Genomic DNA, 57671 nt, shown 5'->3' on the forward strand with positions numbered 1-57671 from the left:
AATTTAAAGGAATGAAAATATAGTGATGTGGAAGAAAGAAGTGAAATGAGCGTGAAAGTAACGAGAAGGTTAGGGACATGGCTATTACTTGCGTGTGTGCTTATTATATTGATACCAAAAAGTGCATTTGCTCATGCGTATATTGTGAAATCAAACCCTGCTGAAAATGAAACGTTGAAGAAAGCACCAGCAGTTGTGAAAATTGAATTCGATGAGGACATACAAGTCTCAAGTTTTAATACATTGTACGTGAGAGATACATCAGGTAAAAGGGTCGATTTAAAAGATGCTCATATTGATAAAAAAAATAAAAAGCTATTAGAAGCTGGATTAAAAGAGAATTTCAAAAATGGTCTCTACTCTATTCAGTGGAAAGCGATTTCTGCTGACGGCCATCCTATTCAAGGAGTTATTCCGTTCCGAATTGGATTAGCTGAAGCTGGAGCAGACGATGTACAAGTAGAAGAGATGGGGTATGTCCCGCAAATCGATATGATTATGGAGCGTGGAGTTCTATATACAGGTTTCTCCTTATTTATAGGAGTATTATTCTTTAATCTTATTATATATAAAGGGAATGCAACTTCGGTTCGATCAAGAAGTAAAAAAATAATATGGATCTCATTAATTGGCATATTCTTTAGTTTACTATTCAATCTACCATTGCAAGCGAAAATAAATGCTGATGTTTCATGGCTAGAAGCATTTGATCCTTTACTATTAAAAGAAACGTTACAGCTTTCTGTTTTTAGTTACGTATGGCTCACTCAAATGGCTCTTATTAGTTTGCTTATAATTGTTACATATTTTGCGATGAAATGTGAGAAGTTTTCGTCGTTTAAAGTATGGAGCATTCCAATAGTATTATTTATTGGGATCCTTGTTATGAAAGCATGTAATAGTCACGCATATGGTTTAAAGTTTAAAGAGATTACTGTCGTTATGGATTTTCTGCATTTATTTGCAGCTGCATTATGGATTGGCGGTCTATCATCCATTATTCTTCTATTACGTAAAGAGGATGACAAGTGGAGTATGTATTGGGATATGATTAAGCGTTTTTCACCATGGGCAACAGGTGCTGTCATCGTGATTTTAATAACAGGTCTTTTTAACAGCACATTCTTTATTCCAACAATCCACTCGTTATTTGATACGAAGTATGGATTAGCTTTATTAGCAAAGATACTTTTATTCATTTTCATGGGGATATTGGGAATTGTTCATTATGTGAAAGGGAAAATGAGAGCGAAGCAAGGTTTAGGCGCTACAGTGAAAGTGGAATTTATCATTGGAATTATCATTTTCGTCATCGTAGCTTTTATGACAAACGTACAAACACCGCCGATGCCTCCTACTGGACCTTTTACAGAGAGCAAACAATTAGATGATGGATATGAACTTATTTTACATGTAAGTCCTAATAAAGTAGGACAAAATACATTTCATATTACTTTAAAGGATGAGAACGGACAACCTGTTACCGATATGGAGCAAATTATTTTAACAACGCAATCATTAGATATGAATATGGGAAAAGGTTCATTTAAAGCTTCCGCAGTTTCACCAGGAGAATACGAAGCAGAAGGTATGTATATTAACATGACAGGAAACTGGAATATACAAGTGCATGGATTAACAAAATCCCTTGATAGTTTTGATACGGATTATAAATTTATAGTAGGCGGCAGATAAAGAGAAGGTATAAATAAAAAGGAGTTAATAAAATGAAACGTATAAAAAAAATTGGCACAACAATGATCGCAACAATTATTGCAATGGGCATTTTTTCGTTACCGGTTAGTGCGCACGTCACTGTGAAGCCAGCAACTTCAGACGTAAATTCTTGGGAGACTTACACGATAAAAGTACCGGTTGAAAAGAATGTAGCAACGACAAAAGTTACACTGAAAATACCGTCTGGAGTGGAGTTTCAACAGTATGAACCCGTGCCAGGATGGGAAGTGGGAGAGCAGAAAGACAATGCTGGAAAAGTTAAAACTGTAGTGTGGGAAGCAACGGGAGAAGGGATTTTACCCGGCCAGTTCCAGAGATTTACTTTTGTCGCTAAAAATCCGGATAAAGAACAAAAAATAGCTTGGGATGCATATCAACAATATAAAGATGGAGAAATTGTTGAATGGACAGGCGATGAGAAAGCTGAAAAACCACATTCACTTACTACAATTGCAAAAGGTACGTCAATAACAGGGGAACATGGTGAAGTGTCTAATGTAGAAAAGAATGAAAGCACTAGTAATATGCAATTGATAGCAATTGTCTTATCTATTTTAGCGATTATATCGTCGGTAGGTGCGTGTGTTTTTGTAATACGTCGTAAAAGATAAGTAAGATTGAAAGGTCTCATCGTAAATAATGAGACCTTTGTTATTACGTCTATGGATCAGTAAGAATGAGGATAGTGGAGAGCTTGAATCTCCAAATTCTTTATACTGTAAAACCATATAATTCCCCCTGATGATTAGAATTGTTAGTCTATTTGTATGTGTTAGAGGGAATATTCTTTCTATTTAAATATCATCATACAATAAAAAAGAGCCTACAAACAGTAGGCTCTTTCTCATATTTATTTCACTTCAACCTGCTGGCTTACAGCAAGTGTTTTCGGCTTTATATTTACGAAACAAATACTCACCACAATAAATAATAGTCCGATGAATAAGCTGATCGTAATGGCCTCATGTAAGAAAATTGAGCTTACAATAATAGCGATTAGTGGAATAAGAAATGTATAAGCCCCAACTTTACTTGCTTCACCAGCTCCAACAAGAGTAAAGTATGCAAGCCATCCCATTGCAATAACAAAGAATGAAATAAAGAGTAGTACGCTAACAAATGATATACTCCAAGCGATATTAGACCAGCTTTCAAACTCTGATCCAAATCCAATTAAGCAGAATCCGCCAATAATAAGCTGCAGTGTTACCATCCAAATAGCATTAACACGGTGCCCAGTCTTCTTAATAAATACTGTGCCAAGTGCCCAGCCAATCGCGCATCCTAACGCGAGAAGGATGCCGATAATAGAAATATGTCCAGTTAAACTACTAGAGCTAATCACACCTACGCCAATAAATCCGAGAATAAGCCCGAAAATTTTTAACCCGTACATAGATTCTTCAAGCCAAATCCATGAGAAAATGCCGAGTAAAACAGGTTGTAGAAATACGATGGCGGAAAATAACCCAGCAGGCATATATTGAAGGCCGACAGTTTGTAATCCGTAAAATATAATGATGTTAAGTAAAGAAGAAATAACGTATAAATGCCAAGTTTCTTTTAAGTGTAACTCTTTGTATTTTGGTAATGCGAACAGGAGTAAAATGAATCCTCCAATTAAAGTTCGAACGCCTGCAAATAAAACGGGTGGTGTATAATGCAGGGCGAATTTAGATAAAGGCCAATTGATTCCCCACATAAAAACGAGAAAGGTAAGGATGATGGCCGTCTTAGTTCGAGAAAGCTGTGTCACGGTAAGACCTCCTTGTTGTTATTCATTTCACTATGATATGATATCGACTGTAATAAATAAAATGAATCTTTTTTATAGGGAGTATAAGTGATTAGTTATGACCATTACACAACTGCAAGTATTAATAAAAACTGTTGAGTTAGGTAGTTTTACGAAGGCTGCTCGGGTGTTAAATATGACGCAGCCAGCGGTAAGTCATGCGATTTCAAGTATTGAGTCAGAGTTAGGAGTTACGATTCTTATACGTGATAAACGAAAAGGGCTAATCGTTACGGATGTAGGAAACAGAATTCTTGTACATATTAGAGAGATTTTGAACGGTGTAGAGAAGATTGAACAAGAAGTTGCGATGGAGAAAGGGCACGAAGTTGGGACGATTCGAATTGGGAGTTTTCCGAGTGCTTCTGCACATTTCTTACCCAAAATGATAAATCATTTTAAGGAGAAGTATCCGAACTTAGAAGTTGTTCTTTGTGAAGGAACGATTCAAGAAGTTGAAGGTTGGTTAGTATCGAGGGTTATTGATATAGGAATTGTTATTTTGCCTAATAAAGAGATGGAGATTGTCCCATTAACGAAGGGGAAAATGGTTGTTATCTTAAGAGAGGATCATCCTCTTTGTAAGAAGGACTCTATTGCAATTAGTGATTTAGAGAATGAACCGATCATATTATGTAAGGGCGGATACGAACCACCCATTATTGATATGTTTAAACAAGCCAACGTATCACTTCGGGCTGAGTATGTAATATCAACCGTTACCACAGCTTTAAACATGATTCAAGAAGGGTTAGGTATTGCAATATTAGCCGAATTATCTTTAACGAATTTACCACAGAATGTGCAAACGAGAGAATTGGAACCACAAGTATGGAGAGAGATTGCTTTAGCTGTTCCTTCATTAAAGGATTCTTCAATCGCTGTGCAGCTATTTATTGAGGAATTTCAAGTGCTATTTGCAGAGTAAAAAGAAGTGTCTCATATATCATAATGGGGCACTTTTTAATTTGTTTATAAAAAATCTATAAAAAGGATTGACTTATCTTTTTGTTGTAACTATAATGATTACATCGAGGTGGTGATCACGATGAAAATTAGTAGCCGCTTTTCTATAGCTGTTCATATTTTATCTATTTTGAAAAACAATCCATCTTCACTTTGTACTTCAGACTATATGGCTGAAAGTGTAAACACAAATCCAGTAGTCATTCGCAAAATCATGTCGTACTTGAAACAAGCGGGTTTTGTATATGTAAATCGAGGTCCAGGTGGTGCGGGGTTATTAAAGGATTTACATGAAATCACATTGTTAGATGTGTATCATGCAGTAAATGTAGTGGAAGAAGACAAGCTATTTCATATTCATGAACAACCGAATCCAGATTGTCCAATTGGAGCAAATATTCAAGCGGTATTAGAAGTTATATTAATACAAGCACAATCTGCGATGGAAGAAGTTTTGAGAAATATTACGATGGGGCAGTTGTTTGAAACTTTGCAAGAAAAAATGAATGCTTAAATCATATTTATATTTTTTTATCATTAATGTAACTGATTTGATTACAACTGTAAAGGTAAGGTGTAAAAGTTATGACTGTAAAAATGAAAGTATACTCAGATTTTATATGTCCATTTTGTTTTTTAGCAAAAGGTCCATTAGATGAGGTAGCGAAAGAGAATGATGTAGAGATCGAATGGATGCCATTTGAATTACGTCCAAGTCCATATTCAAAAATAGATCCATGGAATGAGCCGGAAAAATTAGGTTCATGGGATGCTTTCATTCTTCCAACTGCGAAGAAATTAGGAATTGATATGCGTTTGCCACGTGTTTCTCCGCACCCATATACACATTTAGCTTTCGAAGGGTGTCAATTTGCGAAAGAACGTGGACTTGGAAATGAGTATCATCACCGCGTATTCACAGCATTTTTCCAAGAAGAACAAAACATTGAAGATATTGATGTTTTAACAAAATTAGCGGTGGAAGTAGGTCTTCCTGAAGCCGAATTTAAAGATGCTTTAGTAACTCGTAAATATAAAGAAAAGCATGAAGAAGCAATTCAGCACGCATATGAGGAAGCGAATATTATGGCTGTTCCAACTGTCATGATTGGAGAGGAAGTTATTCAAGGGCTTGCTAGTAAAGAAACGCTACAAAGAGTCATTGATAAAGAAATTGAAAAGGATAAAACAAATTCATTTGAAGGTATGCAATGTAATACAGATGGATATTGCTAATCCACTTGTTATGAAATAACAAAATAAAGTGAAACTTTAATCAGAGGGGGGTTCTTCATTCCCCACTGATTATTAGCCCTCACCAATCGGACTTTTATGGGCAGTTGATCCCCAACCTAACTTCTTTGTTTTCGCTGAATTTTGAGGTGGGGGTCTTACTGCCCATTAAAGCGGGATAAATTATAAAACAAATATTTGGAGGAATTAAAATGTCAGCAACTACAACAAACTTAAAAGAAGCAATCGTGAACCGTCGTTCTATTCGTAAAGTAACAAAAAACGATGCAATTACGAAAGAAAGAATTGAAGAAGTTTTAAAAACAGCTTTACATGCGCCAACATCTTTCAATATGCAAAGTGGCCGTATGGTTGTATTAATGGATGGAGAGCATGAAAAGTTTTGGGATATTGTTAAAGAAACACTAAGAGCCCGCGTACCAGCAGAAAACTTTGAAGCGACTGTAGAAAGATTAAAAGGTTTCTATACAGGTGTTGGGACTGTATTATTCTTTGAAGATCAAGCAACAGTAGAAAAAATGCAAGAAAATGCACCATTATATAAAGATCAGTTCCCATTCTGGTCTCATCAAGGAAATGCAATGTTACAACATACTGTATGGATGTTATTATCAGCTGAAGGAATTGGTGCGTCCCTGCAACACTACAATCCAATCGTAGATGCTGAAGTGAAAGAAACTTGGAACATTCCAGCAGAGTGGAGCTTAGTAGGACAAATGCCATTTGGTGAGCCAAATGAACAACCGGGAGAAAGAACTTTCTTACCTACTGAAGATGTAGTGAAATTTTATTAAGAAATTTAATATATAAAGAGTTAAATAAAAGGAGAGTACGTATTAGTCATATATGTACTCTCCTTTCGTATGTAATATTAAACTCTTACTAAAAGTACAATTTTCTTCATACGAATCGAAGTCTTTCCTCACAATTAAATCTATTGTGTTTATTATTTTGAAATGACAGTAAACATCCCCGTCATGTTTGGTGAGTAGTCTTTAAAATCAAATTTCTCATAGAACAATTCTTTACCTTCTGATGCAAACAAACCGACAAACGCCTTATTAGGGGCATTTTCATGTAAGTATGTAACTAAACGATGCATGATCTCTTTCCCGATACCATGTTTCTGATAATTCGGATGAACTACTATATCTTGAATATAGAAATAGATAGATCCATCGCCAACAATTCTCCCCATGCCGATCATTTGTTCATTATCTTTCACTGTGATGCAGTGAATAGAATTCTCCAGTGAAATATCTGCTACATCAAAATTCATATAATCAGTCCATCCAACAGAATCACACAAATATTTGTACTCTTCTAATGTTGGGATGTTATGTTTAAATTCATATGTTTTCAAAATGTACCCTCCAAGCTCTTAAATTTAACAAGTATATACATTCGACATTTTTTGGTCTTTTCCTCTTACGTAATTGGCTGTAGCTATTGAATTTTGTACAGTTTCCGTATTTGTATTAATTTATAAGAGGTTAGGGGAAAAATATAAGAAATAATGGAAAGGGAAGTGGGAAAATGAATAATGAGAAAAAGTATACAGTGGTAGGTACTGATGTTGAAGAAGTAAAACGTTTAAATGAAAATTCGGGATTATCATTTAATCAAGTGAAAGAATTGTTAGTGAAGAAAATGCAAAAAAAGAAGTAATGAAATTCTTCATTTTTTCATTTAGCATTTTAAAAAGAGAGTTATAAGGATAACTCTCTTTTTAAATACAATGGAGCGATTTTTAGAGTGGAGGAAACAGCATGAAGAAGTGGATAAAGATAACGCTGTCTATTACTGGAGGTATTATTCTATTGGCATGTGCCGGAGGATATTACTTGTATAAAAATTATTTTCCAAAGGAACCTGAGCGTATCGTATATGATAAAGATAGAGTATTAAAACCGATATATAATCAGCTATAGCTGGTTATCCGGAATTAGCGGTTCCTGCTGGATATGATAAAAATGGAGAACCAATCGGTGTAGTGTTTGTAGGGAAATAGTTTGGTGAAAAAGAGCTTTTCAATATTGGATATGCGTATGAACAGCAGTCTAAAAATAAAAAATCACCTAGTTTATAAAAGATTATATGAAAAATAACTGGAATCCACCGAAATATGTTGGTGGATTCTAGTTAAGCGAATCTAACAATATGAAAAGAAAAAAAGGATTCTTCTCAATTAGTAAGAAAGATTGTCTATAGGAGTTCATAAAATGTAATATATTCAATTTCCATCCATTGAAGGGGGAGGTTAAATCTTAATGAATGAAGTGAAAAATTTCTTTCGAAGCAGAGGGTTCCAACGGTTTCTCGTTTTAATAATAGTAGCACTTGTATTATACGGATTAAAAAGTATGATTAATTTAATATTAATTACGTTTATACTGACATTTTTAATGGATCGATTTCAACGTTTTATTTCAAAGAAATTGAAAGTGAATCGGAAAATTGTTATCGCATGTTTGTATATAATATTAGTAACTTTTATCGGCACAACATTATATAAATATTTACCTGTGCTAACGATACAAATTTCCCAATTGATTTATCAGTTTAGGCTGTTTTTTCAAAATCCACCTGATAATGAAATTATTAAATATGCACTCTCGACAATTAATGGGATGGAAGTATCAAAATATATAGAACAAGGTGTAGATGTCATATATCAATCGATTGCAAATATAGGAAAAGTCAGTCTGCAAATACTACTCTCTCTTATTTTAAGTTTATTTTTCTTGTTAGAAAAAGAACGTATAATATCATTTACTTCAAAATTTAAAGATAGTAGTTTGAAGGTTTTTTATGAGGAGATTGCATATTTTGGTGAAAGGTTTGCAAGATCGTTCGGTAAAGTAATTGAGGCACAGTTTTTAATTGCGGTTGTAAATTGTATTCTGACTGTTATTGTATTAATCGTTTTAGGGTTTCCGCAGCTTCTCGTATTGGCTGTCATGATTTTCTTGTTAGGATTGATACCTGTTGCCGGTGTAATCATTTCCTTGTTCCCGCTTTGTATTATTGCTTATAACGTAGGCGGAGTTATGTATGTTGTATACATACTCGTGTTCATTATAGTAATCCATGCTCTTGAAAGTTATTTTTTAAACCCGAAGTTTATGTCTGCGAAAACGAATTTACCAATCTTTTATACATTTATGATTCTCATCTTTTCAGAGCATTTCCTTGGAATATGGGGGCTTATTATCGGGATACCAATATTCATCTTCTTATTAGATGTACTTAATGTAAACAATGAGGAATCAAATAGAAAATAGAAAATAACGAATGTTTTCTATGAGTGAACAATGAAAAAGCAATCCAAAATAAATTGGATTGCTTTTTTACTATACATATTAAAGAACTGGAGCCATAGTTTCTTTCAACACTTGAACAGAGTGATCGAATTTTAATTCTTCTTCCTCACTTAATTCCACTTCTAAAATTTCACGAACACCACTGCGATTTAAAACAGCAGGGACACCGATATAAACATCTTTTTGACCATATTGACCTTCTAAATATGCCGAAACAGTTAATACACTATTTTCGTCGTTTAAAATGGCCTTAGTAACACGGAGAAGGGACATACCGATACCATAGTAAGTTGCACCTTTTCGCTCAATAATATGGTAGGCTGCATCACGAACGTTTATGAAGATTTTGTCTAAATCTTCTTGCGTGTATGTGTTGTCTTTATCAAGAAGCGTTTGTAGTTTTTGAATACCGACTGATACGTGACTCCAAACAGGAAGTTCCGTATCACCATGTTCTCCAATAATATAAGCATGAATGTTGTGTGGACCAATATCGAAGTACTCACCTAACATATAGCGGAAACGAGCAGAATCAAGTGTTGTACCAGAACCAATTACGCGCTCTTTAGGTAAACCAGATTCTTTCCATGTTACGTAAGTTAAAATATCTACAGGGTTAGTTGCAATTAAGAAGATACCATCAAATCCGCTATCCATAATACTGCGAACGATTTGTTTAAAGATTTTCGCGTTTTTCTCAACTAAATCTAAACGTGTTTCGCCTGGTTTTTGTGGTAATCCAGCTGTAATGACTACAAGATCTGCATCTTTACAATCTTCGTAGCTGCCTTTCCATACTCTAGTTGGAGCTGGTGCAAAAGGAACAGCATGACTTAAATCCATCGCTTCTCCTTCAGCTTTTGCCTCGTTTACATCTACTAAAACAAATTCTTCAGCTACAGCTTGGTTAATCATACAGTAAGCATAACTACATCCAACCGCTCCTGTTCCAACTAATACAACTCGGTTAATACCTTTTTTCATTTCATAATTCCTCGCAATTTCATTGATTTTATTATGTAAGATAATACGTCTTACTTCTATAGAGTCATATCTAGTTTATTACATTTTATAAAAGATATTCAAGTAATTGAAAATGTATCCTTGCAATCCTTTGCATGAAACATAGGAATCAAGTTAACCGAATATAATGCAATAAAATCCTTTATTGAAGGGGAAAAGGGTATGATGCAACCATTAACGACGGAGAGAATGCTTCATATTATTAATATGGGGCTCGTTAAAACGAAGAATCCAAAGCAGATGACTATTGTTGGTGCAGGGATTTCAGGATTAGTTGCAGCATCGTTATTGAAAGAAGCAGGGCATAACATAACAATCTTAGAAGCGAATAACCGAATAGGCGGAAGAATATATACGATGCGTGAACCGTTTAGCAAAGGTTTATATTTTAATGCAGGGCCAATGCGAATACCTGAAACACATGAGTTAACTTTAGCTTACATCCGCAAATTTAAATTACCGTTAAATCTGTTTATAAATAAAACCGCTTCGGATATTATTTATACGAATAATATTAAAACGAGATTGAGCTTGTTTGAAAAAAATCCAAGTATACTTGGATATCCCATTTTAGAGAATGAAAAAGGAAAAACGGCAGAAGAGTTAATGTTAGTAGTACTAGAACCAATACTTAATTTTATAAAAAAAGATCCTGATATAAACTGGATCATCGTTGAAAAAAAGTATAAAACATATTCGCTTGGCTCATTTTTAATTGAGTATTATTCAGATGGAGCAATCGATATGATCGGTGTACTTCTTGATATGGAAGCATATATGGGAATGTCTTTAATTGAAGTATTACGTGAAATGATCTTTTTTACTTCAACGACGAAGTATTATGAGATAACGGGCGGAATGGATGCACTACCACATTCATTTTTACCGGAGTTAAAAGATAATCTTTTTATGTCGTATAAAGTAGAGAAAATCATACAAGAAGATAATAAAGTAATGCTACAAGGAAGCCATGAGCAAACGTTAGAGCAATTTATAATAACAAGTGATAGTGCTATTATTACAATTCCATTTTCAGCGTTACGATTTGTAGAAGTTCAGCCACATCATTTATTCTCTTATTTTAAAAAACGAGCAATTCGTGAGTTAAATTATATTGCTGCAACTAAAATTGCGATAGAGTTTAAAAGTAGATTCTGGGAGAAAGCGGGGCAGTGTGGAGGTAAATCTATTACAGATCTACCTATACGATTTACATATTATCCGAGTTATGGCATTCATACACCAGGGGCATCCATCGTTTTAGCGAGTTATACGTGGGCAGATGAGGCATTAACATGGGATAGTCTCTCGCAAAGAGATCGTATTCGTTACGCATTAAGAAATTTAGCGGAAATATACGGTGACATCGTCTATAGTGAGTTTGTTACTGGATCATCTTTTAGCTGGAGTAAAAATCCGTATTCTTGCGGCGCATTTACAGCTTTCGAACCGGGGCAAGAGCTCGAGTTATATCCGTATATTACACCACCAGCTGGAAAAGTACACTTCGCAGGAGAGCATACGACATTAACACATGGGTGGATGCAAGGAGCAATAGAGTCTGGCATTAGAGTTGCATATGAAGTAAATGAACAATGAAGATATATTTACAAATCGCTACTCTTTTAATAAAATAATAAATATAAATCGTAATTATTACGCTTTGAATACGTTTGAAATAAAGAAATGGATGGTCGATCACATGAATAAAGTAGAAATTCATATATTAGGTGGCTTTTTAGGAAGTGGAAAATCAACATTATTACAAAATCTATTGTTAGCGGAGAAAAAGAAGAATAGAAAAGTTGCAGTATTAATGAATGAAATTGGTGAATACTCGGTAGACACAGATATTATTGGAAAAGAGAATGTTTTAAGAGAACTTCTGAAAGGATGTATTTGTTGTACGCTAAAAGAAGAGCTTGAAATACAACTGCATTCGTTATATCAGCAAGAAAGACCAGATGTCATTTATATAGAAACGACAGGTGTTGCGCATCCCATTGAAGTGTTAGATGCATGTGTATCACCAATTTTAGCACCTTTCTTAGAAGTGAAATCAATTGTAGTCGTTTTAGATGCAGTAAGATGGTTAAATCGAAGTGTATTAAGTGCAAACGTTCAGCAATTATTGCATGAGCAACTGAAGTTTGGTAGCCACATTTTAATTAATAAATCAGATTTACTAACAGATGAGGATAAGAACAAAGTAATAAAAGAAGTGAAAGTGATAAATAATCATGCGAAATTGTTTGAAACAAAATATTGTAATATATCTTTAGAAGACATAGAAGAAGTTGAATTTACGAATGGCGCGGAACATGAGACACTACATGTAAAACAGCATTTACATATACAAACGATGACATATCAATTTACGAAATCGATTGATCAAGACAATTTATATGAATGGCTTTCAAAGTTACCAGACAGTATTTATCGTGTAAAAGGATTTGTGAAATTCCATGGAGATAAATACCCGCATCTATTCCAATATTCATTTGGGGTACCGACTTTACTGGAACAAGACTTCGGTTTCCCAACGAACTTGGTAGTAATAGGGGAAGGGCTAGATAAGAAACAATTGACTGAAGGATTGGAGAAAGTAGAAAATAATTCTAATTAAGATGAAAGGCCTAACTTATTTTTAAGTTAGGCCTTTTTGTATGTAGAAAAACACTTGCAGATTTTGTCTAACGATAATAATTGTAAAATTCGGAAATATATTTATAATCAAATCTAAGAGGTGATTCAGGTGTCAGAAAAAATAATAATAGATGTAAAAAACTTAACAACAAAAGGGTTAGAAACGAGAGAGAAATTATTGTGTGCTGCAGAAGAGGTATTTGGTAGTAAAGGATATTACGAGGCTTCTATCGTGAATATTACACAAGAAGCAAAGGTAGCGCACGGAACTTTCTATAATTACTTTCCATCTAAAAAAGATATATTTGATGAATTGATTCGCAGATTGAACCGTGAGTTACGCTTGCTTATTAAAGAAGAAATGAAGGGAATATCAAGTTATGAAGAGGCACAAAGAAGAGGTTTTCAGGCTTTTTTTCGGTGGGTGAAAGATCGACCTAATCTATATAACATTGTACAACAGGCAGTAGTTGTTGATGATAACTTATATAGATGGTACTATGCAAAGCTCGCAAATGGATTTTTAAAAAGTTTATCGGCTGGTATGGAAGCGGGAGAGTTTAAACAACTTGATAAAGAAACAATTGCGTATTGTCTTATGTCAATTGGGCAATTTCTAGGAATGCGATGGGGTTATTGGGAAGAGAAAGATGTTCCAGAAGATGTATTTGAAGCGGCGATGGCATTAATATTTGAAGGATTGAGAAAGAGATAAGGGAGTGGAGGAAATATGCAAGGCATTGCTTATTGGATTGAAAAACGGTCCTATTTACATCCAGATCGCATTGCCATTATTACAGAAGAGGAGGAAATGACATATAAACAGTTACATGAGTATGTAAGTAAAGTAGCAACCTATTTAATTTACGACTTGAATGTACAAAAAGGAGAAAGGATAGCCATTTTATCACAAAATAGCTTGGAATATATTGTACTTTTGTTTGCTATAGCAAAGGTAGAATGTATTGCTGTGCCACTTAATATACGGTTAACAGAAAATGAACTTATCTTTCAGTTAAAAGATAGTGGAACTACAGTTTTATTTATAGAGGAAACATTTCAAAATATGGCACTGTCAATGCATAAGGTATCGTGTGTTCAAAGAGTTATTTTGATTAAAAGTTTAAAAGAAATAGAAGATAGAAAAAGTGACAACTTTGAAGAGATAAATGAAAGCGCATCCTTTATTATATGTTATACATCAGGTACAACAGGAAAACCGAAAGGAGCCGTACTTACACAAGAAAATATGTTTTGGAATGCGCTTAACAATACATTTGCGATTGACTTAACTATGCACGACCGCTCTATTGTATTATTACCTTTATTTCATATTGGTGGAATTGGTTTATTCGCATTTCCAACTTTATTTGCAGGTGGCGTAATTATTATTCCAAGAAAATTCGAACCAATCACAGCTCTTTCCATGATAGAAAAACATAAAGTGACTGTCGTGATGGGAGTACCTACAATTCATCAAGCATTGATTAATTGTCCAAAGTTTGAAACTACAAAATTACAATCAGTTCGCTGGTTTTATAACGGTGGTGCTCCATGTCCAGAAGAGTTGATGAGAGAATTTATAGATAGAGGATTTTTATTTGGGCAAGGCTTTGGCATGACTGAAACATCACCAACCGTATTTATGCTTTCAGAAGAAGATGCAAGACGTAAAGTAGGTTCAATTGGAAAACCTGTACTGTTTTGTGATTATGTACTTATTGATGAAAACAAAAATAAGGTTGGAATCGGCGAAGTTGGGGAGTTACTTATAAGAGGGCCGAATGTAATGAAAGAGTATTGGAATCGACCAGATGCAACAAAAGAAACAATTCAAGATGGTTGGTTATATACGGGAGATTTAGCTAAGGTTGATGAAGATGGTTTTGTATACATTGTCGGTAGAAAAAAAGAAATGATAATTTCCGGTGGTGAAAATATTTATCCACTTGAGGTAGAGCAGGTCATTAATAAGATTTCGGAGGTATATGAGGTAGCGGTTGTTGGCAGGCAACATGTAAAGTGGGGGGAGATTCCAATCGCTTTTATTGTGAAAAAGAGTAGCAGTGAATTAACTGAAAAGGAAGTCATTGAACATTGTCGTTTATTTCTGGCAAAATATAAAATACCGAAAGAAATTGTTTTTCTAGAGGAATTGCCCAAAAATGCAACTGGTAAAATTCAAAAAGTACAGTTAGCAAATCAATTGAGAAGCAGGTGAAGAGATGGCGATGTATAGCATGGGTCAGCAGGCATCATGTAGTAAAACAATAACAGAAACAGATTTTGTATTATTTGCAGGTTTGAGTGGGGATTTTAATCCAATTCATATTGATCATGAGTATGCGAAACAAACTAGATTTAACCAAAGGATAGCACATGGTTTACTAACTTCTAGTTTATTATCACAATTACTTGGGATTCATTTACCTGGAAAAGGATCCGTTTATATGGAACAAACTATTAAATTTACAGCACCAGTTTTTATAGGAGATACAATTACAGCTACGGCTACAGTGCAAGAATTTATGATAGAAAAGAGAGTTTTGAAATTGTTAACTGAATGTCATAATCAAAAAGGAGATTTAGTATTGACAGGTGAAGCGACGATGATGGTGCCAAAAGAAGGAGGGGTAGTCTAATGAATATTGGGGTTGAAACGACTGGTGTTTTCTTCCCAAAAGACGTAGAGACGGCTGCAGATCTATCTAAGAAAACAGGCATCCCTGAGAAAATTATTATAGAAAAGTTTGGTTTATATGAAAAACATGTCGCAGACGAAACGATGCATGCATCAGATTTAGCTATTGCTGCTGCAAAGCCAATCTTATTACAAATAGATCCTCAATCTATTGATATAGTCATTTATTTTGGCAGTCCACATAAAGATTACCACGTATGGTCAAGTGCCCCAAAAATTCAGCATGAACTTGGATTGAAAAATGCTTATGCTTTTGAAATTATGAATGTTAGTTCTTGCTTTCCTATTGCTCTCAAAGTCGCAAAAGATATGCTCTACTCCGATAACTCAATTGAAAATATATTATTAGTAGGTGGATGTAAAGAATCTCAAATTGTAGATTATGATAATCCACGCTCACGTTTTATGTTTAATTTCGCTGATGGCGGAAGCGCAGCTTTAGTGAAAAAAGATGCTAGCAACGGTGAAATATTAGGAAGTGCGATTATAACAGATGGTTCATTTCATGAAGATGTACGTATTCCAGCAGGTGGATCAAAGCAGGTTGCGAGCTATGATACAGTTAAGAATCGACAACATTATATTGATGTAATAGATCCTAATAGTATGAAAGAGCGTCTAGACCGGGTTTCAATCCCTAATTTTGACAAGGTGATTCGAGAGGCGTTAAGAAAAAGTGGGTTAACTCCTAAAGATATTAAAGTATTATTACCATTGCATACAAAACGTTCTATGTTAATAGAATTGATACAGGGGTTAGGGCTAGAAGAAGAACAAGTTGTATATTTAGATCATTATGGACATATGTCAGCGCTTGATCCTTGCATTGGTCTGCACTTTGCAAATGAACAGGGAAAATTACAGTCTGGAGATATTGCAGTAGTAGTTAGTGCAGGGACTGGGTATACGTGGGCAGCGACTGTGATTAGGTGGTAGTAAAGATGGATTTTATCAAAAAAATTATATGTTGTTTTTTCATTGTTACTGTGAGTCTAGGGATGTTTGCTTCTGTAGGAAGTGCCGCGGCTGTAAAATATGTGAAATCATGGGGGAGTGAGCTAGATCCTTCTAAGTTATTAAGGACACCGGTGGCGATGGCAAGGGATGCAAAAGGATTTTTGTATGTTGTTGATATGGGGAATAATAGGGTTTTGAAAATAGATAAGAATGGAGAAGTTGTTGATACAATAGGAACTTTAGGTGAAGGTCCGGGACAGTTTAATATGCCATTTGGTATTGCTGTTGATAAAGAAGGTAATATTTTAGTTGCAGATACAGCGAATTATCGTATTCAAAAATTTAATGAGGAGTTTCAATTTATTAAAAGTTGGGGCACAAAAGGTAAAGGAAGTGAGCAGTTCTCGTTTCCTAGGGAAATTGCAGTAGATAGCGATAACAATTACTATATTACGGATGAATACAATCATCGTATTCAGAAATATAGCCCGAATGGTCAGTATATTCAAACGATAGGGAGTTATGGAAAGGCGAATGGAGAAATGGCTTTACCACAAGGTATCGCGATAAATAAACAAGACGAGGTTTATATTGCAGACACATATAATAATCGTATTCAAGTGTTTGATAAAAAAGGGGAGTTTAAGCGAGTAATCGGAACAGGAATTGCAGGTTTAGGCCCATATCAATTCTACCATCCAAGAGGAATAAATTTTGACTCAACATCTGGATCGCTATATGTAGCAGATACTTATAACAATCGGATAATGGAATTTACAAATAAAGATCAATTTCTATATACAGTAGGTAACTTTTTTCAGTTTGTTTATCCAAATCAAGTTCTTCCGGATGGTAAAGGGAATATCTATATAACGGATACGGGAAATAATCGTGTACTTTTATATAAGGAAGTAGGCCTAACAGCGGTAATGAAGAAAACTATAGGTAGTGAAAGGAATGGAAATACACAATATGCAGGACCTTATGATGTCAAAAGAGACACGAATGGAAATGTTTTTGTATCTGATTCCTTTAATCATCGAATTTTGAAATATGATACAACTGGGAAGGTTGTTGGGAAGTGGGGAAGTTTATTTGGTGCTGGTGGACCACTAGGATACGGAAGTCTTCCAGGACAGTTTTATGTTCCAAGACAAATTGCAACGGATCGTTACAATAACGTGTATGTATCTGACTCTGTAAATCATCGTATCCAAAAATTCACCAATTCAGGAATAGCGCTTGCTTCATATGGTTCATTTGGAGTATTACCAGGTTTTTTTCAATTTCCATCTGGAATAGCTATTGATAGTAAAGGAAACATATTTATAGCTGATTCAGAAAATCATCGTATTCAAAAATTTAATCCATTCTTTGTATATATGAAAGAATGGGGGAAAAAAGGAACTGGAGAGGCAGAGTTTTTTCAACCTATGCAATTAGCGATTGATTCAAAAGATAATGTTTATGTTGTGGATCGGATTAATAATAGGGTTCAAAAATTTGATAATGAGGGTAATTTTCTTACAAAATGGGGTACAAATCGTGGAGCTGGAAACTTAGATCCACTAGAAAATTGGGGAGAGGGTCCAGGAGATCTTTTTTTACCAATAGGAATTGAGATTAATATAAATAATACCGTGTATGTCACAGATACTTCTAATAATCGTGTGAATATTTATAATGAAAATGGGGATTTTTTAGAGTCTTTTGGGAGCTTTAGTGGCATATCAGGGCAGTTTTTCTCACCACAAGGAATAGACGTGGATAGCCAAGGGAATATCATTATTACAGATGGTTTACTCCAAAGAATTCAATTTTTTAAGAAAGCTAATTAATATTGGAGGCTCAAAATGTTTGTTAGAAAGGATAGAAGTTTAATAGTTTCGGAATGCGGTATAGGTAGGAATAAAATATTTATATCAAATTGTAAAGGGATTTAATGGAAATCGGAGAAGATACATGTATACTAACAATCTCGTTTATATGATTCAAAGAAAAGTCATAATTACGGATGGGGAACTTTGGCGTGTTTGATTCTATCAGACAGAAAAGTATGGGGAGGATCACAATGTCGATGAAAAAACGTAAATGGCTAAGAATGATGACTACTGGTTGTGTTTTAGGTTCGTTATTCATAACGGCAGCTTGTTCAGGAAAGAAAACAAGTACAGAAGATGAAAAGACGATTAAGGTAGGGGTTCTTGCTTCATTAACAGGTCCATTAGAATCGTATGGAAAACAAACAGTGAACGGATTTGAATTAGGGTTAGACTATGCAACGGGTGGAACTGGGAAAGTGGAAGGGAAGAAGATTAAGTTTGTTGTAGAAGATACGGAAACGAAAGCAGATGTAGCAGTTAAAAAAGCTACGAAATTATTAGAAGAAGAGAAAGTTGATTTTTTAGTCGGATCGTCTAGTTCAAGTGATACATTAGCGGTTTTACCATTAGCTGAAGAATATGAAAAAATAATGGTTGTAGAACCGGCAGTAGCTGATAGTATTACCGGGAAGAACTGGAATAAATACATTTTTAGAACAGGTAGAAATTCATCTCAAGATGCAGTCGCTGGTGCAGCAGCAATTGCTAAAAAAGATGTGAAAATAGCAACGTTAGCACAAGATAATGCATACGGCCGTGAAGGGATTGCAGCATTTAAAGCTGGAGCGAAGAAATTAGGTGCGAATATTGTAAACGAGCAATATGCTGATACAAATTCGACTGACTTCACTGCAAATATTCAAAATATCATTAGTTCAAAACCAGATTATTTATTTATCGTTTGGGCAGGGGCAAATTCACCTTGGAAACAGTTAAAAGATATGAATGTAGAAGCACAAGGTATTAAAATTTCTACGGGTGCACCAGATATACCGGCATTAAAAACGATGGATGCATTAGTAGGAATGCAAGGCTTTTCTGTTTATTATCATACACTCCCGAAAAATAAGGTGAATGATTGGTTAGTGGAAGAACATAAAAAACGATTTAATGGTACGGTGCCAGATTTATTTACAGCAGGTGGAATGTCAGCGGCAATTTCTATTGTAGAAGCTTTAAAGAAATCAAAAGGAGATACAGATGTAGATACGTTGATTAAGAAAATGGAAGGAATGGAATTTGATACACCGAAAGGAAAGATGAAGTTTAGAGAAAAGGATCATCAAGCGATGCAGACACTGTATTCTATCACATTGAAAAAGCAAGATGGTGTTGGCTATCCGGTGCCAGTATTAGAGCGAGAATTAACGATGAAAGAGACAGAACCACCAGTTCAAAACAAATAGACTGAATTTTCTGTTGTTTTTGTATAAAGAGGGAGTGCACCCTCTTTATACGTATTTCTTTCATACTTAAAGCTTTAAAAGGAGGAATTTCGTGACACATTTGCTTGAAACGAAAAATCTTAGCGTATCTTTTGGCGAGCATCATGTTATTAAGGATGTGAATTTGACAGTACAAAAAGGAAAGCTAATTTCCATTATTGGACCAAATGGTGCAGGAAAGACAACGTTATTTAATTTACTAAGTGGGCAAATTTCTCCAACGAAGGGTGAAGTGTATTTTAAAGGACAAGAGATTACAAATTTATCAATTTCAGATCGAACTCGATTAGGAATTGGTCGTTCTTTTCAGCTTACAAATATATTCCCAGAGCTAACGGTACTTGAAAATGTTCGTTTGAGTGTTCAATCATTTGTTCAAGATTACTATAGTTTTTTTCCGAGTTTGGCAAAAGTTAAGCAACAAGTTGGAGAGGCGAGACGTTTTTTAAAAACAGTATTACTTCAGGAGAAGGAACATGTATTAGCGAAAGATTTAGCGCATGGAGAAAAAAGAAAGTTAGAGCTTGCGATGTTATTAGCTTTAAAAACGGATGTGTTACTACTTGATGAGCCGACTGCAGGTATATCAGTTGAGGAGGTACCGGCTATTTTACAAGTGATTGAAAATATTAAAAAACATCCAGAGAGTACAATTGTACTGATTGAACACAAAATGGATATGGTACTAGGTTTGTCAGACCATCTTATCGTTTTATTCCATGGAGAACTATTGGCTGAAGGATTGCCCGAAGAGATTATGAAAGATGAGCGTGTACAAAGTGCTTATTTAGGGGGATTATATAGTGGCACTATTACAAGTGAATAATATAGAGACGTATTTAGATCAGTTTCATATTTTACAAGGGGTATCTCTTACTGTTGAGAAAGGGACGATTACTGTACTGTTTGGGAGAAATGGGGCAGGAAAGACGACGACATTACGTTCGGTTATGGGATTTCACCATATCGCACATGGTGAAATTTATTATGATCGTACACAAGTAAATGGACTATCAACACATTTAATTTCAAGAAAAGGAATAGGGTATGTACCAGAAAATCAAGGTATTTTTCACGATCTGACAGTAGAAGAAACATTTGCTCTTGCTAGAGGAAAGGGCGAAGAAGCGGAAGAGAAAATCGAGTGGATGCTTGAATTATTTCCAGATTTAAAGCAGTTTTGGCACAAAAAAAGCGGACTCTTAAGCGGAGGACAAAAGCAAATGCTAGCAATTTCAAGGGCATTTATAAATAGTGATGGTTTATTACTTATTGATGAGCCGAGTAAAGGCTTGTCCCCCATTATGGTAGAAAAATTAATGATAGCCATTTTAAAAATGAAGGAGAAAACAACAGTTTTACTCGTTGAACAAAATTTTATGATGGCTAGTCAAATTGGTGATTATTTTTATATTATGGATAACGGAAAAATTGTTCATAACGGTTTTATGTATGAATTAAAAGAGGATAAGGAAATGTGTCATAAATATTTAGGAATCTCTTAACATGAATCCGGGGTGAGAAGGATGGATGTGTTAATCAATTTATTTGTAAATGGGATTTCAACAGGGATGCTTATTTTTTTATTAGCATCAGGTCTTTCACTTATTTTCGGTTTAATGAGCGTTCTAAATTTCGCACATGGTGGTTTATTTGCGTGGGGAGCATTTACAGGAGTTTGGCTATTTAATATGACAGGTAGTTATATATTAGCGTTTATTGGAGCAATAGCTATGGGGATGTTTCTTGGCTTCATTTTAGAAAGATTTCTTATTAGACCGGTGTATGGAAATCATGTTCGCCAGCTTCTTGTGACACTTGGAGGAATGCTTGTACTAAGTGAATGCATTAAAGTATTTTGGGGTCCTAATCCAATTGGTGCAAAATTACCGTTATGGCTACAAGGAAGTTTTACATTCGGAGGCGTTATCTTAATTAAATATCGTCTATTTGTTATTATAATTGGGATTATCATATACGTCGCCTTACTATTATTACTTAAAAAAACAAAGATAGGTCTTATGATACGAGCTGGTGTAATGGATAAAGAGATGGTTCAAGCGCTCGGTATTAATGTAAAAGCAATATTTTCTTTCGTCTTCTTATTAGGAGCAGGGATGGCTGCCTTAGGTGGATTCTTATTAGCACCATATTCAGGCGTAATTTTCGCCGAGATGGGTATGCAGTATGCAATTTTAGCTTTCATAGTAGTAATTATTGGAGGGTTAGGGAGCGTACAAGGTTCAGCAATCGCGTCTTTAATTGTCGGATTAGCTGGTGCTTTTACAGCGTATTTCATACCAGATTTATCACTTGCAATCAATATGTTAATGTTACTATTTTTCTTAATAGTGAAGCCAAACGGACTGGTTAGTGAAAAGGGGTGAAATGGTGAGCAGCACATCAAATCGAATTAAAGTATACTTCGGAGTAATTATGCTCATTTGTTTAAGTGTATTTCCATTCGTAAATGATTCAAGAAGCTTGTTAATTTTGTTCACTCAAATCTTCATCTTTGCTATTTTTGCAATGAGCTTTGATGTATTGCTTGGATATACAGGAATTGTATCATTCGGTCATTGCATGTTCTTTGGAATAGGGGCATATGGGGTAGCGCTTTTATTTGATCGACAAGGAGTATCCATAACGAACTTTTTAATAGGGATAGTAGCTGCAATTATCATTTCAGCAATGGTTAGTTATATAATCGGTTTGCTCTCTTTACGACTGAAAAGTCATTTTTATGCAATGTTAACACTTGCTATTTCACAGTTGTTTTTCGTCCTTGCTGAAAAATGGCGTGGGCTTACTCACGGAGGTGATGGTTTTACATTTGGTGTACCAGACTTATTCCGTGATCGTTTTACCTTTTATTATGTAACGCTTATATGTTTACTTATCATTTTTGTTCTGTTACGTCTTTTCACTAAATCTTCTATTGGAAAAGTGTTAAAGGCAATTTCACAAAATGAGCAACGTGTGGAAGCACTAGGATATAAAGTTCTTCATTATAAAATTATCGCTAGTATTGTGGCAGGAGTAGTAGCTGCGATTAGTGGTGGATTATTTGTTATCACATTGCGCTTTGTAAATACGACTGTATTTTCAATTGAAATGACATTAAATGCATTATTGATGACAATGATTGGAGGCGTTGGAACGTTAATTGGGGCAATTGCTGGAGCAGGAATTATTGAATCACTGAAATACTATTTATCAGAACTAGCTACAACGTATCCGATTTTTGAACGATGGACGATTATTCTCGGTTTATTGTACATTATCGTATTGCTAGTTTTTCCGAAAGGATTAGTTGGAACGGTTAAGAGATTGAAGGGTATGAAACGGAATAAGAAGGAGAAAAGTGCAGAAGTGGAGCAAAATGTGTGAAGAATCAGTTGTATAGAATATGAAAATCCCTCTTTTAGATTCATAAAGGAGGGATTTTTATTGGTGTATATAATGAGTTAGTTTATAGCTATTATACTAATTAAATAATTCATTAGGTATTTGTTTTAAAGAGTTTTGATTTGTAAAAAAATGAACAGCTAATTTCTCAATTGGAACATTTTCAATTGGTACCAATTTATCATTTTTAATCGGTAAAAAGGCAACCCCTTTTCCGTCCTGAATAAACTCTTCCATAAGTGAATAAGAATCTAATTGTTGAAGTTGACACTGAGATAAATTATTTTCTTTTAGAAATTGTATCGTCTTATTTCTAAAGGGGCACTTTTTGTCATTACTAACGAAGAAGAGTTCCTGTGAAAATTCAATGGTACACTTTTCTTTTGGTTTTAATAAGCCTATAGAAATTGAAGTGGAAAATACTTTTTTAAACGCTATGTCCGGGTAATCCTCATAAGTAATGACCATATCAACTTTTTGTTGCTGCAGTAATTTTTGCAAATGACTACTATTTTCTACATATATTTGATAATTCCTGAAATTTTCTTTAATGCGCTTGCTTACATAATTAGTCAAAATAGATTGTGACGTCGCGATTATATAATAAGAACCATTCATTTTAATTTTATCTTTCGCTTCTTCTACTAAAGTTAATATTTGATTCGTGTAGTCTAATAAAATGTCACCAGAAGGTAATAAGGAAACGCCTTTGTTATCTCTATGTAGTAAAGGAGTTTCTAATTCTTGTTCTAATTTTTTGATTCGCTCAGTTACGTTTGGCTGAACATATCCTAACTCTTTAGCAGCTTTACTAATAGAACCTTCACTAGCTACAGTTTTGAATATAATAAGATCATTTATTTCCATTTATCACAGCCCCTTATACGATATCATTATAAATGATATCAAACATAATTTATAGCTATTTTACGGTAGTCAATCATCGGTTTATCATTGTGTATATAAGATAGAAAGTGAGTGATAAATATGATTGGAATGAAATATAAGGTCATGTTGCCAAAGGATTATGATATGGAGATCATTAAAAAAAGGGTAAAGGAAAATGGGCATAAAACGGATGGTTTTCAAGAATTAAATTTCAAAGCATATTTAATTACCGAGGCAGGTAAAGACGGGAATTTCTATAACTGTTATGCACCTTTATATATTTGGAATGGCTATGAAGGAATGAACAAATTTATTTTTGAAGGATATTACGATAATATTTTACAATCTTTTGGATGGCAACAAATAAATATAGGTGTTCCATTAGTTGTTAATTTAAGTGATGATTTTAAAAAAAGTAAATATGTTATTGAATACGTGGGGAGTATTTCTCAAAGTAATTCACTGAGGGGGACTCAATTAAAAACGATGAATGAATATGTACAAAATATAGAAAAGTGTTTAGGCAATGTAATAGTTTATAATCCAGATAAATGGAGGTATAGTCAGTTTAATTTTTATGAAGAAAAGCCTGACATGGTAACGAATAAAGATGTTACAGTATATGAGATTTTGCACATTTCACGATGGAAATTTGTTGAAGTTTAAGAAAAGGACTGAAAATGTATGCCTTTTGTGAACGTTTATTATTATGAAAATAAATTAAATAAAGAAGAAATCAAAAAGATAGGTGAATGTATTCATCTTTCATTAATTGAACATTTTAACATCCCTGAAAATGATTATTTTCAACTGTTTTTATCTTACTCGCAAAATCACTTTTTATATAATCCATATTATTTATTAGAAAGAGGAGAAAAGAGAACAGAGAATATGATGTATGTTTCTATTACATGTGGACCGGGGAGAACGATAAAACAGAAAAGTGATCTGTATCAATCGATATCCTCGAAGGTTTCTGAATGCTCCGGTATAAAAATTGCAGATATTTTTATTACGCTAAATGAGATAGCTGCTGAAAATTGGTCATTTGGTCAAGGAGTGGCACAATTGGTAAAAGTAAAGGGGGAGTGAAATGATGAATGAGTCCATTGAATATTGTATTCAAGAGAAAATGAGAGAAAAGGCACCTGCATTTGCTCGTTATAGTGAAGAGATATTGTTCGAGGAAGTGTGGCGGGATGCCACTTTAACATTAAGAGAAAGAAGTCTATGTACAGTGGCGGCACTAATTAGTCTGAATCAGACAGAACAATTACCATTTCATTTGCGACTGGCCAAACAAAATGGAATTAAAGAAAATGAAATGATTGCATTAATAACACATATGGCTTTTTATGCTGGTTGGCCGAAAGCAGTGGGAGCTTTACATATAGCAATGAATGAAATGGAAAGTTAAGAATAACGATAAGAAAGAATTCATTTAAACATGAATTCTTTCTTATCGTTATTTATGTAATACTCTAATGAGATATTTTTCGCGTTTTCTCTTGCTTTTTTATCACTTGCGTAGTAAAGTGATAGTAAGATTCACAATAGGAAGTGATCAAACATGCGTGATAATACGATAGGATCATTAATATGGTTACGTTTAATACGATTTACGAACCAAAGTAATCAGATGTCAAATGAGTTTTTAAAACGTTTTGATTTAACGACAGCTCAATTTGATGTGCTTTTGCAAATACGTACGTATCAACCACTAACGCAAATGGAGTTAGCTGAAAAGGTAACTGTTACTCAAGGTGGTATTTCTCGAATGTTAACTCGTCTTGAAAAAGAAGGATATATAGTACGAAAACAAGATTGGAAAACGAAAACAATTAGTCTTACAGAGCAAGGGGAAGCAGCTTTAGAAAAAGCACTGCCAGAGCAGCTTGCATTTCAATCTTCGTTTTTTGATGATGTATTAAATGAAGAAGAGCAGAAAATATTATACGAGCTAATGACGAAAGTGCATAAACACAGTGAAAAAAAAGAATTACCGCAAGAGTAATTTTTTTTACATTATCAATTGACTAGTCAATTGATGGTTAGTTGAAGAAAATTAATATGACTTAATTAAAGGAGAGATCAACTATGGAAAAATACCGTATGGATCCAAGTAAAGGAATGGAGTTTGGATTATATTCAATTGGGGACCATGTTTTAAATCCACATAACGGAGATAAAATTAGCGCTGAACAAAGAATTCATGAGTTAATTGAAACATCTAAGTTAGCGGATCAAGCTGGCCTTGATGTATTTGCTGTCGGTGAAAGCCATCAAACACATTTTACAACGCAAGCTCATACCGTTATTTTAGGAGCTATTGCACAAGCTACACAAAATATAAAAATTGCAAGTTCAGCAACGATAATAAGTACATCTGATCCGGTACGAGTATATGAGGATTTTGCTACAATTGACTTAATTTCTAATGGACGTGCAGAAATCGTGGCTGGTCGTGGATCTCGTATTGGGGGATATAGTTTACTTGGTTATGACGTGAATGATTATGAAGAATTATTTGAAGAGAAGATGGAACTTTTATTGAAAATTAATAACGAGGAACATGTAACTTGGAATGGACAGTTCAGAGCACCACTTGCATACGCATCGGTTATTCCAAGAGCGAAAAATAATAACTTACCAATTTGGCGTGCAGTTGGTGGCCCGCCAGCTAGTGCGATTAAAGCAGGACGTGCGGGCGTACCAATGATGATAACAACACTAGGTGGTCCAGCTATTAACTTTAAAGGATCAGTAGATGCTTACCGTGAGGCTGCGGCGCAAAGTGGATTTAATCCAGCAAGTTTACCAGTTGCAACGACAAGTTTATTTTATACAGCAAAAAATTCACAAGATGCATTTAATGAATACTATCCTCATATTAATGCTGGTATGCTTACACTGCGTGGTGGTGGGTATCCGAAGCAACAATTTACAAATGCAGTAGATTATCGTGACGCATTAATGGTTGGTAGCCCGCAACAAATTATTGAAAAAATGCTTTACCAATATGAATTGTTTGGGCAACAACGTTTTATGGCACAAATTGATTTTGGTGGTGTACCACTTAATAAGATTGAAAAAAACATCGAATTAATTGCTACTGAAATTTTACCAACTGTTAGAAAATATACAGCAAAATAATTTAAAAAATACCGAGAGTCTAATCGATTCTCGGTATTTTTTATGTACGAATTTAGTTTGAAAAAATGAAAAAATAAATTTTCAGTCTAGAAAGAAGGGATGATATTTTCTATTTTTGAATAACATTATTTCGTGTTTGAATTTTGGAAATATATTTTTCTCTTGACAAAAGACAAACTGAATTCTTCGTTGCTTAAGAGGACATTTTTTCTCGTGAAAGTCAAGTGTATGAAGAGAAAAGTGATTATTTTATTGAGATAAAAGTAAGTATTATATTAAAAAAATACATTTTATTAATGAAAAAATCTAATTCAAAAAAATGACAAAAGACATATTTCAGACAAAATGATGTCAATAATACGTCAAAAATCAGCTGAATTTACTATGCAGGTATATTATACAATTCGATTAACGGATAAAACACTACAGAAATAGTGAAAAGGTAAAAAATAGCATTACAATAGTTTGAAAAACTGAAACTTCATATTTTTCGACAATACATACAAAATGTTTTTGTCTTTTCGTATTTCTTAATAATTGAGTTTGATAAGATTGCTCAATTAACTTTTATTATAAAAACTATGAAGGAAGTGATTGTAGTATGGAAACGCTCGAATTGGCACGAATACAGTTCGCATCAACAACGATTTTCCATTACTTTTTTGTTCCGCTGTCTATTGGTTTAGCTTTTATTATTGCATTAATGCAAACGTTATATGTAGTAAAGGGACAAGAAATTTATAAGAAGATGACGAAGTTTTGGACACAAATATTCCTTGTTAACTTTGCGGTAGGTGTAGTAACTGGTATTCTACAAGAATTCCAGTTTGGTATGAACTGGTCAACCTATTCACGTTTCGTAGGTGATGTGTTTGGTCCATCACTTGCTATTGAAGGTTTATTAGCATTTTTCATTGAATCTACATTTTTAGGTTTATGGGTATTCGGTGAGGATAAATTACCGAAGCGAATTCACCTTTTATGTATTTGGCTTCTTTCAATTGGAACAATGTTATCAGCATTTTGGATTTTAACTGCAAGTGCATTTATGCAATCGCCAGTAGGATATGAAATGGCAGCAGATGGACGTGCACAAATGAATGATTTCTTAGCGATCATTCAAAATCCACAATTATGGGTACAATTCCCGCATACAATTACAGCGGCAATTGCAACTGGTGCATTCTTTATTGCAGGTGTGAGTGCATGGAAAATAACGAAAGCTCAAGAGACCGAAGTGTTTAAAAAATCGTTCCGCATTTCTATCATTGTTGGAACACTTACAACTGCGCTAGTATTATTCTTTGGTCATGCACAAGCACAACAATTAATTAAGACACACCCAATGAAAATGGCGGCAGCTGAAGCGTTATGGAATACGAGTGAGGATCCAGCGCCATTTACAGTATTTGCAAAAATTGATGCAGAGAAGAAAGAAAATGCGTTTGAAATTCAAATCCCTTATATGCTAAGTCTATTATCATTTGATAAATTTAGCGGTCAAGTTGAAGGGATGAATCAAATTCAAAAGCAATATGAAGAAAAATATGGACCTGGAGATTATATTCCGCCAGTACACACTATGTTTTGGAGTTTTAGAGCGATGGTAATGAGTGGAACATTTATGCTTCTTCTAGGAGCGTACGGATGGTTCTTATCAAGAAAAGATCGATTAGCTGAAAAAACTTGGTATTTAAAATTAATGGTGTATGCAATTTCACTACCGTTTATCGGTAACACAGTAGGATGGATTATGACTGAAATGGGACGTCAACCTTGGGTAGTTTTCGGTGTTATGAAAACGGAAGATGCTGTATCTCCAAATGTTACGTTCGGAGAAGTATTATTCTCTTTAGTTTCATTCACATCACTATATTTAATTATAGGTGGAATTACTGTTTACTTATTCGTTCGTATCATTAAAGGTCATGAGAATAAGAAAATGAAACAGGATTCTCAAAGCCATGATCCATTTGATAAGGAGGAAGAGTATGTTATCTCTTAATGAGTTGTGGTTTATCATTATTGCCATTTTATTCGTAGGCTTCTTTGTACTTGAAGGTTTCGATTTCGGTGTAGGTATAGTTTCAAGGTTTTTAGGGGAAAACGATTTAGAGAAAAGAATATACTTAAATACAATTGGTCCATTTTGGCACGCGAATGAAGTATGGCTTGTTTGTGCAGGTGGCGCTATGTTCGCGGCATTCCCGCACTGGTATGCAACTTTATTTAGCGGGTTTTACATTCCGTTTGTATTTATGCTTCTTGCTTTAATTATAAGAGGTGTTTCCTTTAAATTCCGTGCGAAAATAGATAATCATAAATGGAAAGGTTTTTGGGATTGGGGTATGTTTTTAGGAAGTTTACTACCACCTATCCTTTGGGGAGTTGCCATTACTAACTTTATGGTAGGTATTCCAATTGATGAGACAAAAAATGCTGTAGGGGGATTCTTACAATTACTTCATCCATTTGCATTACTTGGAGGAGTTATGTTCCTTCTGCTATGTATTGTTCACGGATTGCAGTTCCTTACTATACGTACAACTGGTAAGTTAAGAGAACGTGCACGTATTGCCTCGTTGAAAATTGCACCGCTCGCAATTATAGCACTTCTTATTTTTGCCGGTGTAGGGTTATGGAAAACAGATATTTTCACTGGTCATGGTACAGAGTGGATTATGGTTCCAATCGGAGCTTTTGTAGCGTTATGTGTGTCAACATTATTAAATAAAAGAAGAAGAGATGGTTGGGCTTTCTTTATGACAAGTTTAACAATCATTTTACTGAGTGCAAGTGTGTTTGCTGGCATGTTCCCACGTGTCTTAATTAGCTCGTTAGGGTCAATATACGATTTGACAATTTATAATGCAGCATCAGGAGAATATGCACTAAAACTGATGACGTATTTTTCAATTGCTATATTGCCATTTGTTTTGGGAAGTCAAATATGGAGTTTCTATGTGTTTAGACAACCTGTTAAGTCAGATAAAGATTTGGAGTACTAATGAAAAGAAAAAGAGGACTTCCGTCGTATCCTGGTAGCCGAGTTTTATATGTAGTATTAACAATCATTAGCATTTTAGAAGCTTTTAGTATTATTGCACAAACAGTGTTTTTAGCGAAGGCTATTACGTTTTTATTTCAGGGAGAAACAGTGCAATCTGTGTTAAATGAAACGATTTATTTTGGAATCATGTTTGCAGTACGTCACATGCTAGTTAGAGTATCACAAATACTAGTGGAACGTTTTGCGGAAAAAACAGGGGCGCTACTGAGGAAACAATTAATAGAGGCGTATTTCACGTTAGGTCCACGGTATGTTCAAACTGCTGGAACAGGTCATCTGGTTACCTTATCGATAGAAGGTATTGAGAAATTTAAAACATATATTGAATTAACAATTCCTAAAATGATACGAAGTAGTATCGTACCGGGGCTAATTGTACTATATGTTTTTACGCTAGATATTGAGTCTGGAATCATTTTAGTTGTAACGATTCCTATCGTTATCATATTTATGATTCTACTAGGATTAGCAGCGCAGAAAATGGCGGATAGTCAGTATGAGACATATCGTGTGCTTTCTAATCATTTTGTAGATACGTTAAAAGGGTTAGAAACATTAAAGTATTTAGGTAAAAGTGAACAGCACGAAGGAAAGATTGAAAAAGTAAGTAAAAGATATAGAAAAGCAACGATGCGTACTTTGCGAGTTGCTTTTCTTTCTTCTTTTGCATTAGATTTCTTTACGAGTTTATCAATCGCATTTGTGGCAGTCGGATTAGGGATACGTTTAATAGACGGGACGATTGTCCTATTGCCGGCCCTTACGATTTTAATTTTAGCTCCGGAATACTTCTTACCGATTAAACAAGTTGGAGCGAATTATCATGCTACGTTAGATGGACAATTGGCAATGGAGCAAATAGAAGAGATTTTACAGCAACAAAAAGAAATAGGAAAGAAAGAATCTAATGTAGACTTAATATGGAATTCAACTAGTAGCTTGAAATTACATGATGTAAAAGTAAATAGTAATGAATCTGAAAAAGCTATATTAGAGGGAATTGACTTTACTTGGAAAGGCACTGGCGCCATAGGTGTAATTGGTGAAAGTGGGGCAGGGAAATCAACGTTAATCGACGTATTAGCAGGATTTTTAACTCCTTCAGCTGGAAAGATGATTGTAAATGGTGTGGAAATTGATGGATCTACTCGTGAAGAGTGGCAAAAGAATATTGCTTATATTCCGCAGCAATCTTATATTTTCCCGCTTTCATTAAAAGATAACATTTGTTTTTACGAAACAAATACAACGGATGAAGAAGTGGAAAGAGTTATTAATGAAGTTGGTCTACGTTCACTTGTTACATCGCTTCCGAACGGAATGTATGAAAAAATTGGAGAAGGTGGACGTATGCTTAGTGGCGGGCAAGAACAACGTGTTGCTATGGCGCGTGCACTTTTAAGTAAAAAGCCAATTATTTTATTAGACGAGCCTACGGCACATCTTGATATAGAAACTGAATTTGAAATAAAGCAAGCGATGTTACGTCTGTTTGAAGGTAAGTTAGTATTTCTTGCAACGCATCGTCTTCACTGGATGAAACAGATGAATCATATTCTTGTTTTAAATAATGGGAAAATGATAGAAAGTGGAACGTATGAAGAGCTTTTAAAGAATGAGGCATTACATTTTCATAGGAAAGAGAGGGAATAGAGATGAGTAACTGGATTAAACCTTATATACAGCAAAATAAAGGTAGAATGACTGTAACTATTTTCCTTGGTCTTCTTGGAGTTAGTTCAGGTGCGATGTTACTTTTCATTTCAGGTTATTTAATCTCTAAATCTGCTCTTAGACCAGAAAATGTAATGGCTGTATATGTTCCTATAGTTGCAACACGTGCGTTTAGTATAGGGCAAGCGGTATTTCATTATTTAGAGCGTTTAGTTGGACACGATGTCGTATTACGCATTTTAGAAAAAATGAGAACGAAACTATATAGAATAGTAGAACCGCAGGCGTTATTTTTCCGTTCGCGCTTTCAAACGGGCGATATGTTAGGGGTGTTATCCGAAGATATAGAGCATTTGCAAAACCTATATTTACGTACAATATTTCCTAGCATATTAGCATTAGTTGTATATAGCATATTCGTACTTGTTATCAGTGCATTTGACGTAGTGTTCGCACTTATTGCAGGGTGTATGTTAGCGATTATCGTCTTTCTTCTTCCATTTGTATCATTACTTTTAATGAAGCGACATCATGTTACTTTAAAACAAGGAAGAAACCGTTTGTATCAACAACTAACAGACGCAGTTTTTGGATTATCTGATTGGCAAGCAAGTGGTAGAAAAGATGAATTCATTCATAAGTATGTAGAACAAGATGCGCAGTTGTTACAAACGGAAAAAAGAATGAAACGCTGGAATCATATTCGGGACAGTATTATTCAATTAGTAGTAGGGATTGTAGTTATTTCAATGATCATATGGACTGGAAATGAGGCGGCAAGTGAACAAATTGCACCTACCGTTATTGCGGCTTTCGTCTTAATGACGTTATCTGTCACTAATGCGTTAATTCCTTTTGCTGATGCTATTGATCGAATTCCATCATATGTAGAATCTGTTCGTCGTCTAAATCAAATAGAAGATAACGATGTTTTACACGATGAAAAGGAATTACATGGGGATAAAGATTATGCTGTATCTAAACATATAGACATTGAATTAAATCATGTATCGTATAGTTACCCAGATAGTAATGAATTCGTATTGAAAGAAGTATCACTACAAATAAAAGCAGGAAAGAAAATCGCCATTTTAGGAAGAAGCGGAACAGGGAAATCTACTGTGTTAAAATTGTTAACAGGTGCGCTAAGTCCGTTACATGGTGAAGTTTTATTAAATAGTGAACATGCTCATACGAATCTTTTATCAAAATATATTTCTGTATTAAATCAAAAGCCGCATTTATTCGATACGACAATTGGAAATAATGTGCGAATCGGTAAAGCAGAAGCTACGGATGAAGAGATATGGAAAGCTTTAGAGAAAGCACAGTTAGCTTCGCATATTGCTACTCTTCCAGATGGATTACAAACAAAAATGCATGAAATGGGAAAAAGGTTTTCTGGCGGGGAGAGACAACGAGTTGCTTTTGCTAGAACGCTCATGCAAGAAGCACCAATCATTGTACTTGATGAGCCGACGATAGGCTTAGATCCAAAGACAGAATTATCTTTAATAGAAACAATGTTTTCTGCAACGGAAGAAAAGACAGTAATTTGGATTACGCACCATCTTGTAGGAATTGAACATGTAGATGAAGTTATATTCCTTGATCGTGGTAAAATTGTGATGCAAGGGAGTCATGAACAACTTCTGAAAGAAAATGAGAAGTATCGAAAGTTGTATGAACTTGATAAAGGAATATAAATACGCAATGAAAAACACAAATTCTTGAAAGTTCAAGGTTTGTGTTTTTTTCACTAGAAAGAGTGTTTAAAATCTATCTGTTTAAGGCAATACTGAGCCATAGTGAAAGGATTGTTGGAAGGTGTGATTCTATGTTTGAAGAGGATGGCATTGTTTTAATTATGGAGCCTGCTGATGAACGGAATATGAGGAAATTTATTTTTACTGTGCCGAAGTCAGTTTATGAAAAAAAAGAGATTGTATTACATTACGGAACACCTCTAGGTCAAGGATATACAGACATTATAGAAGATATTATTAGTGTACATATAGAAATTGAAGTAGTAACAGTTATTGGTCATGTAAGAGCATAAATGATTCTCCAAAAAACAGATCTACTCATATGTAAGTAAATCTGTTTTTTGGATTTCAAAGGAAATTATGAAAGGGTAGGTATACTCTTTGTTTTGAGTTATATAGGACTGTAGAAAAATAAAAATGGAAAATAACGATATATTTCTCAATGTATATGCAAAACAGGAGAAGAGTGGTTCTTCTAGAATGTATAATGAAGGAAGAGTAGAAAATAGCGTGTGCTGTAATGAAGTGTATAAGAAGAAAATGTATAAAAGAATGATAATTATTTAGGAGGAAAACATGAAGTTTACAAAAACAATGTTACTTTCGATTATAGTTACAATTGGCTTAATGGGATGTTCACTAGTAGAACAAGGAAAGAACTCCATAGATTATGCTCAAAAAGCGACAGACTATGTAAATGAAATAAGTGCCTTTGCAAATGATGCACCAGCATTAGCTGAAAAGGCTGTTAATGATAGCGAAGCTCGAAAAGAATTAGAAACGAAGCTTAGTGAAATTAAACAAGATATACCCGCTTTCAATGAATTAACACCGCCGGATGTAGCAAAGGATCTTCATCAGCAAATCGTCGGATATAACGAAAAGTTAAATATATTAATTGATACGGCGATGACAAAGATAGAAGAAGGGAAGGTGAATGTAGAAGAGTTTAAAAACTCTGAGCTTATGCAGACGGTAGATCAAGTTCGAGATTTGAAAGATAAGGTGCAAAATTTAGGTCAATAGTAAAAGGCTCCGTTTGTGATAAATGGAGCCTTTTACTATTGGATACAATAAACGATTACACCAATGATAATAATCATGTTGCCGATGAGTTTACGTTTCGTTATTTTTTCTCCTAGGAAATACCAACCGAAAATTAATATGATGATATAACTTAAGGATTCTAATGCTGATGCTTGTTTTAATGCCATTCCCTTCATGGCGATAACATTTAATCCAGCGTTAATTACAAATAAAGAGTAGCCAATAATAACATAAGGATTCACATATTCTTTTATTCTAGAATCGTATTGTTGCAAAGTAGCTTTTTTTAATAATATTTGTGAATAATTAGCTAAAATTATCCCGAAAATAAATAATAACATATAACTATTCATCTTTTGTCACCACCACAATTCCGACGATAATAATAGCTGCACCAAGTAAATGATTCCACTGAATCGTATCTCCAAATAGAAATACTGACCAAAGCATTGACCATAGTATAATAATCCCGCGATGTGAATATGCTTTTGATATTTCGAAATGTTTAATTACTTGTTGCCATAAAATTGCATATCCAAATAAAAGTATAACTAGTCCGAAATAAGCAATAAAAAATGAGATGGAAGCAATGGGGAATTTAGCCGCCCATTTCATGTAAACCATAATGATAGAATATATCAAAAAAGCTACATGTAAAAATAAGTAATTTTTAATAGTTGGTTTCATTTATTCACTCTCTTTTGCATATAAATATATATTTATACCTAATTTTTCTAATGATAGATATTGGAACGTATTTAGTTTAATCTTTCACATTCCAAATTATATAGTATCATGGCTTTTATTGTAAAACAATAAAAGCCATGTATTCATTTTTTCCAAGATTCTATAATATGTATTGTTTTATTTGTTGCATCCAACTCTACTTGAACACCGATAGGTATGGTAATCATTGGATGTGTATGGCAACAATCGAAGTCTGCTAGAAAAGGAATTCTTTGATTTTGAAGTACTTCTAATAGTATTTCAAAAGGTTTTCGATTTGTACCACAATGATCAAATTGCTCATGTTTTCCAAGAATGATACCTGAAATTTTATCGAATACACCGTTAATTTTAAGGAATGAAAAGCTTCTTTCGATAGTAGCTGAATCTTTTGAACTGTCCTCAATAAAGAGAATGTCACCCTCTTGAATATGTGGCATATAAGGGCTACCCCAAATTCCTTGTATCGTGTTTAAATTCCCGCCAATAATACGTCCAGTAGCTTTTCCGTCAATTACTGAAATCCAATCGTTTGGACGAAGTTCTTTCTCCTTCGTCTTTTCTTCCCAATTAATAAATTCATCTGACCAAAATAATGGTTGTTTTATATGATAAGGAAGAGAATGATCATGTAGTAAAGTTTCAGCAAAATATTTATATGTGCAATCAACAAAAGGTTCAAATTCGCCAAAAGAAGGGACGAGAGCTGGTCCATAAAATGTAGGTATTCCTGTTTTGGTGTAAATTCCTAGTAATAAAGCAGTTGCATCTGAATACCCAATCATTATTTTAGGGTTATTTAGAAAAGCATCATAATCAATATAAGGTAATAAGGAATTTGAATTCATGCCACCAATTGTTGACATGATACAAGAAACATTAGGATTTCTTATTAAAGCATTTAGTTCCTCAGCACGCTCTTGTATACTACCCGAACGATAATAATCATATCGACCTGTTAGTGAACCTTCTAATATATGAAATCCTTTCTGTTGTAAGTAAGATTTCGCTCGTTCAAATCTTTTAGGAGAAGTGTAGGTTACTGGAGAAGAAGGTGAGTAAATCCCAATTGTGTCTCCGTATTTTAATGATTTTGGAAGTGGCATTTGTATGAATCCCTTCTATTAATAGTTTTATTCATAAGGATTTATCATTGGATATTCTTATATTTCGGTATTGTTATTGTAACATACATGCATTGAAATAATAATTGCTGTAGATGAATAAATATGCTTTTTACCTTGACGATATAAAGGGAAAGTTGTTATGGTTAAATGTGAGTGTATAAAAGGTTTGTTAAAGGAGTTTTGAAATGAAGCGGTTAAAATGGGGAAGGCTGACAGTCCTATTAGTCATTGTTTTAGGGATATGTTGGTTCTTATTCCAAGGAACTCAAAAGAGTGCAACAAGTATAGAGGGACAACCTTTACAAGTGGCAGAACTACCTAAAACAGGATTAGTTGAAAAAGTAGTCCCACCAAAGTACATACCACCGGAAATTGATGCAAAAGCAGCTATGATTATTGATGCGAGTAATGGAGATATTATTTATCAACATAATGAAAATGAGGCTTTTGCGCCAGCAAGTATGTCTAAGATGATGACAGCGTATCTCCTACTAGAGAGTATACATAACGGTAAAGTTCGCTGGGAAGATCCAGTTAAAATGAGTGCGAAGGCTGCACAAACAGAGGGAGCGAGAATCCCAGTACAAGTTAATGACACATTAACTGTTAAAGATTTATATCATGCATTAATGATTGAGTCAGCTAATAATTCAGCTGTGGCTTTAGCAGAACATATGGCAAAATCGGAGAAAGATTTCGTTCAGCTTATGGATGCAAAAGCGAAACAGTTAAAAATGTCGGAACATGCTAAATTTGCAAATGCTTCTGGATTACAAGAGCCAGATGGAAGTGAAACAAAAATGACGGCTGGTGATGTAGCAAAATTGGCGTATAATCTTATAAAAGATTATCCAGAAATATTAGAAGTGACTCACTTACGTCAAAGTCAGTTAGCATTCAATAATATTAATGTTATCAGTACAAATGATATGTTAAACAAAAATAATAAAGCTTTATATATAGAAGGAATCGACGGATTAAAAACAGGATTTACAGATAGCGCGGGGTATTGTTTTACGGGTACAGCCAAACAAGGTGATACTCGTATTATTACAGTTGTTATGGGAACAAAAGGTAAAACGAAGCGTTTTACAGAGACGAATAAGCTAATGTCTTATGCGTTTAGCTTAGTTAATTAAGTAAAATATTGAGTTGTATCATCATATAAGAAAGGTAATTTGTTGTTACTCACTATCGGTAACAATAAATTGCCTTTTATTTTTTAGCACTAAGAAAGTAAAAGGGTAAAAAATATGAGTGTTATTATTTGAGTTTATTATTGTTTGTTTATATTATAAAGTTAGAAACTTATTAATGATAAGTTTTGAGGGGCATATGATGTGTACATATGAAAAAGCCTCAAATGAAAATTGGAGGGAATTATGATGGCAAAAGATTTTTACTCAGCAATTGAAGACAGAAGATCTATTTATGCGATTAGTAAAGAGCAAGTAGTTTCTGATGAAAAAATTCAAGAAGTGATTTATCATGCTGTAAAACATACACCTTCAGCTTTTAACTCTCAGAGCGCTCGCGTTGTCGTCTTGCTTGGAGAACAACACGATAAGTTATGGGATATTACGAAAGAAACGTTACGAAAAATTGTGCCTGAAAATAACTTCGCCTCTACTGAAGAAAAAATGAATGCATTTAAAAGTGGTTATGGAACGGTTCTATACTTCGAAGATAGTCAAGTGGTAGAAGAACTGCAAGGGAAATTTTCATTATACAAAGAGAACTTCCCAATGTGGTCTCAGCAATCCTCTGGAATGTTACAATTTGCAATTTGGACAGCTTTAGAAATTGAAGGATTTGGTGCTACATTACAACATTACAATCCATTAATTGATGAAGAAGTGAGAAAAGAATGGGAAGTTCCAGGAAATTGGAAGCTCATTGCGCAAATGCCGTTTGGTAAACCGGTTGTACCTGCAGGTAAAAAAGAATACCAACCATTAGAAACTCGTGTGAAAATTTATAAATAGTGTAGGGACGATAAAGTGAAACTTTAATCAGTGGTGATGTTGTTCATCCTCCGCTGATTATCAGCCCGTCCCCCACCTAACTTCTTTGCTTTCGCTGAATTTTGAGGTGGGGGTCTTACTGCCTGGCGAATAGCGGGATAAAAAGGTGAACAGAATTATAATTCTGTTCACCTTTTTATAAGTAATAAGGATCTTTTTGATAGGAATTTTTCATTTGATTTTTTAATTCGTTTTTACGTGTTTCAATAGTTGATATTTTTTGTAAGGTAAGAATTGATACGAATTGAAAAAAAGCATAGTACAGTTCTATATTTTTATTTATAGGATTATCTATTATGTTATGCATAAATACACCTCCTTCTTTAATCCCGATATTTGCGGCCAATATGACTTCCATCTCCAAATTTAACGCTAAGTGGAGAATACCGACTTGTAAAAGTTCGATTGGTTTCCGGCTAGGGTGGATCATATTTGTATGGATTAAGATACCACGTTATATATGATAATATAAATATCCTGAAAATTCCATAGTTAGTAAAAATAGGTGGCGGAATGTGTGTTTTCGTCAAATTAAAACAGAATTTTTGAAGTTAAATCTTACAAATCGTCAAATCTTTTAAAAGCGATAGATGGTATCAAAAATAGTTTTCTAAAAATATTATGCTATTGATAAAAAAAGCATTTTTTGTCATGATAAGAGTATGCTTCATAGAAAGAACTTTACTAGGAAACACATTCTTTGCATGGCATTAGATTAATAGAGGTTTTCGGAGTATATAGGGGAATGTATATTAAGATAATGAATGGAATGTCGAAATTTCAATGAAATACATAAGGAATTTGAAAAAAACATTGCAAAAACAGTGAGTTTAATGGTAAAGTTCACATGAAGTTCACACGGAATTCACTTCGTTCGTTTAAAATGAACTCTGTGTGAAAAATAAAACTCTTGTTAAAAAATGGAACTTAATGAATATTTTACTTTGATAATATTGTAAAGTATTAAGTTTATAAGTTTTTTTTAAGAGGATAGTAGGGAAAGGAAGTAAAGACAACTTATGAAAAAAGTAATTGCAGGTTTAGCAGCAGCTTCTGTAGTGGGTGTTGCAGTTCCAGGTATGGATTCTGCTCAGGCACAAGTTTCAAACGAGGCGCTAAAAGAAATTAATGGACAAAATCAAAATCAAACGACTGTAACTGAAACAAAAACTGTAGAAACAAAATCTGACTTAAAATACACAGTAACTGCTGATGTATTAAATGTTCGTTCAGGTGCTGGTACAGGACATAACGTCATTTCTAAAGTGAAATCAGGTCAAGTACTACAAGTAATTGGACAAGAAAACGGTTGGTTCAAAGTAACTGTAAACGGTCAAACTGGTTATGTAAGTGGTGACTTCGTAACGACTGGTGGTAAAACAGGAACTACTGTTCAACAAGGAACTGGTACTTACACAGTAAACGTTTCTTCACTAAACGTACGTACAGGCCCAAGTACATCTCATACAGTATTAGGCTCTGTAAATAAAGGTAAAACAGTACAAGTTGTTGGAGAAGTACAAGATTGGTTTAAAATCAACTTCAATGGTGGAACTGGATACGTAAGCAAAGACTTCGTAACAAAAGGTGGTTCTGCTGTATCTAACGAAACAAAACAACCAACTACAAACAACAACAATACTACTACAGTTCAAACTGGTGGTTCTTATGTTGTTAACACTGGTGCTTTAAAAGTACGTACAGGCCCAGCTACATACAACGCTGTAATCGGTGGTGTAACAAACGGTACAGTATTAAACGTTACTGGCGCTGAAAATGGTTGGTACAAAATTAACCATAACGGCCGTACAGGTTACGTAAGTGCAGACTTCGTTAAGTTTGTAAAAGGCGGAGTAAACAACGTTACAAATAACAATAACGTTACAAATAACGTTAAGCAACCAGGTAAAGACGTACAAAAACCAACAACAGGTGGAGATACATCTTCAATCGCTGGATTCGCTAGATCTTTAAATGGTTCACCATACAGAACTGCTGGTACAACACCTGCTGGTTTTGACTGCAGTGGATTCATTCACTACGTATTAAATCAAACTGGTCACAAAGGTGCTCGTCAAACAGTTGCTGGATACTGGAGCTCTAAAACAAAAACTAGCAATCCACAACCAGGTGATTTAGTATACTTCCAAAATACTTATAAATCAGGTCCTTCTCACATGGGCGTTTACTTAGGAAACGGTCAGTTCATTAGTGCAGAAACTGATGCAACTGGTGTACGTATTAGTTCTGTAAGTAACTCTTACTGGAGCAAGCACCTATTAGGTTACACAAAAGCATACTAAGAAAAAGTAGTTTATATACTTTTCGTATAGAGAAAAGGCTTTCCAGGGAAACTTGGGAAGCCTTTTTATAGTTGAATAAACTGGGAATATAGTAGTTTTACTGTAACTTCCCATTTAAAAATCGAGCGTATAGGTCATGGAAGTAGTTCGGGCGAAACAAGTTAGCTGCATGTCCTGCAAACGGTATTTCTTTATATAAAACGTTTGGAAGAATAGCCTTTAAATCAAAAAGGCAAGATTTATAGAGATGATCATGTTCACCCATTACCCATAGAATAGGGTGGGGAAGTGATTTTAATTTAGATTTCAAATCGAATTCTAATCGGTGTCGTAATGATTGGGCAATAATTGATGAATGTAATTGCAATCCAAAACGGTAATAAATATTTCTTGAGATGACTGCGAACGGATTAGCCTTTAGTATGCCACTTGGAAAAATGGTATTTGCGTATTGAGAAAGCCATTTAGAGTAATCGTCTCCTCGCTTCTCCCAAAATTTTTGAAATACGTTATATAAAAGGGATGGATTATTATAATGCCCACCGATATGACAAATGCTTAATACTTTTTCTGGATGCATTTGTGCAAAAATAGTAGAAATATAACAGCCGTAGCTTAAAGCGCAAATATGGGCTTTTTTAATGCCTTCTTTTTCGTATAAATTCAATAATTGATCTACGAGACGCTGTAATGAAAATTCGATTGCTTCTCCTTTATCATCGCCGTGACCTAATAAGTCATAAGTAATAACGTTGTAAGAGGAGGAAAATCGTTTATGCTCTTTTTTGAAGGCGCGACGATTGCCGACTAATCCATGAATAAAAATAATTGTTTCCTTTTCGGAATGTATATTTGTTTGCAAAAAGGATACTCCTTTCAATAACGGGAGGTTTATATAGTATTGTAAATTGATTATTTATCATTCACATAGAATAATATTTAGCACTAGGTAATAATATCAGATGTTTATATCTGTTGTAAAGATACGTTTGTATGTATATTTTGTAAAAACAGAAAAAGTGTGTTTACATTCAGTTTACATTCGTATTGTATTCTACTTTTAGAAAGAACAGTTTGGTTTAACACGAGGAGATGAACGTAATGGAAGTTAAAAATGAAATGAAGAAAAAAGGGAGCTGGAGGCAGTTTTTACGCCTTATTCAAGATACAAATCCTCCGAAAGGGATATTAATTTTTGCGTTATTCATGAGTTTGCTTTCTACAGGAGCAAGTTTATTTATTCCGATGTTAACGAAAGGGTTAGTAGATAATTTTTCACTTGCGTCAATAGGTACAGGACAAATTGTTGGGCTAGTTGCATTCTTTATTATGCAAACTATAGCTGCAGGGTTGTCTATATATTTACTAAATTATATTGGGCAGAAGATTGTAGCTGGACTGAGAGAACGTTTGTGGAAAAAGGTGCTTATTTTACCGGTAACTTATTATGATCAAAATAGAACAGGCGATACAATTAGCCGTATGACAAATGATACAGGAGTTGTTAAAACGTTAATTTCTGAGCATTTGTCAAACTTATTAACAGGCGGGATTTCAATCGTCGGATCATTAATTGTATTATTTGTTTTAGATTGGAAAATGACACTTTTACTTTTAACAGTTATTCCATTATCGGTACTCATTTTAGTTCCGCTTGGACGAAAAATGTATAAGATTTCAAAAGCACTTCAAGATGAAACGGCTTCTTTTACTAGTGTATTAACGCAAGTATTATCAGAAATTCGTTTAGTAAAATCTTCGAACACAGAAAAAAGGGAATATGAAACTGGAAATAAAGGTATTGGAAAGCTATTGCAATTTGGTTTGAAAGAAGGTAAAGTGCAAGCGTTAATTTCACCAGTGATGTCGTTTGTTTTAATGGCATTGCTTGTTATTATCGTAGGTTATGGTGGAATGCGTGTTTCTAGCGGTGCATTAACAACAGGTGAACTTGTAGCGTTTATTTTATATTTAGTTCAAATTATAATGCCAATGAGTCAATTATCTATGTTCTTTACACAATTCCAGAAGGCAATTGGTGCAACGGAAAGAATTAATACAATTTTAGAATATGAAGTAGAAGACCATGAAACGGGTGTGAAGGTTACAGATGCAAAGCAGCCAATCGTTCTTGAAAATGTACATTTCGAGTATAACGAAGAAGAGCAAGTGTTAAAGAATATTGATTTTACAATTGAATCAGGAAAAGTAACAGCAATCGTAGGGCCAAGTGGTAGCGGGAAAACGACATTATTCTCATTATTAGAACGTTTTTATGAGCCCACTAGCGGTGCTATTAAATTAGGAAAAGACTCAATTAAGAATTATTCACTACAATCATGGCGACGTCAAATCGGTTACGTTTCACAAGATAGTCCGTTAATTGATGGAACGATTCGTGATAATATTTGCTACGGTGTTGAGGGTGAAGTGACTGATGAAGAAATTGAGAAAGTAGCAGCGATGGCATATGTTGATGCGTTTATTCATGACTTACCGAATGGATATGCAACAGAAGTTGGAGAGCGGGGTGTGAAGCTTTCTGGAGGACAAAGACAGCGAATTGCGATTGCCCGAGCGTTACTTCGAAACCCGCAAATTCTTATGTTAGATGAAGCAACTTCAAGTTTAGATAGTAAGTCCGAGTCCGTCGTTCAAAAGGCGTTAAATAACTTAATGAAAGGGAGAACAACGTTAGTTATTGCACATAGACTTTCTACTGTTGTAGATGCAGATAAAATTATCTTTATAGAAAAAGGGAATCTTACAGGTAGTGGTACGCATGATGAATTATTACAGACGCATGATATGTATCGTGAATTTGCAACGCAACAATTGAAAATTAAAGAGGCGGCATTATAAAATGAATAATCAGTGAGGGATTTGCTTCACTGATTATTTGTTTTTAACAGTAATAAAATAGATGCTGAGTAGAAAGGAAATGGTTCTTTTGATACCTAAAATATTAATTGTAGACGACGACCCGCATATTAGAGAACTTGTTTCTGTTTTTTTAGAGCGGGAAGGATTTCAAACATATGAAGCAATTGATGGACTAGATGCACTTCAGAAAATAGATGAAGTGAAAGTCGATATGGTTATTCTTGATATCATGATGCCGAATATGGATGGATTCGATTTATGCTTTGAATTAAGGAAGTACTATGATATTCCGATTTTGATGTTAACTGCTAAAGGGGAAACGTCTCAAAAAGTAAAAGGATTTCACCTTGGAACAGATGATTATCTTGTAAAACCATTTGATCCGATAGAACTAGTAGTGAGAGTAAAGGCATTACTGAAACGTTACCAAATTACAGTGTCGCAATCGATTCAAGTTGGAAATGTACTGTTAAATCGTAAAACATTCGAAGTTACAATTGGAGAACAAACAGCTACGTTACCACTGAAAGAATTCGAATTGCTCTTTACTTTAGGTTCTAAAGCAGGAAGAACGTGTTCGAGAGAGCAATTAATTGAAGACGTATGGGGATATGATTTTGAAGGAAATGAACGTACACTAGATGTTCATATAAATCGGTTACGTGAGAAGTTTCAAGAAGAGAAGTCGAAATTTAGTATTAAAACAATAAGAGGTTTAGGATATCGCTTAGAGGTAAGTAAATGAGAAAAAGAAAACAAATGAGTAAGTTGAAGATGTTGAAAGTAACGGGAGCGATCATAGCGCTCTTTTCTTTTCTCACGATAATTTGGTCTACAGCATTTTATGTATCATCCAGTATAATAGATGCGCTTGAAATAAATCTATCACCTTTTGTTATGTATCTCATTAGTGATGTACTCAGTTTTATATTTATGATTCTTCTTTGGATATTAATTGCAGTATTAATGAGACCGAAGCGACAGGCAATGATTTGGACTATTATTGAACCGATACAAAAAATTGCAAAAGGAGACTTCTCCGTAAAAATACGAAATGAAGAAAGGTATGATGGAGAAATTGGTGTACTCGTAAAAAGTATAAATGATATGACAGATGAACTAAATGCGATGGAGAAAATGCGTCAGGAATTTGTATCGAATGTTTCTCATGAAATACAGTCACCATTAACATCTATCAAAGGTTTTGCTAGAGCGCTACAAGACGATAATCTTTCTGAGGAAAAAAGAAAGCATTATCTGACCATTATTGAAACAGAAACAACGAGATTATCTAAACTAAGTCAAAATTTATTGAAACTAACTCTACTAGAATCGGAAGAGTATATACCAGAAAAAGTGACTTATCGATTAGATCAACAGTTAAAACAAATTGTATTAAATAGTGAACCGCTTTGGGATCAGAAAGAAATTGAATTAGACCTTGATTTAGAAAAAGTGCATATAACTGCTGACCAAGAAAGTATGAGTCAAGTTTGGATTAATTTAATTCATAATAGTATTAAATTTACTCCAAGTAGCGGCACAATTACAATCCAGTTACAAAAACATGAGAAAGTAGTGGAAGTACGTATTCGCGATTCGGGAATTGGTATATCAGAAGAACAGAAACAACATATTTTTGAACGTTTTTATAAAGTGGATTCTTCACGCAATCGTGCTTATGGAGGAAGTGGCTTAGGCTTGGCCATTGTAAAAAAAGTACTCGACCTTCATCAAGGAGAAATAAAAGTCGAGAGTGAGGAAGGGAATGGGACGGAATTTATTGTTTGTATTCCGAATTTTAAAGAGAAATAGTGTTAGGAGGAAACTCTTCTAACACTATTTCTCTTTAAAAACACATTTCCCGTTACTGCAACTATATTGATAAGCTTTTTCTTCGTTATTCATACGGTATGAGTAGTCTGATGCTGTATCTTTCTTAAAGTCAACATATGCTTCTGCACCGTTTTTATCATCATTGATATCAACGAATTGAACATGGCGTATAGAATAATCTTTCTTTTCACTTAAACCTCTTTCTTGCAAGTTTGTATAAATACCGTCTACTAACTCGTCAAATAATGACCAGTTTAAATTAAGATTTTCGAATGATTCAGTATGTCTTCCTAAAATGCCGTTGTCTTGTATTATTTTTTTATTATTATCGTATGTATAAGTGTATGTAAAATAAGGTTCGTTTTTAAATACGACTTTTGCATAATAGCCGATATTATAAAGAGGAGTATATTTTCCGGTTATGCTTTGTATTTCTTTTTGCTTATATTCTTTTATAGTATGGAGATATTCGTTAGTATCTTTTTCTATTACTTTATAATGTAGTGGATTACCAAATATAAAGCACATAGTCAAAAATATGATGCATAGTCCGACTGCAGTTAGTGACAAGAACCACTTTTTTCTTTTCATACACATACACCCTCCTATGTGGGGTTTATTTCTATTTTACATAAATTATGGAAAAAGCATGATAATTATAAATAAAAAATTTCTATAGTTACCTACAAGTAACCTACGCACATGAAAGTGCATCATTGCCTTTTCACATAAATATAGATACAATTTTAATATAATACATAATTGAGATGATTAAGGAGTGTTATACTTGGCAGAATTATTACAAGGCAAAAATGCTTTAATTACAGGAGCAGGTAGAGGGATTGGTCGTGCTGTAGCGATCGCATTAGCGAAAGAGGGCGTAAATGTAGGTCTTTTAGCTCGTTCAGAAGAAAACTTAAAAGCTGTAGCGAAAGAAGTAGAAGCAGAAGGCGTAAAGGCTGTTATTGCGACTGCTGATGTTTCTTCATATGAAGAAGTAACTACTGCAATTGAGACGTTAAAAAACGGTTTAGGATCTATCGATATTTTAATTAATAACGCTGGTATTTCTAAGTTTGGCAAGTTTTTAGAACTAGACGTTGCTGATTGGGAAAAAATCATTCAAGTAAACTTAATGGGTGTATACTATGCAACTCGTGCAGCTTTACCAAGCATGATTGAACAACAATCTGGTGATATCATTAACATTTCATCTACAGCAGGACAAAAAGGTGCACCTGTAACAAGTGCATATAGTGCTTCTAAATTTGGTGTTCTTGGCTTAACAGAATCGTTAGCGATGGAAGTTCGTAAACATAACATTCGCGTAACAGCTTTAACTCCAAGTACAGTAGCAACAGATATGGCTGTAGATTTAGGATTAACTGATGGGAATCCTGATAAAGTTATGCAAGCAGAAGATATTGCAGAGTTTATCGTAGCACAGTTGAAATTAAATAAACGTACATTTATTAAATCAGCGGGACTTTGGTCTACTAATCCGTAAGGGATAAATGTATAAACAAAAGAAGGGATATTTATTCTGTAATGGAGTAGATGTCCCTTCTTTATTTTTCTGTTTATGAGACGGAATTTTCGGTATAATCAAATACAGATAGTAGAAAAGTATTGAAAAGGATGGTATTTACATGAGTACGATTGAGAAATGGACGGCTGTTGATCAATATGTGGGTGATGTGAGGAGGTAAAAGGGATGAAAAAGAAATTTCAAAAATTATAACATGTATCGTGTGCAACACAGGAAGCTCGCGGACCTCCAACATACTTGGAAATATAAGTTTATATTAAAAATTGGAGGTTAGGAATAGATGAGAACTGAAAAAGAAATGTTAGACTTAATTATGAATACAGCAAAAGAGGATGAAAGAATTCGAGCTGTTATCATGAATGGATCACGTGTGAATCCAAATGTGAAAAGAGACTGTTTTCAAGACTATGATATTATTTATGTTGTAAAAGATATACGTTCTTTTACATCTAATCATAATTGGATACGTAGATTTGGAGAAATAATGATTGTACAAATGCCAGAAGAAATGTCAGTAGTTCTACCAGATGAAGACGGGAAGTTTCCGTATTTAATGCAGTTCATGGATGGAAATCGGATTGATTTAACACTAGTTCCAGTTGAATTAATAAATCATTTCGTTGGACAAGATAGTTTAAGTAAATTACTTCTTGATAAAGATAATTGTATGGAAGAATTCCCGCCAGCAAGCGATAAGGATTACTTAATACAAAAGCCTACAGAAAAAGAGTTTTTGGATTGCTGTAATGAATTTTGGTGGTGTAGTACGAATGTGGCAAAAGGATTATGGAGAGAAGAGCTTTCTTATGCGAAAGGAATGCTTGATGGTCCAGTGCGAGATATGTTCATCGTAATGCTAGAATGGCATATTGGTATGAAAACAGATTTTACAGTTAATACAGGTAAATTTGGAAAGCATTTTGAGCAATATTTTGACGATGATATGTGGGAGCAATTTAAAAGGACATTTTCTAATGCAGAGTATGAAAACATATGGGAATCATTCTTTGTTATGAGCGATTTATTTAGGGGAGTGGCGAACGAAATTGCTAACGCTTATGGATATCAGTACCCGCAAGGTGATGATGACAGAGTGACAAGTTATTTAAAACATGTGAAAGCTTTGCCGAAAGATAGTACATCGATTTATTAATAATAGTAAGCAGTAAGACTGTCCAAATGACGGACAGTCTTATTTTTATTCATGAATAGGAATTTCTCTAACAAAGTGCAGAGGAATCACATATGAAACGTTAGGGAGGTTTTTATTATGTATTATTTTTATTCGCCACAAATGTTTGCTCCATATCAATGGGGATTAGAACGAGATGTTTCGTACGCCTATATGCCATATGACTCATTTTATTATGGAGACTATATAAGCTCATTGCCATACGTATATATCCCTCAAAATTATGAAGTACAGATGGAAGAAGATGAGCGTGGATCGTGGACACCATTTTCTTGGGTCGAAAAATATGCGTACGCATTTTCAGGACCGTACAATAAAGCGGAAGTTGCTCTTACATTTGATGATGGACCAGATTTAGAATTTACACCGAAAATTTTAGATAAGTTAAAACAGCATAATGTAAAAGCGACTTTTTTCCTGCTTGGTGAAAATGCAGAAAAGTTTCCGAATGTAGTAAAGCGTATTGCGAATGAAGGGCATGTAATTGGCAATCATACGTATAGCCATCCGAATTTAGCGAAAGTAAATGATGCTGAGTACCGTAATCAAATTATAAAAACAGAAGAAATACTGAATCGTTTAGCTGGTTATGCACCGAAGTTTATTCGTCCTCCGTATGGTGAAATACTTGAAAATCAATTGAAGTGGGCAACAGAGCAAAATTTTATGATTGTACAGTGGAGTGTTGATACAGTTGATTGGAAAGGCGTAAGCGCTGATACAATTACAAATAATGTGTTAGGGAATTCATTTCCTGGAAGTGTTATCCTTCAGCATTCAACACCAGGTGGGCATTTACAAGGATCTGTAGATGCATTAGACAAAATCATTCCGCAGTTAAAAACGAAAGGGGCACGCTTTGTAACGCTGCCTAGTATGTTCCAAACATCGAAAGAGCGGAAGTGAATGTGTTGTAAAATTGGAAAAAACAGGATTATGCCGTATAATGGAGCTGTAGGTTAGTTAGGAGGGGATATAATTGATGTATGCACTAATAAACATAGGAATGAGTATATTAATAGGTATTATATTTATACTTGCGGCAATTGTCCTTCAAAAAAATCCACCGACCGATATTAATGCGGCATATGGTTATCGTACGAAACGATCTATGAAAAATAAAGAATTATGGGATGCAGGTAATAGGTATAGTGCAGAAGTGATGAAGCAAAACGGATTCATCATGATGTTAATTGGAAGTATTGTTAGTATACTTTTTAGATATCCAAATACAATGATGGTGATTATGCTGTTATTAATCATTCGTTTATTTATACGAGTAGAGAGTAGGTTAAAAGTACTTGAACAATAATGAAAAAATAGGACTCCATGCAGTATGATGCTAGAAGTCCTATTTTATTTACAGATTATTATTTTTAAATAATTCCTTTCCTTGTTCGACAACAAATTCATAGTACGCAAGATCATATGGATAAATATCATCAAAAGTTATCATTATCGGTTTATTGCTCAAAACAGAAGTAGCTGTAAATGATGAAATCTCTCTTTTTAATAGTTGTAGAAATGAAGTTGCATGTACTTTCATCACATCGTCTACTTCTTCACCTGGTGCGAATGGAAGTGGATTGATGACATTGTGGAAATACATATGACAAAACTCGCGATCTGTAAGATTTGAAATTTCATAGTCTATTTTAAAGATGCCCTTATATGCTAAATCAGTCGTTTGAAAAGAAAGCCCCAATTCTTCTTCAATTTCACGAAGACCACCAATTTGTACATCTTCATCATGCATAATATGTCCGGCTGAAGTAATATCCCAAATGTTTGGAGCTTCTTTTTTATTTTTAGAGCGTAATTGGAAATATAAAAACATATCTTCAGCATCTTTTTCTACAAACCAACAATGAAATGTTTCGTGCCAATCACCGTCACGATGCACTTCATCACGTAATTTCTTCCCAAGTATATTTCTTTCAGTATCAAATATTGTTAACCACTCTGTCATTTAAATTCCCCTTTCTGCAAATTTTATTATACAATATTTGTATTGAATTTTGGGAAAATAAAGAAAAAGGAGAGGGTATAAGTGGGGATAGAGAGCGCGGAAATAAAATCGATTATTTCAACAGAGGAAGAATTACGGAAAATATTAGGGCAACCAAGTGAGAGAGCTTTGAAAAAGGTTATTTCATCATTAGACTATCATTGCGTAGATTTTCTGTCTAAATCTCCTTTTCTAGTATTATCTACTGCAAATAAATTAGGAGAGTGCGATGCTTCGCCGAGAGGAGATGCACCTGGATTTGTTTACGTATTAAATAATAATAAAATTATTATTCCAGAAAGACCAGGCAACCGCCGTATAGACTCCATTTTGAATATTATTTCAAATCCACGTGTAGGGTTACTCTTTTTTATTCCAGGTCTTGGGGAGACACTCCGAATAAATGGCCAAGCGTATATAACAAACGACGAAGAAATTTTGCAAGAAATGCAGGCAAATGGACGCACTCCGCTACTTGGAATTGTTGTTGAAATAGAAGAATGTTACATTCATTGTGCAAAAGCTTTTATTCGTTCAAAAATGTGGGATCCAGAATCTTGGTTACATAAAAAAGAGTTACCTTCAGCAGCAAAAATGTTGCTGGAGCACGCGAAAGTAAATACTTCTGAAGAGGATGTTGCACGTTCTTTAGAAGAAAGTTATACGAAAAGATTGTATTAAAAAATTTTATTTATATAGTTTTATAAGGTGGATATGTAAATGTATTAGAATGGGATATTTATATACGAATCGTTGATTTATAAGAGGAATAAACAATAAAATAGATAAATCGAGCGGTAGTGGCATAATATTATTGTAAAATATAATAAAAAATGATTTTGAAAATTGTTAGTAAAAATAGGCTTGCTTTTTAAAAAGTTGATAACTATAATAAGTTAACAAATAGACATGAACGAAAAAGTAACGATAAGGACACGAAATCATTTTTACGGTTTACAGAGAGGGAAGCCAAGGGTGTGAGCTTCCTAACACGAGAAATGATTTTACCACCTTTGAACTTCAATAGTGAACGAGCAATCTAGTAATTATTGACGGAATCAGCCGTTATCTGAACTTGAGCAATCTAGGGAGAAATACGTCTAGGTTGGAACAAGGGTGGAACCACGAAAACACATTCGTCCCTTTCTTAGGGATGAGTGTGTTTTTTTATAGTTTTAGAGATTGAAAATTAAAAATAATTAAAAAATAGTATTGATTTTGTTTTTTATGCGAGTATAATGAGTTAACAAATAAACATGAACGAAAAGTAACGATAAGGACATGAAATCATTTTTACGGTTTACAGAGAGGGAAGCCAAGGGTGTGAGCTTCCTAACACGAGAAATGATTTTACCACCTTTGAACTTCAATAGTGAACGAGTAATCTAGTAATTATTGACGGAATCAGCCGTTATCTGAACTTGAGCAATCTAGGGAGAAATACGTCTAGGTTGGAACAAGGGTGGAACCACGAAAACACATTCGTCCCTTTCCTAGGGATGAGTGTGTTTTTTTTATTATTTTGAAAGGAGGTGCAGTAACATGAAACGATTTGTACGTACGGAAATAACCACCACCTGCATGATTGAAAAGCAGAGCAAGGTGATTGATAAAGATAAAAAATAAAATTGTAGGAGGAGATTAGAAGATGAATAATGTTATTAATGTTGGGGTGTTAGGATTAGGTACGGTCGGAAGTGGTGTTGTCCATATTTTGAAAGAACATTATAAAAAAATTGCACTTGATACAGGGTATGAAGTGAAGGTTAAGACAGTCGTTGTACGTGATTTAGAAAAAGAACGTGATGTTTGTATTGATGGACTCATAGTAACAAGTCATGTTGATGAAGTTCTAAATGATTCAAATATTGATATTGTAGTAGAGGTAATGGGCGGAATTGAAGAAGCAAAGCAGCATATTGTTAAGGCTTTACGAAATAAGAAACATGTCGTGACAGCAAATAAAGATTTAATGGCTGTCTACGGTGCAGAGCTTCTCCAGCTGGCGAACGATAATGATTGTGATTTATGTTATGAGGCAAGTGTAGCGGGCGGTATTCCGGTGTTAAGAGGGTTAACAGACGGATTAGCATCAGATCAAATTGAAAAAATAATGGGAATTGTAAATGGTACAACAAATTATATGTTAACAAAGATGAGTCAAAATGGATGGACGTATGAAGAGGCTTTACAGGAAGCACAAAAATTAGGTTTCGCAGAATCGGATCCAACAGCGGATGTAGATGGGCTAGATGCAGCGAGAAAGGTAGCAATTCTTGCAAACTTAGGTTTTTCGATGAATGTTTCTTTAGATGATGTGCAAGTAAGAGGGATTCGAAAAGTCGAAAAAGAAGATTTACAAATGGCTGAAAAGTTAGGATTTACTATGAAGTTAATTGGTAAAGCGGAGAAACAAGGATCAGCCATTCATTTAAGTGTAGAACCGACTCTATTACCTAGTCATCATCCATTATCGAATGTAAATAATGAATTTAATGCAGTATATGTTCACGGTCAAGCGGTAGGAGAAGTAATGTTTTACGGACCTGGAGCTGGGAAGTTACCGACTGGTTCTGCTGTAGTAAGTGATATTATTTCAATCATTAAAAATATGAATCAAGTTCAGAAAAATAAAAGTGCGTTAAAAGAACCAGAGCCGTACGAATTACAGGGAGATGAAGAAGTCGTTTCGAAATATTTCTTGCGTATTTCATTACGAGACGAACCAGGGATGTTGCAAAAAATAACAGAATGTTTCGTGAATTATTCCGTAAGTTTAAAAGAAGTGATTCAGTTACCTTTAAATCGTGAACTTGCAGAAGTCGTTGTTGTAACACATCAAACTTCAAAGTATCAATTCGAACGAGTTTTAGGAGCGATAGAAGATGTCGCAAGTGAAATAAACAGTTACTACATTATTGAGGAGGAAAAACAATATGTATAAAGGATTATTAAAACAGTATGCTTCTTATTTACCGGTCAATGAAAATACACCTGATGTGAGCTTAATGGAAGGGAATACACCACTTATTCCGTTATTAAATATATCAAAACAATTAGGAATTCAATTATATGGTAAGTATGAAGGAGCGAATCCGACAGGTTCTTTTAAAGATCGTGGTATGGTAATGGCAGTTGCGAAGGCGAAAGAAGAAGGTTCAGAGGCAATCATTTGTGCGTCAACAGGTAATACATCAGCATCGGCCGCAGCTTACGCGGCACGTCTTGGAATGAAATGTATTATCGTAATCCCAGAAGGGAAAATTGCTCATGGAAAATTAGCGCAAGCAGTTGCCTATGGTGCTGAAATTATTTCAATTGAAGGGAATTTTGATGATGCACTTAAGGCTGTAAGAAATATTGCTGCAGAAGAGCCGATTACATTAGTAAACTCAGTGAATCCTTATCGAATTGAAGGGCAAAAAACAGCAGCGTTTGAAATTTGTGATCAGTTACAAAGTGCACCAGATGTTTTAGCGATTCCTGTTGGGAATGCTGGAAATATTACAGCGTACTGGAAAGGTTTCTGTGAATATGAGAAAGAAAAAGGCTATAAGAAGCCAAGAATTCACGGGTTTGAAGCGGAAGGAGCAGCTGCTATTGTAAAAGGACATGTCATTGAAGAACCTGAAACAATTGCAACAGCGATTCGCATCGGTAACCCAGCAAGTTGGTCATATGCAGTAGAGGCTGCTGAGCAGTCTCACGGTGAAATAGATATGGTATCAGATGAAGAAATTTTACATGCGTATAGATTATTAGCAAAATCGGAAGGGGTTTTTGCTGAGCCGGGATCAAATGCTTCATTAGCTGGCGTAATGAAACATGTTCAATCTGGAAAAATCAAAAAAGGAGAAACAGTTGTTGCAGTTTTAACTGGAAATGGCTTAAAAGATCCTGATATCGCAATTTCTTCTAATACATTAGATATTGCAAGTGTTTCAAATAATATAGAACAAATTAAAGAGCATATTAAAGGAGTGATTATGTCGTGATACCATTCAGTATTCGTGTTCCTGCTAGTACAGCGAATGTTGGACCTGGATTTGATTCAGTAGGAATAGCGTTGTCATTGTATTTACATGTAGTAGTAAAGGAGAAAACTGATAAATGGCAAGTAATCCATTCCTTTGATGATTCAATTCCGACAGATGATAAAAATTTAATCGTTAGTACGGCATGTAAAGTGAGTCCTTCTTTATCACCCTATATAATAGAAGTTACTAGTAATATCCCATTAACAAGAGGACTAGGAAGTAGTGCATCAGCAATTGTAGCTGGGATAGAGCTTGCGAATCAACTAGGCAATTTGAATTTAACTACGGATCAAAAAGTGCAAATTGCTACAAATTTTGAAGGACATCCTGATAATGTTGCTGCTTCTATATTAGGAGGAACTGTAATCGGAGCACTTGATGGAAAGAATGTTTCGGTTGTAAGAATTGAAAGTAAGGAATTAGGTGTAATTTCTCTTATTCCAAATGAAGAGCTAAATACAGATGAAAGCCGGTCTGTATTACCAGATATGTTTCCGTTTCATGAAGCTGTTAAGGCTAGTGCGATCAGTAACGTATTAGTAGCGGCATTTTGTCAAAAGAAATGGGACGTTGTAGGCGAAATGATGGAAAGAGATCATTTTCACGAGCCATTTCGTTTAGAACTTGTACCGTTATTACCATCTATTCGTAAATGTGCAAAAGAGTTTGGCGCATACGGCACAGCGCTTAGCGGTGCAGGACCATCCATTTTTATATTAACACCGTATGAAAAACGCGGAGAAATTGCTGAGCAATTAGCGAGAGTATTTACGTCTATGAAAGTGTGTGAGCTAGAAATCGATCATAGAGGAATTACTGTAAATAAAGAAGAACATATAGAACTATAAAAAAGCTAGCATTGCTAGCTTTTTTTGTTGTAAATAGTTTTTCAGTTGGCATATAAAAGAAAAGTAATAATGTATAATTTAGTAAATTATGTATTCATCTGGAGGTGATCCTATGAAGCAAGAGTCACCGGAAGAAAAAAGAGAACGTATGCGGCAAAGTGAATTGAAAAATAATCCTACTGGTTCTTTACATGATGGACTTAACAGAGCTGAAACAGGTAGTCCAGTTGATATGGCAGGTGGTATGAATTGGAAAGGCACAGCGCTAGTAATTTTAGTGCTAGCTTTAGGCTATATTATATATACTTATTTCTTTAGTTAAGAAATAAGTGTTAAAACTTAGAATGATTTGCCTTTATCCCGCGTTAACGTCCGATTGGTGAGGGCTGATTAAAGTTTCACTTTATAAGTAGTGAGCATGAAAAAACACTACTTATATTTTAAGCAAATTACAGTTGTCCATATTAAATATATTTTTTTGCCACATTCCTGTAACAAAGCCTCTGTATATTCAGTGGTGGAGGTGCAGAAGATGAAAAAAATGATAGCGATATGTCTGCTTACAACTATGTCATTTTCGACATTAGTTGGGTGTGATGTAAAAGGTAACAATACTGTACAAGAATCTAAAATAAAGAAAGCGACGTATAAAGAGTTTACTTATGATGTAAATCCAGAGACTTTCACGTTAACTGTAGAACATGATGGTGTAAAGGAACAGGCGTCACAGCCGTTACCGAAAATGAAGGTATCGAATGTAAAAAAAGACAAAGGGCGTACATCTTGGGAATATCCAAATCAAAAAATAAAAGTGAATGTAGAAAAGAAGAAAGATCACTTAAATATTGAAGTGGAATCAATGGGTGCAGAAAGCTTCACATGGCCGAAAGTACAAGCTGAAAATTATACACTTCCGTTATGGGAAGGGAAGAAAATTCCGAGTAATGATGAAAATTGGAAGAAGTTTTTAAAGGATGATGCATATTCATTCGCTGAATCATTTTCTATGAAGTTTTTTGCGTTAAATGGTTCGAAATATTCCATTGTATATATCGCGAACAATATGTTTAATAATGAATTGAAATTTCATTCGGATCCGAAAATAGGATTTGATTTTATACATGAATTCCCGAGTATAAATAAAAATAAAACATATGGATTTCAATTATATGTGACAAATAATGATGTAGTCAGTATTGCTAAACTGTATAAGGATAATATTGCTGGAAAAAGTGAATTTAAAACATTACAAGAAAAGGCTAGAAAAAATAAAGAGATTGAAAAACTTTATGGTGCGGCTCATTTTTATTTTTGGAATCAAAATGGTTTGTCTGACAGTAATGTAAATTGGCCGAAGATAAGAGAGCAAATAAATAGTCCTGTATTTAGCCATATAAAAGAACTTATTCAAAAGAATAGTTCGGAGCCTGGGGAATTGAATGTATTTGAGCAAGTAAGTAAACAAGATTTCATTGATAAGTACCAAAAAAATGTTATTTTGCGCTATGTAAATGAAGTATTATCAATGAAGGAATTGTATAAAGAGGATATTTTCCAAAAAGTAGATCAAAAGGCTAGTGAGTTATTAAAGAGAGGCGTGGATCACTTATCGAAGATGGAGTTATATAACTTAAATAAGCATATATTAAAGTCGGAGCTCGGTGATGCGATCGAAGAAGTAAGTAAGTGGGGGAACGCAGATGGAACGGATATTATAAAGGAAATGAAAGCAGCAGGAATAGACAAGGCGTGGATTGGGTTACCAAACTGGGAACAAGGCTATATGCAGCCTAATTTCGTGACAGAAGTTAAAAAAATGGGATATTTAGTTGGTCCGTATGATTCTTACCATTCTATTCACGAAAAGGCTGATAAAAATTGGAATACAGCTTCTTTTCAGGATCCATCGTTATATGAAGAGGCAACTGTGACGAAGAAAAATGGAGAAAAGGTGCAAGGGTTTTTAGGTAGAGGACGAAAGTTAAATCCAACTTTATCTCTTCCTAGTGTAAAAGAGCGAATGAACGATATATTACAAAATGGACCTAAATATAATTCATGGTTTATTGATTGTGATGCAACAGGAGAAATTTACGATGACTATTCGGCTAAACATATAACGACCCAAGAACAAGATTTAAAAGCAAGACTGCAACGAATGGATTATATTGCACAAGAAAAAGGTATGGTAGTGGGCTCTGAGGGTGGAAATGATTTTGCAAGTAGCACGATTGCATTTGCTCATGGCATTGAAACGCCTGTAATTAAATGGGACGATGAAGATATGAGGAAAAACAAAACAAGTCCGTATTATGTGGGGGGATATTGGTCACCGAATCAAAATGTTGCAGAAAAATATGCAAAACAAGTACCGTTAAAAGAAGAATATAAACAAGTGTATT

59 protein-coding genes, 1 pseudogene and 2 other annotated features (1 of these 62 running past the window's edge) are annotated in these 57671 nt (G+C 34.4%); of the genes and pseudogenes, 49 read left to right on the plus strand and 11 right to left on the minus strand.

Annotation, left to right across the window (positions count from 1 at the left end; genetic code table 11):
• The first annotated feature begins 45 nt into the window (after nucleotides 1–45).
• A complete protein-coding gene (locus tag Q9B79_RS16730) occupies nucleotides 46–1695 on the plus strand; it encodes a copper resistance CopC/CopD family protein (protein ID WP_306186002.1) in 1650 nt (549 codons plus the stop codon).
• A gap of 32 nt (nucleotides 1696–1727) precedes the next feature.
• Entirely contained in the window at nucleotides 1728–2348 is a 621-nt protein-coding gene (locus Q9B79_RS16735) for a YcnI family copper-binding membrane protein (protein ID WP_306186005.1), read from the plus strand.
• A 239-nt stretch (nucleotides 2349–2587) separates the two neighbouring features.
• Here Q9B79_RS16735 and Q9B79_RS16740 read toward each other — a convergent pair whose 3' ends face one another.
• Entirely contained in the window at nucleotides 2588–3493 is a 906-nt protein-coding gene (locus Q9B79_RS16740) for a DMT family transporter (RefSeq protein ID WP_306186007.1), read from the minus strand.
• A gap of 97 nt (nucleotides 3494–3590) precedes the next feature.
• Between Q9B79_RS16740 and Q9B79_RS16745 the strand changes: the two genes are divergently transcribed.
• From Q9B79_RS16745 to Q9B79_RS16760, 4 genes are all read left to right on the plus strand, one after another.
• Complete coding sequence (locus Q9B79_RS16745) at nucleotides 3591–4460, plus strand: LysR family transcriptional regulator (RefSeq protein ID WP_306186009.1); 870 nt, start codon at nucleotides 3591–3593, stop codon at nucleotides 4458–4460.
• A 120-nt stretch (nucleotides 4461–4580) separates the two neighbouring features.
• Nucleotides 4581–5012: an Rrf2 family transcriptional regulator gene (locus Q9B79_RS16750; protein ID WP_000704076.1), complete on the plus strand. Its 432-nt coding sequence runs from the start codon at nucleotides 4581–4583 to the stop codon at nucleotides 5010–5012.
• 71 nt (nucleotides 5013–5083) lie between these two features.
• Nucleotides 5084–5734: a DsbA family oxidoreductase gene (locus Q9B79_RS16755; RefSeq protein WP_014893832.1), complete on the plus strand. Its 651-nt coding sequence runs from the start codon at nucleotides 5084–5086 to the stop codon at nucleotides 5732–5734.
• Nucleotides 5735–5943: 209 nt separating this feature from the next.
• Nucleotides 5944–6546 carry a nitroreductase family protein gene (locus Q9B79_RS16760; RefSeq protein WP_306186013.1) on the plus strand — a complete coding sequence of 201 codons (603 nt, stop codon included), beginning with the start codon at nucleotides 5944–5946 and terminating at the stop codon, nucleotides 6544–6546.
• A 152-nt stretch (nucleotides 6547–6698) separates the two neighbouring features.
• Here the strand turns inward: Q9B79_RS16760 and Q9B79_RS16765 are convergent, their stop codons facing one another.
• Nucleotides 6699–7115, minus strand: coding sequence for a GNAT family N-acetyltransferase (locus Q9B79_RS16765; protein ID WP_306186015.1), 417 nt, complete (start codon nucleotides 7113–7115; stop codon nucleotides 6699–6701).
• A gap of 173 nt (nucleotides 7116–7288) precedes the next feature.
• Between Q9B79_RS16765 and Q9B79_RS16770 the strand changes: the two genes are divergently transcribed.
• From Q9B79_RS16770 to Q9B79_RS16785, 4 genes and pseudogenes are all read left to right on the plus strand, one after another.
• The gene (locus Q9B79_RS16770) at nucleotides 7289–7420 is read left to right on the plus strand and encodes a hypothetical protein (RefSeq protein ID WP_306186017.1); all 132 of its coding nucleotides are present in this window, start codon (nucleotides 7289–7291) and stop codon (nucleotides 7418–7420) included.
• Between the two features lie 101 nt (nucleotides 7421–7521).
• Nucleotides 7522–7683 (plus strand): hypothetical protein, encoded by a 162-nt coding sequence (locus Q9B79_RS16775; RefSeq protein ID WP_306186199.1) that lies wholly within the window; start codon nucleotides 7522–7524, stop codon nucleotides 7681–7683.
• Nucleotides 7674–7841: pseudogene (locus tag Q9B79_RS16780) on the plus strand (amidase family protein); the annotation flags it as partial. The gene Q9B79_RS16775 and the pseudogene Q9B79_RS16780, both read left to right, overlap by 10 nt.
• Before the next feature lie 181 nt (nucleotides 7842–8022).
• Nucleotides 8023–9036, plus strand: a complete 1014-nt coding sequence (locus Q9B79_RS16785) for an AI-2E family transporter (protein ID WP_306186019.1) — start codon at nucleotides 8023–8025, stop codon at nucleotides 9034–9036.
• A 78-nt stretch (nucleotides 9037–9114) separates the two neighbouring features.
• On the opposite strand, the gene Q9B79_RS16790 is transcribed toward Q9B79_RS16785, so the two are convergent.
• Complete coding sequence (locus tag Q9B79_RS16790) at nucleotides 9115–10059, minus strand: L-lactate dehydrogenase (protein WP_263703781.1); 945 nt, start codon at nucleotides 10057–10059, stop codon at nucleotides 9115–9117.
• A gap of 201 nt (nucleotides 10060–10260) precedes the next feature.
• Here Q9B79_RS16790 and Q9B79_RS16795 point away from each other — a divergent pair, with 201 nt between their 5' ends.
• The 12 genes from Q9B79_RS16795 (at nucleotide 10261) to Q9B79_RS16850 (ending at nucleotide 23120) form a co-directional block, all read left to right on the plus strand.
• Complete coding sequence (locus Q9B79_RS16795) at nucleotides 10261–11697, plus strand: flavin monoamine oxidase family protein (RefSeq protein ID WP_306186021.1); 1437 nt, start codon at nucleotides 10261–10263, stop codon at nucleotides 11695–11697.
• Nucleotides 11698–11800: 103 nt separating this feature from the next.
• Nucleotides 11801–12724 (plus strand): CobW family GTP-binding protein, encoded by a 924-nt coding sequence (locus tag Q9B79_RS16800; RefSeq protein ID WP_306186023.1) that lies wholly within the window; start codon nucleotides 11801–11803, stop codon nucleotides 12722–12724.
• 129 nt (nucleotides 12725–12853) lie between these two features.
• The gene (locus Q9B79_RS16805; protein ID WP_306186025.1) at nucleotides 12854–13459 is read left to right on the plus strand and encodes a TetR/AcrR family transcriptional regulator; all 606 of its coding nucleotides are present in this window, start codon (nucleotides 12854–12856) and stop codon (nucleotides 13457–13459) included.
• Between the two features lie 15 nt (nucleotides 13460–13474).
• Nucleotides 13475–14965: an o-succinylbenzoate--CoA ligase gene (locus Q9B79_RS16810; protein ID WP_306186026.1), complete on the plus strand. Its 1491-nt coding sequence runs from the start codon at nucleotides 13475–13477 to the stop codon at nucleotides 14963–14965.
• A gap of 4 nt (nucleotides 14966–14969) precedes the next feature.
• Nucleotides 14970–15386, plus strand: a complete 417-nt coding sequence (locus tag Q9B79_RS16815) for a MaoC family dehydratase (protein ID WP_306186027.1) — start codon at nucleotides 14970–14972, stop codon at nucleotides 15384–15386.
• Nucleotides 15386–16381, plus strand: a complete 996-nt coding sequence (locus tag Q9B79_RS16820) for a 3-oxoacyl-ACP synthase (RefSeq protein WP_306186028.1) — start codon at nucleotides 15386–15388, stop codon at nucleotides 16379–16381. The genes Q9B79_RS16815 and Q9B79_RS16820 overlap by 1 nt, the downstream gene beginning before the upstream one ends.
• Before the next feature lie 62 nt (nucleotides 16382–16443).
• Nucleotides 16444–18240, plus strand: a complete 1797-nt coding sequence (locus tag Q9B79_RS16825) for a 6-bladed beta-propeller (protein WP_306186193.1) — start codon at nucleotides 16444–16446, stop codon at nucleotides 18238–18240.
• Between the two features lie 233 nt (nucleotides 18241–18473).
• Entirely contained in the window at nucleotides 18474–19691 is a 1218-nt protein-coding gene (locus Q9B79_RS16830) for a substrate-binding domain-containing protein (protein WP_306186029.1), read from the plus strand.
• 91 nt (nucleotides 19692–19782) lie between these two features.
• Nucleotides 19783–20556, plus strand: coding sequence for an ABC transporter ATP-binding protein (locus Q9B79_RS16835; RefSeq protein WP_306186030.1), 774 nt, complete (start codon nucleotides 19783–19785; stop codon nucleotides 20554–20556).
• Nucleotides 20534–21235 carry a branched-chain amino acid ABC transporter ATP-binding protein gene (locus Q9B79_RS16840; RefSeq protein WP_306186032.1) on the plus strand — a complete coding sequence of 234 codons (702 nt, stop codon included), beginning with the start codon at nucleotides 20534–20536 and terminating at the stop codon, nucleotides 21233–21235. The genes Q9B79_RS16835 and Q9B79_RS16840 overlap by 23 nt, the downstream gene beginning before the upstream one ends.
• A gap of 21 nt (nucleotides 21236–21256) precedes the next feature.
• Complete coding sequence (locus Q9B79_RS16845; RefSeq protein WP_306186034.1) at nucleotides 21257–22117, plus strand: branched-chain amino acid ABC transporter permease; 861 nt, start codon at nucleotides 21257–21259, stop codon at nucleotides 22115–22117.
• Between the two features lie 49 nt (nucleotides 22118–22166).
• Nucleotides 22167–23120 (plus strand): branched-chain amino acid ABC transporter permease, encoded by a 954-nt coding sequence (locus tag Q9B79_RS16850; RefSeq protein ID WP_306186195.1) that lies wholly within the window; start codon nucleotides 22167–22169, stop codon nucleotides 23118–23120.
• A 96-nt stretch (nucleotides 23121–23216) separates the two neighbouring features.
• Here Q9B79_RS16850 and Q9B79_RS16855 read toward each other — a convergent pair whose 3' ends face one another.
• Complete coding sequence (locus tag Q9B79_RS16855; protein WP_306186036.1) at nucleotides 23217–24005, minus strand: LysR family transcriptional regulator; 789 nt, start codon at nucleotides 24003–24005, stop codon at nucleotides 23217–23219.
• Between the two features lie 120 nt (nucleotides 24006–24125).
• Here Q9B79_RS16855 and Q9B79_RS16860 point away from each other — a divergent pair, with 120 nt between their 5' ends.
• The 11 genes from Q9B79_RS16860 (at nucleotide 24126) to Q9B79_RS16910 (ending at nucleotide 34715) form a co-directional block, all read left to right on the plus strand.
• The gene (locus tag Q9B79_RS16860; protein ID WP_306186038.1) at nucleotides 24126–24692 is read left to right on the plus strand and encodes a DUF4865 family protein; all 567 of its coding nucleotides are present in this window, start codon (nucleotides 24126–24128) and stop codon (nucleotides 24690–24692) included.
• 18 nt (nucleotides 24693–24710) lie between these two features.
• The gene (locus tag Q9B79_RS16865) at nucleotides 24711–25118 is read left to right on the plus strand and encodes a tautomerase family protein (RefSeq protein WP_306186040.1); all 408 of its coding nucleotides are present in this window, start codon (nucleotides 24711–24713) and stop codon (nucleotides 25116–25118) included.
• Between the two features lies 1 nt (nucleotide 25119).
• Nucleotides 25120–25443 (plus strand): carboxymuconolactone decarboxylase family protein, encoded by a 324-nt coding sequence (locus Q9B79_RS16870; protein ID WP_306186043.1) that lies wholly within the window; start codon nucleotides 25120–25122, stop codon nucleotides 25441–25443.
• A 153-nt stretch (nucleotides 25444–25596) separates the two neighbouring features.
• Nucleotides 25597–26040, plus strand: a complete 444-nt coding sequence (locus Q9B79_RS16875; protein WP_001205517.1) for a MarR family winged helix-turn-helix transcriptional regulator — start codon at nucleotides 25597–25599, stop codon at nucleotides 26038–26040.
• Nucleotides 26041–26123: 83 nt separating this feature from the next.
• Entirely contained in the window at nucleotides 26124–27179 is a 1056-nt protein-coding gene (locus Q9B79_RS16880) for an LLM class flavin-dependent oxidoreductase (protein WP_306186045.1), read from the plus strand.
• 601 nt (nucleotides 27180–27780) lie between these two features.
• Nucleotides 27781–29184, plus strand: coding sequence for a cytochrome ubiquinol oxidase subunit I (gene cydA, locus Q9B79_RS16885; protein ID WP_306186047.1), 1404 nt, complete (start codon nucleotides 27781–27783; stop codon nucleotides 29182–29184).
• Complete coding sequence (gene cydB / locus Q9B79_RS16890; RefSeq protein WP_306186049.1) at nucleotides 29171–30187, plus strand: cytochrome d ubiquinol oxidase subunit II; 1017 nt, start codon at nucleotides 29171–29173, stop codon at nucleotides 30185–30187. Before cydA ends, cydB begins: the two co-directional genes overlap by 14 nt.
• On the plus strand, nucleotides 30187–31902 hold the full coding sequence (gene cydD, locus Q9B79_RS16895) for a thiol reductant ABC exporter subunit CydD (RefSeq protein WP_306186052.1): 1716 nt from the start codon (nucleotides 30187–30189) through the stop codon (nucleotides 31900–31902). Before cydB ends, cydD begins: the two co-directional genes overlap by 1 nt.
• 2 nt (nucleotides 31903–31904) lie before the next feature.
• Nucleotides 31905–33629: a thiol reductant ABC exporter subunit CydC gene (gene cydC, locus Q9B79_RS16900; RefSeq protein ID WP_306186054.1), complete on the plus strand. Its 1725-nt coding sequence runs from the start codon at nucleotides 31905–31907 to the stop codon at nucleotides 33627–33629.
• 131 nt (nucleotides 33630–33760) lie between these two features.
• Nucleotides 33761–33982 (plus strand): hypothetical protein, encoded by a 222-nt coding sequence (locus tag Q9B79_RS16905; protein WP_306186056.1) that lies wholly within the window; start codon nucleotides 33761–33763, stop codon nucleotides 33980–33982.
• Nucleotides 33983–34265: 283 nt separating this feature from the next.
• Nucleotides 34266–34715 carry a DUF6376 family protein gene (locus Q9B79_RS16910; RefSeq protein WP_306186059.1) on the plus strand — a complete coding sequence of 150 codons (450 nt, stop codon included), beginning with the start codon at nucleotides 34266–34268 and terminating at the stop codon, nucleotides 34713–34715.
• Nucleotides 34716–34750: 35 nt separating this feature from the next.
• On the opposite strand, the gene Q9B79_RS16915 is transcribed toward Q9B79_RS16910, so the two are convergent.
• The 3 genes from Q9B79_RS16915 to Q9B79_RS16925 all read right to left on the minus strand — a co-directional run bounded on the left by Q9B79_RS16915 (nucleotide 34751) and on the right by Q9B79_RS16925 (nucleotide 36568).
• Nucleotides 34751–35089 (minus strand): EamA family transporter, encoded by a 339-nt coding sequence (locus Q9B79_RS16915; RefSeq protein WP_306186061.1) that lies wholly within the window; start codon nucleotides 35087–35089, stop codon nucleotides 34751–34753.
• Entirely contained in the window at nucleotides 35082–35423 is a 342-nt protein-coding gene (locus tag Q9B79_RS16920) for an EamA family transporter (RefSeq protein WP_000805122.1), read from the minus strand. The genes Q9B79_RS16915 and Q9B79_RS16920 overlap by 8 nt, the downstream gene beginning before the upstream one ends.
• A 143-nt stretch (nucleotides 35424–35566) precedes the next feature.
• Nucleotides 35567–36568 carry a S66 family peptidase gene (locus tag Q9B79_RS16925; protein ID WP_001130818.1) on the minus strand — a complete coding sequence of 334 codons (1002 nt, stop codon included), beginning with the start codon at nucleotides 36566–36568 and terminating at the stop codon, nucleotides 35567–35569.
• Nucleotides 36569–36774: 206 nt separating this feature from the next.
• Between Q9B79_RS16925 and Q9B79_RS16930 the strand changes: the two genes are divergently transcribed.
• Both Q9B79_RS16930 and Q9B79_RS16935 read left to right on the plus strand, forming a co-directional pair.
• Entirely contained in the window at nucleotides 36775–37728 is a 954-nt protein-coding gene (locus Q9B79_RS16930) for a D-alanyl-D-alanine carboxypeptidase family protein (protein WP_306186065.1), read from the plus strand.
• Nucleotides 37729–37971: 243 nt separating this feature from the next.
• Nucleotides 37972–38574, plus strand: coding sequence for a nitroreductase family protein (locus Q9B79_RS16935; RefSeq protein WP_306186067.1), 603 nt, complete (start codon nucleotides 37972–37974; stop codon nucleotides 38572–38574).
• Between the two features lie 175 nt (nucleotides 38575–38749).
• Here the strand turns inward: Q9B79_RS16935 and Q9B79_RS16940 are convergent, their stop codons facing one another.
• Nucleotides 38750–38920, minus strand: a complete 171-nt coding sequence (locus tag Q9B79_RS16940; RefSeq protein WP_306186070.1) for a DNA mismatch repair protein MutT — start codon at nucleotides 38918–38920, stop codon at nucleotides 38750–38752.
• 712 nt (nucleotides 38921–39632) lie between these two features.
• Between Q9B79_RS16940 and entFM the strand changes: the two genes are divergently transcribed.
• A complete protein-coding gene (entFM, locus tag Q9B79_RS16945) occupies nucleotides 39633–40916 on the plus strand; it encodes an enterotoxin EntFM (RefSeq protein ID WP_306186072.1) in 1284 nt (427 codons plus the stop codon).
• A 97-nt stretch (nucleotides 40917–41013) separates the two neighbouring features.
• Here entFM and Q9B79_RS16950 read toward each other — a convergent pair whose 3' ends face one another.
• On the minus strand, nucleotides 41014–41778 hold the full coding sequence (locus Q9B79_RS16950) for an alpha/beta fold hydrolase (RefSeq protein WP_306186074.1): 765 nt from the start codon (nucleotides 41776–41778) through the stop codon (nucleotides 41014–41016).
• Between the two features lie 239 nt (nucleotides 41779–42017).
• Between Q9B79_RS16950 and Q9B79_RS16955 the strand changes: the two genes are divergently transcribed.
• From Q9B79_RS16955 to hitS, 3 genes are all read left to right on the plus strand, one after another.
• Nucleotides 42018–43778: an ABC transporter ATP-binding protein gene (locus tag Q9B79_RS16955; protein ID WP_306186075.1), complete on the plus strand. Its 1761-nt coding sequence runs from the start codon at nucleotides 42018–42020 to the stop codon at nucleotides 43776–43778.
• An 88-nt stretch (nucleotides 43779–43866) separates the two neighbouring features.
• Nucleotides 43867–44544: an envelope stress response regulator transcription factor HitR gene (hitR, locus tag Q9B79_RS16960; RefSeq protein WP_306186078.1), complete on the plus strand. Its 678-nt coding sequence runs from the start codon at nucleotides 43867–43869 to the stop codon at nucleotides 44542–44544.
• Nucleotides 44541–45614, plus strand: a complete 1074-nt coding sequence (hitS, locus tag Q9B79_RS16965) for an envelope stress sensor histidine kinase HitS (RefSeq protein WP_306186080.1) — start codon at nucleotides 44541–44543, stop codon at nucleotides 45612–45614. The genes hitR and hitS overlap by 4 nt, the downstream gene beginning before the upstream one ends.
• A 24-nt stretch (nucleotides 45615–45638) precedes the next feature.
• On the opposite strand, the gene Q9B79_RS16970 is transcribed toward hitS, so the two are convergent.
• Complete coding sequence (locus Q9B79_RS16970; RefSeq protein WP_306186081.1) at nucleotides 45639–46226, minus strand: DUF3139 domain-containing protein; 588 nt, start codon at nucleotides 46224–46226, stop codon at nucleotides 45639–45641.
• A 196-nt stretch (nucleotides 46227–46422) separates the two neighbouring features.
• On the opposite strand from Q9B79_RS16970, the gene Q9B79_RS16975 reads away from it, so the two are divergent.
• From Q9B79_RS16975 to Q9B79_RS16990, 4 genes are all read left to right on the plus strand, one after another.
• The gene (locus Q9B79_RS16975) at nucleotides 46423–47142 is read left to right on the plus strand and encodes a 3-ketoacyl-ACP reductase (protein WP_000818985.1); all 720 of its coding nucleotides are present in this window, start codon (nucleotides 46423–46425) and stop codon (nucleotides 47140–47142) included.
• Between the two features lie 322 nt (nucleotides 47143–47464).
• Complete coding sequence (locus Q9B79_RS16980) at nucleotides 47465–48337, plus strand: aminoglycoside 6-adenylyltransferase (RefSeq protein ID WP_306186083.1); 873 nt, start codon at nucleotides 47465–47467, stop codon at nucleotides 48335–48337.
• Between the two features lie 117 nt (nucleotides 48338–48454).
• Entirely contained in the window at nucleotides 48455–49282 is an 828-nt protein-coding gene (locus tag Q9B79_RS16985) for a peptidoglycan-N-acetylglucosamine deacetylase (protein ID WP_306186085.1), read from the plus strand.
• Between the two features lie 76 nt (nucleotides 49283–49358).
• Nucleotides 49359–49688 carry an SdpI family protein gene (locus tag Q9B79_RS16990; RefSeq protein WP_306186087.1) on the plus strand — a complete coding sequence of 110 codons (330 nt, stop codon included), beginning with the start codon at nucleotides 49359–49361 and terminating at the stop codon, nucleotides 49686–49688.
• Nucleotides 49689–49736: 48 nt separating this feature from the next.
• Here the strand turns inward: Q9B79_RS16990 and Q9B79_RS16995 are convergent, their stop codons facing one another.
• Nucleotides 49737–50345 (minus strand): NUDIX hydrolase, encoded by a 609-nt coding sequence (locus tag Q9B79_RS16995; protein ID WP_306186089.1) that lies wholly within the window; start codon nucleotides 50343–50345, stop codon nucleotides 49737–49739.
• 81 nt (nucleotides 50346–50426) lie between these two features.
• On the opposite strand from Q9B79_RS16995, the gene Q9B79_RS17000 reads away from it, so the two are divergent.
• From Q9B79_RS17000 to Q9B79_RS17025, 6 genes are all read left to right on the plus strand, one after another.
• Nucleotides 50427–51065: a pyridoxamine 5'-phosphate oxidase family protein gene (locus tag Q9B79_RS17000; RefSeq protein WP_306186091.1), complete on the plus strand. Its 639-nt coding sequence runs from the start codon at nucleotides 50427–50429 to the stop codon at nucleotides 51063–51065.
• Between the two features lie 234 nt (nucleotides 51066–51299).
• Nucleotides 51300–51531, plus strand: a binding site (T-box leader).
• Nucleotides 51532–51645: 114 nt separating this feature from the next.
• Nucleotides 51646–51877, plus strand: a binding site (T-box leader).
• A gap of 155 nt (nucleotides 51878–52032) precedes the next feature.
• Nucleotides 52033–53328, plus strand: a complete 1296-nt coding sequence (locus Q9B79_RS17005) for a homoserine dehydrogenase (protein WP_306186093.1) — start codon at nucleotides 52033–52035, stop codon at nucleotides 53326–53328.
• Nucleotides 53321–54379, plus strand: a complete 1059-nt coding sequence (thrC, locus tag Q9B79_RS17010) for a threonine synthase (protein WP_070805812.1) — start codon at nucleotides 53321–53323, stop codon at nucleotides 54377–54379. The genes Q9B79_RS17005 and thrC overlap by 8 nt, the downstream gene beginning before the upstream one ends.
• A complete protein-coding gene (gene thrB, locus Q9B79_RS17015; protein ID WP_306186097.1) occupies nucleotides 54376–55269 on the plus strand; it encodes a homoserine kinase in 894 nt (297 codons plus the stop codon). Before thrC ends, thrB begins: the two co-directional genes overlap by 4 nt.
• Before the next feature lie 112 nt (nucleotides 55270–55381).
• Nucleotides 55382–55591: a DUF6366 family protein gene (locus Q9B79_RS17020; protein ID WP_306186099.1), complete on the plus strand. Its 210-nt coding sequence runs from the start codon at nucleotides 55382–55384 to the stop codon at nucleotides 55589–55591.
• A gap of 210 nt (nucleotides 55592–55801) precedes the next feature.
• Nucleotides 55802–57671: the 5' portion of a glycoside hydrolase gene (locus Q9B79_RS17025; RefSeq protein ID WP_306186100.1), read on the plus strand. 437 nt of this gene lie beyond the right edge of the window; 1870 of the gene's 2307 nt are visible here — the first part of the coding sequence; it begins with the start codon at nucleotides 55802–55804; its stop codon lies off the right edge, out of view.

This window comes from Bacillus sp. MHSD_36, from assembly GCF_030757775.1.
Classification (GTDB): domain Bacteria; phylum Bacillota; class Bacilli; order Bacillales; family Bacillaceae_G; genus Bacillus_A.

Coding starts and splice junctions, on each gene's coding strand:
- Q9B79_RS16940 (WP_306186070.1), bottom strand. CDS start 38,920: ATGCATAACATAATAGATAATCCTATAAATAAAAATATAGAACTGTAC.
- Q9B79_RS16775 (WP_306186199.1), top strand. CDS start 7,522: ATGAAGAAGTGGATAAAGATAACGCTGTCTATTACTGGAGGTATTATT.
- Q9B79_RS16800 (WP_306186023.1), top strand. CDS start 11,801: ATGAATAAAGTAGAAATTCATATATTAGGTGGCTTTTTAGGAAGTGGA.
- thrC (WP_070805812.1), top strand. CDS start 53,321: ATGTATAAAGGATTATTAAAACAGTATGCTTCTTATTTACCGGTCAAT.
- Q9B79_RS16970 (WP_306186081.1), bottom strand. CDS start 46,226: ATGAAAAGAAAAAAGTGGTTCTTGTCACTAACTGCAGTCGGACTATGC.
- Q9B79_RS16850 (WP_306186195.1), top strand. CDS start 22,167: ATGCTCATTTGTTTAAGTGTATTTCCATTCGTAAATGATTCAAGAAGC.
- Q9B79_RS16980 (WP_306186083.1), top strand. CDS start 47,465: ATGAGAACTGAAAAAGAAATGTTAGACTTAATTATGAATACAGCAAAA.
- Q9B79_RS16860 (WP_306186038.1), top strand. CDS start 24,126: ATGATTGGAATGAAATATAAGGTCATGTTGCCAAAGGATTATGATATG.
- Q9B79_RS16745 (WP_306186009.1), top strand. CDS start 3,591: ATGACCATTACACAACTGCAAGTATTAATAAAAACTGTTGAGTTAGGT.
- Q9B79_RS16985 (WP_306186085.1), top strand. CDS start 48,455: ATGTATTATTTTTATTCGCCACAAATGTTTGCTCCATATCAATGGGGA.
- Q9B79_RS16875 (WP_001205517.1), top strand. CDS start 25,597: ATGCGTGATAATACGATAGGATCATTAATATGGTTACGTTTAATACGA.
- Q9B79_RS16760 (WP_306186013.1), top strand. CDS start 5,944: ATGTCAGCAACTACAACAAACTTAAAAGAAGCAATCGTGAACCGTCGT.
- Q9B79_RS16785 (WP_306186019.1), top strand. CDS start 8,023: ATGAATGAAGTGAAAAATTTCTTTCGAAGCAGAGGGTTCCAACGGTTT.
- Q9B79_RS16990 (WP_306186087.1), top strand. CDS start 49,359: ATGTATGCACTAATAAACATAGGAATGAGTATATTAATAGGTATTATA.
- Q9B79_RS16880 (WP_306186045.1), top strand. CDS start 26,124: ATGGAAAAATACCGTATGGATCCAAGTAAAGGAATGGAGTTTGGATTA.
- Q9B79_RS16905 (WP_306186056.1), top strand. CDS start 33,761: ATGTTTGAAGAGGATGGCATTGTTTTAATTATGGAGCCTGCTGATGAA.
- Q9B79_RS16815 (WP_306186027.1), top strand. CDS start 14,970: ATGGCGATGTATAGCATGGGTCAGCAGGCATCATGTAGTAAAACAATA.
- Q9B79_RS16845 (WP_306186034.1), top strand. CDS start 21,257: ATGGATGTGTTAATCAATTTATTTGTAAATGGGATTTCAACAGGGATG.
- cydC (WP_306186054.1), top strand. CDS start 31,905: ATGAGTAACTGGATTAAACCTTATATACAGCAAAATAAAGGTAGAATG.
- Q9B79_RS16750 (WP_000704076.1), top strand. CDS start 4,581: ATGAAAATTAGTAGCCGCTTTTCTATAGCTGTTCATATTTTATCTATT.
- Q9B79_RS16810 (WP_306186026.1), top strand. CDS start 13,475: ATGCAAGGCATTGCTTATTGGATTGAAAAACGGTCCTATTTACATCCA.
- Q9B79_RS16955 (WP_306186075.1), top strand. CDS start 42,018: ATGGAAGTTAAAAATGAAATGAAGAAAAAAGGGAGCTGGAGGCAGTTT.
- Q9B79_RS16825 (WP_306186193.1), top strand. CDS start 16,444: ATGTTTGCTTCTGTAGGAAGTGCCGCGGCTGTAAAATATGTGAAATCA.
- entFM (WP_306186072.1), top strand. CDS start 39,633: ATGAAAAAAGTAATTGCAGGTTTAGCAGCAGCTTCTGTAGTGGGTGTT.
- Q9B79_RS17005 (WP_306186093.1), top strand. CDS start 52,033: ATGAATAATGTTATTAATGTTGGGGTGTTAGGATTAGGTACGGTCGGA.
- Q9B79_RS16870 (WP_306186043.1), top strand. CDS start 25,120: ATGATGAATGAGTCCATTGAATATTGTATTCAAGAGAAAATGAGAGAA.
- Q9B79_RS16915 (WP_306186061.1), bottom strand. CDS start 35,089: ATGAATAGTTATATGTTATTATTTATTTTCGGGATAATTTTAGCTAAT.
- Q9B79_RS16830 (WP_306186029.1), top strand. CDS start 18,474: ATGTCGATGAAAAAACGTAAATGGCTAAGAATGATGACTACTGGTTGT.
- hitS (WP_306186080.1), top strand. CDS start 44,541: ATGAGAAAAAGAAAACAAATGAGTAAGTTGAAGATGTTGAAAGTAACG.
- Q9B79_RS16795 (WP_306186021.1), top strand. CDS start 10,261: ATGATGCAACCATTAACGACGGAGAGAATGCTTCATATTATTAATATG.
- Q9B79_RS16865 (WP_306186040.1), top strand. CDS start 24,711: ATGCCTTTTGTGAACGTTTATTATTATGAAAATAAATTAAATAAAGAA.
- cydD (WP_306186052.1), top strand. CDS start 30,187: ATGAAAAGAAAAAGAGGACTTCCGTCGTATCCTGGTAGCCGAGTTTTA.
- Q9B79_RS16735 (WP_306186005.1), top strand. CDS start 1,728: ATGAAACGTATAAAAAAAATTGGCACAACAATGATCGCAACAATTATT.
- cydB (WP_306186049.1), top strand. CDS start 29,171: ATGTTATCTCTTAATGAGTTGTGGTTTATCATTATTGCCATTTTATTC.
- Q9B79_RS16855 (WP_306186036.1), bottom strand. CDS start 24,005: ATGGAAATAAATGATCTTATTATATTCAAAACTGTAGCTAGTGAAGGT.
- Q9B79_RS16910 (WP_306186059.1), top strand. CDS start 34,266: ATGAAGTTTACAAAAACAATGTTACTTTCGATTATAGTTACAATTGGC.
- Q9B79_RS16730 (WP_306186002.1), top strand. CDS start 46: ATGAGCGTGAAAGTAACGAGAAGGTTAGGGACATGGCTATTACTTGCG.
- cydA (WP_306186047.1), top strand. CDS start 27,781: ATGGAAACGCTCGAATTGGCACGAATACAGTTCGCATCAACAACGATT.
- Q9B79_RS16930 (WP_306186065.1), top strand. CDS start 36,775: ATGAAGCGGTTAAAATGGGGAAGGCTGACAGTCCTATTAGTCATTGTT.
- Q9B79_RS17020 (WP_306186099.1), top strand. CDS start 55,382: ATGAAGCAAGAGTCACCGGAAGAAAAAAGAGAACGTATGCGGCAAAGT.
- Q9B79_RS16920 (WP_000805122.1), bottom strand. CDS start 35,423: ATGAAACCAACTATTAAAAATTACTTATTTTTACATGTAGCTTTTTTG.
- Q9B79_RS16995 (WP_306186089.1), bottom strand. CDS start 50,345: ATGACAGAGTGGTTAACAATATTTGATACTGAAAGAAATATACTTGGG.
- Q9B79_RS16820 (WP_306186028.1), top strand. CDS start 15,386: ATGAATATTGGGGTTGAAACGACTGGTGTTTTCTTCCCAAAAGACGTA.
- Q9B79_RS16935 (WP_306186067.1), top strand. CDS start 37,972: ATGATGGCAAAAGATTTTTACTCAGCAATTGAAGACAGAAGATCTATT.
- Q9B79_RS16770 (WP_306186017.1), top strand. CDS start 7,289: ATGAATAATGAGAAAAAGTATACAGTGGTAGGTACTGATGTTGAAGAA.
- Q9B79_RS16790 (WP_263703781.1), bottom strand. CDS start 10,059: ATGAAAAAAGGTATTAACCGAGTTGTATTAGTTGGAACAGGAGCGGTT.
- Q9B79_RS16755 (WP_014893832.1), top strand. CDS start 5,084: ATGACTGTAAAAATGAAAGTATACTCAGATTTTATATGTCCATTTTGT.
- Q9B79_RS16925 (WP_001130818.1), bottom strand. CDS start 36,568: ATGCCACTTCCAAAATCATTAAAATACGGAGACACAATTGGGATTTAC.